This window comes from Myxococcus sp. AB036A, from assembly GCF_006547355.1.
Lineage (GTDB): Bacteria > Myxococcota > Myxococcia > Myxococcales > Myxococcaceae > Myxococcus > Myxococcus virescens.
Window position 1 is genome coordinate 57,672 of record NZ_VHLC01000019.1, and the last position, 43,061, is coordinate 100,732.

Here is a 43,061-nt window from a genome sequence, read left to right on the forward strand (position 1 = left end):
TCGAACCGCATCGCCCTGGCCACGGAGTCCGTCGCAGTGGCCCAGGAGGACCTGAAGGTGCAGCAGGAGCGCTACAAGCTGGGCGCCACGACCATCATCGAGCTGCTGACGTCCCAGGAGAACCTGGTGACGGCGGAGATCAACCTGGTGGCCTCCCGCTTCGACTACCGGATTGCGCGCGCGGAGCTGGAAGCGCTCGCGGGGAGGCCGCTGTGAGCACGTCCAACCATCCCCAACAGCAGGCGGGCACGGGCCCGGCGCGGGACATCTCCGACGTGGTCATCCGCGTGGAGGGCCTGCGCAAGGACTACACGATGGGCTCCGAGGTGGTGCGCGCGCTGCGCGGCGTGGACCTCACCATCCGCCGCAATGAATACGTGGCCGTCATGGGCCCGTCCGGCTCCGGCAAGTCCACCTTCATGAACCTCATCGGCTGCCTGGACGTCCCCAGTGAAGGCCAGTACTGGCTCAACGGCCAGCCGGTGGCGGGCATGTCTGAGAACGCGCTGGCGCGCATCCGCAACCGGGAGCTGGGCTTCGTGTTCCAGAGCTTCAACCTGCTGCCCCGCGCCTCCGCGCTGGACAATGTCGCCCTGCCGCTCATCTACGCGCGCATCCCCAAGAAGGAGCGGCGCGAGCGCGCGGCGGCGATGCTGGACAAGGTCGGCCTGGGCGCGCGAATGGACCACCGGCCCAACGAGCTGTCCGGCGGTCAGCGCCAGCGCGTGGCCATTGCCCGCGCGCTCGTGACGCAGCCCGCCCTGCTGCTGGCGGACGAGCCCACGGGCGCGTTGGACAGCCGCACGGGTGAGGAGATCATGGCCCTCTTCGGCGAGCTGCATGGCCAGGGTCAGACGCTGATGCTCGTCACCCACGAATCGGACATCGCGGCGCATGCGCAGCGGGTGCTGTTCCTGAAGGACGGCGTCATCGAACGGGACGAGCGGAATCGGGACTGAATATTCGCCACGCTCGCTGCGTGGGCCAGGGAACGGGAGGTCGTCGTGAGCAAGACGAAGAAGTGGATCATCTCAGGCAGCGCGGCGCTCCTTCTCGGCGCGGGGGTGTACGTCACCCAGCGCGGCGAGGAGCCCAAGACGAACGAGCGCTCGGCGGCGGTGGCCGTGGTGGAGCGCCGGGACATGGAAGTGGTGGCCGAATCCGCGGGCCTGGTGGAGCCGCTGCGCGTCGTGGAGGTGAAGTCCCAGGCCTCCGGTGAAGTGCTGAAGGTCCACTACGACACGGGCGACACCGTTGCCGAGGGCACGCTGCTGGCGGAAATCGAGCCGCGCGACGTGCAGAACGCGCTGGCGCAGGCCCAGGCCGACCTGGAGTCCGCGCGGGTGCGGCTGAACACGACGGAGGCCCAGCGCCAGCGCATGGAGGCGCTGCGCAAGGACGGCTACGTCACGCAGCAGGAATACGAGACGGCCGTGGACGCGTCCGCGACGGCACGGGCCACCAAGGTGCGGGCGGAGACGAACCTCCAGTTGGCGCGAGAGCGCAGCCGGGACGTCACCATCGTCGCGCGCAGCCCCGGCACCATCCTGGAGCGGACCATCCAGCCGGGCGTCATCATCGCCTCCGCCACCAACAACGTGTCCGGTGGCACCGCGCTGTTCAAGATGGCGGACCTGTCGGTGATGCAGGTGCGCGCCAAGGTGGACGAGACGGACGTCGGGCAGATCAAGCCCGGCCAGAAGGCGCGCGTCACCATGGAGGCCTACCCGGGCCGCACCTTCATCGGCGAGGTGGTGAAGATTGAACCGCAGGCCCTGGTGGAGCAGAACGTCACCCTCTTCCCCGTGCTGGTGCGGATGGACAACCCGGACGGCCTGCTGCGGCCGGGCATGAACGCGGAAGTGGCCATTGAAATCTCCCGCCGCCGCAATGCCCTCACCGTGCCCAACACCGCGGTGGTGGGCGTGCGGGACGCCCGGACCGCGGCCGCCGCGGTGGGTGTTTCCGAGGAAGCGCTGCGCGCGGTGATGCGGCCGCCGGGTGCCCCGAACCGCCCGGGCGCGCCGTCCGGACCGACGACGGTGTCGGCCGTGGGAGAAGCTGGCGCGGGCGCCACCGCCGCGGTGGCCAATGGCGCCGGGCCGGGCGCGGTGCCCGCCAGGGGCCAGGGCGGCATGGGTGAAGGCCAGGGCGGCGGAGGCCAGGGCCGCGCGGGCCGCCGGGCTCGCGAGGATGTCCAGGGCGCGACGGACACGCGGCAGGGCGTCGTCTTCGTGCAGAGCCCCACCGGTCCGCAGCCCCGGCGCGTCACCCTGGGCCTGAGTGACTGGGAGAGCACGGAAGTGGTGAGTGGCCTGGAGGATGGCGAGCAGGTGGTGCTCATCACGGTGGCGAAGCTCCAGCAGCAGCAGCAGCAGAGCACCGAGCGGATGCGCCAGATGTCGGGCGGCGTGATTCCCGGCGCGGGTGGTGGCCCGCGCGGACGGCGCTAACCCCCAGGCCCATCAGGAGGACACGTCATGGGTGAAATCATTCGGGTCGCATTCGATGCGGTCCTCGCCAACAAGCTGCGGTCGCTGCTGACCATGCTGGGCATCGTCATCGGTATCGCGGCCGTCATCACCATGGTCGCGCTGGGCGAAGGGGCGCAGCGCTCGGTGGCCCAGCGGCTCCAGGGGCTGGGCACCAACGTCCTCACGGTGCGCCCGGGTCAGGCGTTCACGGGCGGCATGATTCGCGCCCAGGCGTCGATGACCATCGACGACGCGGAGGCGCTGCGGGAGAACGCGCGCCACATCCAGGCCGTGGCGCCGGAAATCGAGTCGCGCTTCCAGGTGGAGTACGGCGCGAAGAACGCGAACCTGTCCGTCGTGGGCACCTGGCCGGACTACTTCCTCGTCAACCAGGGGCAGATCACGAACGGCCGACTCTTCACGGACGCGGAGGACAAGGGCCGCCGTCGGGTGGTGGTGCTGGGCGCCCTGGCCGGTGCGCAGCTGGGCCTGACGGACACCGCGTCCCTGGTGGGCGAGTCCATCCGCATCCGGGGCATTCCCTTCGAGGTCATCGGGGTGCTGGCCGAAAAGGGCGCGCAGGGCTTCAACAACCCGGATGAGAGCCTCTACATCCCGCTGTCCACCGCGCAGTTCCGCGTCATGGGCAGCGACCGCATCCGCTCCATCGCAGTGCAGGCCGTGAGCGACACGTCCATGGACGACGCGATGGCGGAGATCGACCAGAAGCTCCGGCGCGAGCACCGGCTGCGCCCGGAGCAGCCCGCGGACTTCAACATCCGCGACCAGGCCTCGCTGCTCAACACCATGCAGGAGACGACGCAGACGTTCTCCCTGCTGCTGGCCGGCATCGCCGCCATCTCCCTGCTGGTGGGAGGCATTGGCATCATGAACATCATGCTGGTGTCGGTGACGGAGCGCACGCGCGAGATTGGTCTGCGCAAGGCGCTGGGCGCCACCGGCACGGACATCATGCTCCAGTTCCTCGTGGAGTCCCTGGTGCTGTGCCTGGCCGGAGGAACGCTGGGCCTGCTGCTGGGCATGGGCGGCGCGGCGATGCTTCAGCGCATGGCGGGCTGGACGGTGGTGGTGGCACCCGAGGCCATCATCGTGGCCATCGCCTTCTCGGCGACGGTGGGTGTGTTCTTCGGCATCTGGCCGGCGCGGCGCGCGGCGAGCCTCGCGCCCATCGAGTCGCTCCGTTACGAGTAGCCGGAGTCCCGGCCTCGGGCGCCAGCCCGTCCGCCGAGCAGGCGGCGGGCACGGCGCCCGAGCGCGTTTCAAGCCCTCCTCTTCCGAGCCGGGACTGCACAGGGTGCACATGTTTGCGGACCTGACTCGAGGAGGGACGACATGGCGGATGGCAAGCGAATCGCGTGCATCGTGGGGAGCGGTTTCGAGGACTCCGAGCTGCGGGTCCCCTACGACAAGCTGCGCACGGAGGGCCACGAGGTGGTCCTCATCGGAAAGAAGGCCGGAGAGGAAGTCGCCGGCAAGCAAGGCAAGGAGACGTTCCGCGTGGAGCGGAGCATCGACGACGTCCAGGTGCAGGACTTCGACATGCTGCTCATCCCCGGCGGGCACTCTCCCGACAACCTCCGGGCCGACGAGCGCTTCGTCCGGTTCGTGAAGGAGTTTGATGACCGCGGCAAGCTCATCGCAGCGGTGTGCCACGGGCCCCAGCTCTTCATCTCCGCGGACATCCTGGACGGACGGACACTCACCGCGTGGACGACGATTCAGCATGACCTGCGCCGCATCCCCAATGTCCAGGTGAAGGACGAGGCGGTGGTGCGGGACGCCAACTGGATCACCAGCCGCAAGCCGGACGACCTCGAGGACTTCAGCCGCGCCATCATCGAGGACCTGAAGAGTGCGGGCGCCCGAGGAGAGCGGGAAGCCCGCACCTGACAGGGCGTCTACTTCCGGCCGCTGAGAATGTGCTGGAGGAGCTGACGCGAGATGCGGAGCAGCTTCGCGGCCCCGCGCACGCTCCCTTCGGATTTCGCCAGGGCCTCGTCCACCAACGTGTCGCGGACGAGGCTCTCGAAGCCGTGCAGTGGCACCCGTCCCGCGCTCGCCCGCAGCGCGGTGACCAGATCGGGGGGCCGCGCCAGCGTCTCCAGCCAAACGGCCTCCAGCCGCGCGAGGTCCAGCGGCTTGGGAAGGAAGGCACGCACGCCCTCCTGCGCGAGTTGAAAGGCCTGCTCCGCCGTCGCCGTCCCACTGATGGCGATGACATGCGGCAGCGGCTCCAGCCCACACAGCGGCGCCAGCAGCTCGATGCTGTCCCCATCCGGAAGGCTGACATCCAGGATGACGGCGTCGGGCGCATCACGCTGGAGGACCTGACGCGCCGCGGCGAGCGAAGCTACATGGGTGCACCGCTCGACGCGAGCGCGCAACGCCTCCTCGATCGCCCGCGCAAGACGCGTGGCGTCCTCGACGACCAGGAGATGTCGGACCCGCCCCACCCATGGCAATTTACCATGAATGCCAGAGAGTCCCCGACCGCCCGCGATGGAGCAGATGGCGCAGCGGGTGCTATCCGACGCTTCGAACGAGGGCGAAGCGCTGGTCAGCGTGGGCCGGATTGTCTTCAGCGCCCTCATCCTGACGCGTTTCCTGGCGCTGGGTGGAGCCCACGCCGAGGGCGGTGCCGCGGCGGCATGGCTCCAGCTTCCCCTGCTGCTGGGCAGCATCGCAGTGTCGGCGATGGCGCTGTGGGCGGCTCGGCGGCGGCTGTTCGGCGCGAAGCTGCTCGTGGCCTCCACGGTGCTGGACGCCGTCTTCGCCCATGCGTCCCTCCTCTCCACGGTGCTCTGGCATGGCCCCCACTACACCGGGCTGCTGCGAATGCCGGACCCCGCGGCGGCCATCGCGGTGGCCTTCATCACCGCGCTGCGGCTGTCGCCCGGGGCCGCGTGGATTGGGACGGCGGCCAACGTCCTGTTGATGGGGGGCCTGACGGCGCTCGACCTCCACGTCAATGCCAGGAACGCCACCTACGGGGCGAAGGATCTGATGCTCCTGTTCATCTTCATTGGCAGCGCGGGCGTCTTCGCCTCGGTGATTTGTGGCATCGCACGGCGGCTGGTCCTGGAGGCCGGAACCGCGAGTGCCCACATGGAGCGTGCACGCACGAACCTGCGCGCGCTGCTGCGCGAGCACCACGACGTGCGCACGTTGCTGTCCGCGGCGAGGCTGCGCGCCGACCTCCTCCTCCGCGAGCCCATGGGCGCCAGCGCGCCCGGCCATGCGAGCGCCCTGGTCCAGGACCTGGGTGAGCTGAGCAGCTTCATCGAGAGCGTGAAGGCTCGGACCCTGAGCGAGCTGACTGTGATTGAAGATGCGACGGCGGTGAACGTGGGCGCCACGTTGCGCCGCGCCATGGAAGTCGTCCAGGCGAGGTTCTCCCGGGTCCGGTTCGAGCTGGAAGGAACAGCGGGCCTGGCGCGTGCCGCCGCCAACGACGTCAGCGTCCGGATTGTCGGTGGAGAGCGAGGGCTCACACACGTGGTCACTAACCTGTTCGTGAACGCCTGTGAGGGTGATGGCCAGCAAGGCGCGCGCACGGTCCGAATCAGCGTGGAGCCGAACCCGGCGCTGCACCGCGTCCTGCTCAGCGTGAGCGATGACGGACCGGGGTTCCGAACGGGGCTGCTGGAGGGGGAACGCCCCCGAGCCGGTACGACCAAGCCAGAGGGCGCTGGGCTGGGCATGCTCCTGGTGAGCGGGCTCGTCGAGGCAAGCGGCGGTACCTTGCGCGCCTGCAACCCGCCCGAGGGAGGCGCCCGGGTCGAAGTCACGCTGCCCACCAGCGGGTAGAGCCGCGGGCCCCTTCCCTCGCCCTGGCAGCAGGCGCGGGCGCCGTGGACGGCCGGCGCAACCGCCAGGCGTGAGCGAGCCCCAGTCCGAGGTTCGCCACCAGCCACAAGGCCATGGGCTTGCGGTTGTCCTGGTCGAACGAGGGCCAGAGCTTGAGCACCACCGCGAGCAACGAACCCGCCGCAAGCAGCCAGACGCATCGGCGTGCCCAGCGCTCCGCGCGCTCGCTGCCGGAGATCATGAGGATGCCCAGCGGAAGCAGCGCGAAGGCAATCGGGTTGGCCAGCAACAGGTTCTCATTGTCCTGCATGACATCGAGCCTGGAGAACAGCATCAACCCACCCAGCGCCACGCCCGCCGCGCCGAGCGTGAGCCCGAACAGGGCGTGATAGAGGCCGAAGAGAATCTGGAACATCCGGTGTGTGCCGCGCCCACGCAGGAACGCGAGGATGATGGCCAGGGCCGCGCCTCCTGCGCCAAGCCCCCAGGTGGAGGTTCCTTCCCTGCCGGCGTCGACAGGAGCGGACGCGTCCATGGATGGGGATGGGGTCCCCTCGCGCTTCACCAACGGGATGCGCCTGCCGGAGCCATCCACGTAGGACACGCCCATGAGCAGCCTGGCGAGCTCCCGAGGCAGGAAGGCCTCCTCCCATTGAGTCGCGGGCGCGTCCACGGCGTCGTTCAGCCATAACATCAACAGCAGCTCCGACACCGGATGCGTCTGGATGTATCTCCGGAGGAGTTCTCGTTGGGTGGCACGCGCCGGCTCCGTGAGCGCATCCCGAAGCGCGCCACCCAATGCCTCATCAAGGACGTCCCGCACACGCGTCGCGCAATTGTCCCTGAGCGGATGATAGGCATATTCACGCGAGGCGGGCTGGACGTCTCGCTCCAACCGCGCCAGGAGCCGCTGGCGCTGCTCCAGCGTGAGCACGAGGTCCTGCACGTCAATGGACCGCGCCAGCGCGCGGTACAGCAGGAAGGTCCGCTCCACGGACAGGCGCGCCGCCCAGAACGTCGGCCGGCCCAGGAGGAAGCGGACCGGTCCCCCATTCGCGATGGACGTCGTGCCATAGCTGTAGAGAAAGCCTGTCTTCAGGCGCGTGTCCTCGACCCACAGCGCGCTGTGACCGAAGCGCTGGTGCATGTCCGCGCCGGGGCCAATCGTCACCAGCCGGATGCGCAGGGACTCCGGATGTCCGCCAAAGCCCTCGGGTGGGGACGCGGCGAACGCCGCCGCGCGGAACAGGGCCACGACCAGGATGAGCACCGCGTGTCTCGCCATCCCATGGCAATGCCCCACACCCGCGAGGTCAGGGCAGTGCAAAAAGATTGGCAGTGTTCACGTGAAACGCGCCAAGGCAGGGTTCCTATCGGCTCGCGGGCGTCGTGCAGCGAGCCAATGACACACATACCCACTTCCGAATTGGCAAGGAGAAGTCCCACATGAACACGCCCCACACCCCGACCACGTATTCCAGGCGCTTCGTGACTGCCGTCACGGCCACCCTGGCCGTGGCCATGCTCCTCATGACCCCTGGCAAGGCACAGGCCGTGGATGGTGACCGGCAGGTGACGCACCTTCGTGTCCGCATCGTCACCGGAAGCGATGACCTGCGCCAGGCGAGCAACGCCTTCGCCGAGTTCAGCTACACGGCGATCAATGGCAACCACATCTCCATCAGCCAGAACCTGAACAACGGCGCGAACTGGCCCAACGGGTCCACGCGCACCGTGGAAGTCGAGCTCCCCAGCGGCGTCCTCTACAGCAACATGCGCGAGTTCGCGATCCGGTTTCAATCCGGGCAGTCAAACCCCTTTGAGACGGGTGACAACTGGAACCTGAACGACATCCGGGTCACCGCCATCCTGGACGACGGGTCGGAGACCATCATCGTGCAGGACTCCGGCAACCCCTACCACCGCTTCAAGAGCGACGTGAACACCCGGCGCGCCTGGGTGCTCTGACGTCACCGCGGGGACGGCTCGGCTGCGTCAGGTGCTTCCCCGCTCGAAGGCCTCCACATCCTGGTAGTACCGCTCCACCTGGGCCTGGGTCGCCGCCTGGGTGTAGACCTCGGCACGCGGACGCTCGATGGAATCGAGGATGATTGTCGCGGCATCTTCGACGCGCTGCGCCCCTGGCAGCCCCCGAGAATCGGGCCCTCCGCCAAGCGCGTTGTCCCCGAAAGCCGTGGCGACCACGCCGGGCATCACCACCGTCACGGTGATGCCCGGGTGCGTCTCACGCAGCTCCTGGCGCAGGCAGGCACTGAGCGCGTTGAGCGCATGCTTCGCCGCGCTGTACGCCGAACGGTGGGGAACGATGGGCAGCCGCCCCAGGGTGCTGGAGACATTCACCAACTGCCCGGCGTCGCGCGACTGGAAGTGCGGCAACACCGCCTGCATCCCGTAGAGGGCGCTGTTCACGTTGTCGCGCCACATGGCCTCCAGGTCCTCGTCCGTGAGCTCCGCCACGGAGCGCGTGATGCCCCGCCCCGCGTTGTTCACCCACACGTCGATGCGGCCAAATCGGGCGAGCGCCGCGTCACGCAGCCGCTCCATGTCCGCGCGCCGGGTCGCGTCCGTGACCACGGCGAGCGCCTCGTGTCCACACTGTCCGGCCACGGATTCCAGCTCCGCCTTGCGGCGCGCGGCCAGCACCAGACGGGCGCCCTTCCCGGCCGCTTGCCGCGCCAGCTCCGCGCCGATGCCGCTGCTTGCTCCAGTGATGACGATGACCTTGTCCATGTCCATGGTCCTCCCAGGCTGACGCGTGTGCCTCTATCAGGCGCCCTGACGCCCCGCGAGCCCGCCCGGCCCCCGTGGGGGGCGCTTCGCCACTCCGGCGCCAGACTCGCCGCGAGCCGTGCCGTGGTACCGTGAGGCCCCCGCGACCCTTCCGTCATGCCGCTGCGACTCTTCTCCTTTTCGATGCTCATCGGGCTCGGCGCGGTGTTGGGCCACCTGTATCTGTACCGTCGGCTGGTGCGCCCCCTGGTGCGGGGCCGCCTGCCTCGGCTGCTGGCCATCGGCGTGCTCGTGCTGATGACGGGCGTGCTGGGGAACCGGCGCACCGTGCTGGACTTGCTTCCGGAGAGCGCCGAAGGGCTGCTCACCATGGCGGTGTACACGTGGATGGGCGTGGCGCTCTGCCTCGTCATCGCCCTGCTCCTGACGGACATCGGCCGAGGGCTCACGGCCCTGGCGAGACGGATGCAGCCGCACGCCCCGCCCGCGCCTCCCACGCCAGCACCCAGCACGACCGTGGACGAGGACCGGCGGCGATTCCTGGGCCAGGCCGTGGCCGGCACCGCCTTCGTCGCGGGGGGCGGGCTGGCGGCCTACGGAAGCTGGCGCGCCTTCTCGCCGCCGCTCATCACTGAAGTGGCGGTGAAGATTCCCAAGCTGCCCAAGGCCCTGGACGGGCTGAGCATCGTGCAGCTCACCGACATCCACGTGGGCCACTTCATCCAGCGCCGCTACATGGACGCGCTCGTCCAGCAGGCCAACTCGCTGCGCCCCGACCTGTTCGCCATCACGGGAGACCTCGTGGATGGCGACGTGGCCTCGCTGGGCGGCCACGTGTCCGCGCTCGCCGCGCTGAAGTCCCGCTACGGCAGCTACTTCGTCACCGGGAACCACGACTACTACTCGGGTGACGAGGAGTGGTCGGCCTTCCTGGAGTCACTGGGCATCTCGGTGCTGCGCAACCGGCACGTCCCCATCGGGGACAAGGGCGCATCCTTCGACCTGGTGGGCGTGGATGATTGGAGCGGAGGCCGGCGGCGCAACAAGAAGGGTTACGACCTGGAGCAGGCGCTCGCGGGGCGGGATTCCGACCGCGCCGCGGTGCTGCTGGCGCACCAACCCGCGAACTTCAAGGTGGCCGCGGAACGCGGCGTGGACCTGCAGATTTCGGGGCACACCCACGGTGGACAGCTCGTGCCCATGACGATGCTGATTGGTCTCGCGTGGGAGCACTCCGCCGGGCTGTACGCGCACGGTGACTCCAACATCTACGTCAGCCGTGGCTGCGGCTTCTGGGGACCGCCCATGCGCGTCGGCAGCCCGCCTGAGCTGGTCAAGCTCGTGCTGACAGCATGACGCACTGGGACATCCGGTGCGCGGCCTGCCTGCTCAACAGGGAGCAGGCCATCGGGCAAAGGGCCGCGGCGGCTCGACTTCGGGTATGCTCCTCGGCAAATCAGGACCCGTGAGGGTGGGTCCTCAAGAATCTTGAGAGGCACAGATATGAAGCGCCTGGGAAAAGTCGGTCTGCTGGTCGGAGCGCTCACGCTGGGTGGCGCAGTCGTCGGGTGTAAGGCCGAGGACGACACCGCGAAGAAGCACCGCATCGCCGGCAGCGACCACCTGAGCAAGAAGGAGTTCAAGGAAGCCGCCGCGGCCTACGCGCTGTCGCTCCAGGCGGACCCCAAGCAGGAGAAGGTCTGGGAGAAGAAGGCCTTCGCCCACATGCAGTTGGGGCAGATGAACGAGGCCGCCGAGGCCGTCCTGAAGATGGGCGAGCTCAAGACGACGCCCGCGGAGAAGGCGGAGATCTACCGGACGCTGGCCAGCATGTACATGACCGGCGGCACCACCGAGGACGCCGAGAAGTACTTCAACGAGGCCCTCAAGCTGGAGCCGAAGGACGAGGCGTCGCTCGGGTGGATCGCGGAGATCTACGCGCAGCGCGGCGGCGCCCGCTCCATGGGCGCGCCCATCATCAAGGAGTCCCTGGAGAAGTCGCTCAGCTATTACGACCAGGTCATCGCCATCAACCCCAACTCCGCCAACACCTACCTCAACAAGCGCGTGGTGATGGGCCGGCTGATGGAGTTCGAGCGGCAGCAGAAGGAGATGGCGCTGTCCGAGGCGGCCGAGAACGCGAAGAACAAGGAAGTTGTCGCCGAAGCGACGGCTCGCGCCGACGAGCACCAGAAGCGCATGGACGAGTACCAGGTGCAGTTCGCGGAGATGACGAAGAAGTTCGGTGAGGCACAGAAGGCCGCGAAGGCGGCGGCGGCGCCCGCGCAGTAACCCACCGCAGCCCGACGAACGTACACGAGGGCCTGGGACCGCGAGCCGGTTCCGGGCCCTTCGTGTTTCAGCCGCTGGCGGCCATCTGGATTTCTGGCCCGCGGCTCAGCGGCGCCGTCTGCCTCCGCCTGCGAGCACCATCAGGATTCCGCCCACCAACGCCGCGCCGCCCCCCGCCAGATACAGCGTGGTGCGGTCGGTGTTTCGGCCGGTGATCAACTCCGTGGCCCGCTCCGCGAGCGAGTCCCGGGCCTTCAGCCCGGACCACAGCAACACGGCGCCCGCGATGGCGAGCATGACACCCAGCAGCCGGACGAAGCTCACATTGCCTCCTGAAGTCACGGGCCTTCCTTGAAGGAGGAGGCCCGCGTCGGTCTCAGCGCTTCTTTCGCCCCGAAGGCGCCTTCTTCTTCGCGGCTCCCGAAGCCTTCGCGGGCTTCGCGGCACGCGCCACGGCGGGCTTCGCGGCCTTCTTCGACGGCGCCTTCGCCTTGGACTTCGTCGCAGCCACCTTGGTGGCCTTCGCGGCGGCCCGAGCAGGCGCAGCCTTCTTCGCCTTGGCGGTGGGCTTCTTCGCCTTGGCGGTGGGCTTCTTGGCCTTCGTAGCGGCGGCCTGCCTGGCGCTGCCGGCCGCGACGGTCTTCTTCTGCGCCGGGGTGCGCGTTGCCTTCGCCGCGGCCTTCTTCCGCGCCGCCTTCCGCTTCGGCTCAGCCGCCTCTGGCTCGGGCGTGGGAGTCACGGGCGGCTCGACACTCACGGGCTCGGCTCGCACGGGCTCCGGGGCCACGGGAATCGGTGTTTCCGTCACGGCCCGGGTGGGAACAGGCGGGGGCGCTTCGACAGGCGCTTCGGGCGGCGGGCGCGGGGGCTCCATCGAGAATGCCCTATCGTCCTCGGACTCGCGCCCGGGCTTGGGCGCGGGGAACCGGGGCCCTGGGGCGCCCTGCGGCTTCGGCTTCTGGAACGACCGTCCGTGAGAAGGGCCGCGGGGTTCAGGCCCACGCTGACGCTGGGACGCCAACGCGCGAATCCGGTCGAAACCCGGGTGTGGAGACCGAGCGGCGTCTTCGCCCACCGGCAATTCCCACGGAGCGGGCGCGGACGGCGCTTCGGGCGGAAGCGGCTCGGCCGTTTCAGCGGACACGGGCGCCGGTGCCTGCGGCTCCGGGCGGATGAACGTCCTGCGCTTGGGCCACGCGGGCGACTCGGCACGAGGTGGTTCCTGTCCTTCTGGCGGCCTGGGCGGGAACCGAGGCTCCTTCCGGTGCGGCGCGGCCTCCTCACGACGGCCCTCGCGAGAGAAGCGTCCACGCGGGCGGCCCGGACCCGTCTCCTCGTACTGCCCGGAGGGCGCGCCCCGGCTCGCGGCGGCTTCCCGTTCGCGGCGGCCCGGGCGCCCTGCCCGCTCCCGCCGGCCATCCCGCTCGCGGTGCGACGGCGCCTCGGCCATCCATGCCTGCTGACGCCGCTGCGGCTGCTCGCCCCGCGTCGCGACACGGCTCAGCGGCGCCTCGCCGTCGAACTGGAGCGCCTCGAAGTCGATCTTCTTCGCCGTCACGTTCACGGACGTCAGCCGCACCCGCAGCTTCTGTCCCACGCGCACCCGGCGGCCATTCGCGTACACCAGGGAGTGCGTCAGCTTGTCCAGCTTCGCCCCGGGCCCCAGCGTCTCGGCCTTCACCAGGCCTTCGACGTGCACCTCGTCCAGTTCGACGAAGAAGCCGAAGTCGGTGATGGCGGCCACGGTGGCGGCGAACTCCTCGCCCACGCGGTCCTTCATCAGCAGGCACGCGTAGAAGGACACCACCTCCCGCTCGACCTGCATCGCCGCGCGCTCACGCTCGGAGCACTGAGCGGACATGTCCTCGAGCTGGTCCTCCTCGCGCTCCAGCATCGACTGCGAAGGCTTGCGCCCCTTCCGGGCCCAGTGCGCCTTGAGCAGCCGGTGCACCAGCAGGTCCGGGTACCGGCGGATGGGCGACGTGAAGTGCAGGTAGTGCTCGGCGGCCAGGCCGTAGTGGCCCACGCGGGACGACGTGTACACGGCCTGCATCATGGAGCGCAGCAGGAGCTGGTTCAGCGCCCGCTGCTCCGGGTGGCCTTGGAGCTGGCTGACGAAGGCATCCAGTTCCTTCGACGACACGCCGTCCTCGACGCGCATCTTGAAGCCATAGGCCTCCGCCAGCGCGGCGAACGTGGCCAGCTTCTCCGGGTCCGGCTCGCCGTGGAACCGGTACACCGTGGGCAGGCCCTCGTCCTGGAAGAAGGTCGCCACCGCCTCGTTGGCGGCGAGCATGCACTCCTCGATGAGGCGGTGGCTGTCCTTGCGCTCGCGCTTGTCCATGCGCGCGGGCAGGCCTTCCTCGTCCAGCACCACCTTGTGCTCGGGCAGGTCGAAGTCGATGGCGCCGCGCTCCTTGCGCATCTTCATCAGCGCGCGGGCCAGCGACATCAGCCGCTCGAAGTGGGGCTTGTGCGCGTTGCGGTGCGGCACGTCCTTGCCGTCGAGGACGTCCTGCACCTCGTTGTACGTGCACCGCGCCACGCTGCGCATCACGGCCGGATACAAGTCGTAGGAGCGACGGTGGCCCCGGCGGTCGAACGTCATGTCCGCCACCATGCACAGCCGGTCTTCGTCCGGGCGCAGAGAGCAGATGCCGTTGCTCAGCCGCTCCGGCAGCATGGGCAGCACCCGGTCCGGCAGGTACACGGACGTGGCGCGACGCAGCGCCTCCGCGTTGAGCGCACTGCCTTCCCACACGTAGTGCGTCACGTCCGCGATGGCCACCACCAACCGCCACCCATCCGCCTGGTCCTCCACGCAGACCGCGTCGTCGAAGTCGCGCGCGTCCTCACCATCGATGGTGATGAGGGGAATGGCGCGCAGATCGCGCCGGTGCTCGCCGCGGGCCTCTTCCTCGGTCACCCTCACCGCATAGCGGTCCGCCTCGGCCATGACCTCCGGCGGGAACTCGTCGGAGAACCCCTGCGAGTACGCGACGCCCAATACCTCGGCGCTCGGAGTGCCGGGCTTGCCCAGCGAGCCGGCGACCTCGCCGTGCAGTCCCCGGTCCGGGTCCAGCATCTGGGCACCAATGCCCAGTTGGACCTTCACCAGGTCCCCTTCGCGCGCCATCTGCGTCAGCGGCACGCGGATGGGGCCGGGCAGGCTCGAATCCGTGGGGTACACCACGGCGTAGCGGCCCTTCACGACGTAGGTGCCCACCGCCAGCTCGCGACGGCGCTGCACCACCCGGACGATCCGGCCCTCCAGGCGAGGAGGCCGCCCCGAGACGGCCACCACCACCCGGTCATTGTCGAGCGCGCGCTGGGCCTCGTGCGGCGGCAGGAAGACGTTGTCCCCTTCCCCCGACAGCGGATGCACGAAGCCGAAGCCATCCCGGTGGACGTGGAGGATGCCTTCCAGGAGGCCATCCTCTTCGACCTCGCTGAAACGGCCCCGGCGGCCGGGCCACTCCGCCCGCTCCTGCCGGAAGCCCCCTCCATGCTTCGAAGCGCCCCGGCGATCACGCCCTGGGCCCCGCTCCTGCCAGCCCGCGCCCTTGCCGCGCGCCCCTGGCTCATGCCGGCGGGCCGCGAAGCCGCCAGGGCCCGTCCCGCGCTGCCCGGCATGCCGAGGTTCGCGATTCGGCCCGCCCTCGTGGGGCCCGGCGGCGCCGCGCTGACGCCACGCCATGGGAGCGCCCTGCTCCCTTGCACGCACGTCGGCCTCGCGCCGCGATGGCTGCCGGGGCACGAAGCGCTTGCCGTCCTTGAGGATGTCCCCCTGACGGACGAGCTCGCGCAGGGCGCGCTTGAGCTCCGTCTGTTGTCCGGGGTGCAGGCCCGCGAGCCGGAGAAGCTCCTTGATGCCCAGCGGGTGGTCTGCTTCAGCGAGGATCTGCTTGAGAAGGTCTTGAGAAAGGCTCACGGTGGGGTCGCGGCTCGGCCGCTACGGGAACGGGTAAGCCCGAAGCGGCCGGACGGGAACCCCCCGGCGACCGGCCGCCCCCCGGAACCTGTTCCGGGCGACGACCCTCAGGGCTTGACCGTGACGTTGATTTTGAAGGAGCGGTCCACCAGGCCGGGCGACAGCGCCTTGGCCAGGAAGAACTCCACCTCGAAGGCGCCTGGGTTGCGCGGGGTGAAGAAGAACTCGCGGGTACCGGGACCGTCCTCGGGCGCGGGCTCGAAGTTGGCTTCGCGCAGGCCCACGCGCTTGGCCACCGTGGGCTCGATGGCCCAGGTGAAGCCGGGGTGCTCGGGCAGGCGCACGGTGAGGCCGTGGTTGAGGCGCACGTCCACGGACGTGGGGACCTCTCCCTCGATGTGCACCAGCTCCATCTCGTCGCGAGACACGGCGCGCGCTTCGGCCGGACGAAGCTCCACGTTCTCCGCCAGGATGCGGCCGCCCCAGCCGGACGTCTTGTCGACGACGCCCTGCACCTGGAGCGTGTACCCGACGTGCTTGCGCAGGGCCTTGCCAGCGGCCTTGCCCTCGATGATGAACGACACCTGCTGGCGCGTGCCGCCATTGGACACGACGAGCACGAACTCCTCGCCCGTCATCTCCAGGTTGCCACGCACGCCCGCGAAGCCCTTGATGCCCGCGCCCATGCCGGCCGCCGTCACCATGGAGACCTCACCGGGCGACAGGTAGCGCAGCCGCGCCTCCGTCTCCGCCGGGGCGGCTTCCACCACCTCGGCATCCGGCTTCTTGGCCGAGTACTTGCGAACGTCCACCACGCCAGCGTGGTTGGTCGTCTTGCGGATGAGCCCGCTGACGGAGACCTTGTGGTCCACGTAGGCCGGGAGGACTTCCTGATCCGGGCCCTGGAGGAGGAAGGTCAGCTCGCGCTTGTCGCGCCCGACGACCACCAGGTGCGGCAAGTCGTTGGTGACCACCAGGCGGCCCTTGAGGCTACCCTCGCCCGTGACGCCGCGACCTTCGCCGGCCGTCAGCAACTGCTCCATCTCACGCTTGGTGAGCGGCTCGCCCGGAGGCGGCAACTTGGTGGCGCGAGGACGGGGCTTCTCTACCGGAGGGGCGGCGGGTACCGCGCTCGCCTTCGCCGCCTTGGCGCTCGCGGCGGCCTTCGCCGCGGGAGGCGCCTTCGCCGGAGGTGCCTTCGGGGTCTTCGCTGCCGGGGGGGCGGCCTTCGCGGCCGAGGCCGTCTTCCCAGCGGGGGCGGCCTTCTTCGCGGTGGCCTTCTCCTGCGTGGCCTTCTTCACCGCGCTCTTGGCCCCCTTCGTTACGTCCGATGCTGCTTTCGCCAATTTCGTCGCCGCCTTCGCCACCCGCTTGGAGGCGTTCTTGATCAGATCCAGCCGGGCAGCGGAGTCCTTCTTCGCAGCGGGCTTTGCGCCAGCCTTGCCAGCGGGAGTCGTCTTCTTGGCCCCGGACTTGGGCTTGGCCATCGACGCAGTCTCCTTGAGAGTTCCCGTGTCCTTTCAACGGGTTGGCGGACCTGCCCAGAGGGCAGGCAAGCCTCGCGATCACCGTTGCTTGTAACGATGATCAGGTAGGCTGTCAAACTAACACTTGATTATCTCACGGACTTTGTTCGTGAACGGGTTCAAGCCACAAAGCCACGGCATGGCTATAAGCCGAGCATGAACGACTCCGCCACATTGCTGCCGGAAGAAGAAGCCCGGTCGCAGATCCTGGCCCTGTGCGCGCCCCTTCCCTCCGAGTGGCTGCCCCTGGATGACGCACTGGGGCGCGTGCTCGCCGAGGACGTGACGGCGCAACGGACACTCCCTCCCTGGGACAACTCGGCCATGGATGGCTACGCGGTGCGCAGCGCGGACCTGGCGGGTCCCCTGCCCGTCCGGCTCATCGTCGGAGAGACCCTCTACGCCGGCGCGGTGGGCAGTCAGGCGCTGACGTCCGGGGTATGCGCCCGCATCATGACGGGCGCTCCCCTCCCCGCGGGTGCGGATGCGGTGGTGATGCGGGAGCGGACACGGCCCGTGGTCCAGAGCGGCGCGGATCAGGTCGACGTGCTCGAAGCGGTGGCTCCGGGCCAGTTCGTGCGGCCCCGGGGCGAGGACGCTCGGGAGGGACAGGTGCTGCTGGCACGCCGCACGCCGCTGGGCATCCCCGAGCTGGGCCTCCTCTGGGCCCAGGGCCGACAGGCCGTGCCAGTGTCGCGCGCACCACGCGTGGCCATCCTCTCCACGGGCGACGAGTTGTGCCACGCGGACGAGCCACCCAACGGCCGCATCGTGGACACCAATGCTCCGTCACTGGCGCTGGCGGTCCGCCGCGCGGGCGGCATTCCCACGCAGCTGGGCATCGCTCGGGATACGCGCGCCGCCGTACTGGCCGCGCTTTCCCGGCTGGACGGGTTCGACGTGGTGCTCACCAGCGCGGGGGTGTCCGTGGGCGAGCGCGACTACGTGAAGGACGTGCTGGCCGAGCTGGGTGTGGAGCAACACTTCTGGCGCGTCGCCATCAAGCCGGGAAAGCCGCTGGTGGTGGGCCGTCGTGGCGCCACGCTGTTCTTTGGACTTCCGGGCAACCCCACCTCCTCCCTGGTGACGTTCGAGCTCTTCGTGCGCCCAGCCCTCCGCAAGCTGCTGGGGCATGCGCAGGTGGGGCCTGGGCGCGTAGCCGGACGCCTGGAAGGCAAGCTTTCCAAGCCCTCCGGCCTGGCGCACTTCGTGCGCGTCACGGCTGCTTGGAGAGAAGGCAACCTGTGGGCCCGTCCACTGGCGACACAAACGTCTGGTGCCCTGCGTTCTGCGGCGGCGGCCACCCATCTGCTGCATTTCCCTCGGGAAGCCAGCAGTTTGACGGAGGGGGACGCGGTAGAACTGCTTCCGCTCTCATGGGTGGCCTGAGGAACGAAGGACGCCGTGGAGCATCCTCTTGGCGGCGCGTGCTCGAAAGCACAAGCCGCCTTGACTTGAGAACCTGAGGACTCCAAACAGGGGCCCGCATCTGGAGAGGACTCAACATGTCGGACACACGCTCACCTCAGGTCCTTCCGACCCGTAAGCACACGCAGCACCTGGAACGGTTCTCGGAGGCGGACATCCCGACCGAGCGCGGCTCGCTGCGGACCATCGTGTTCCGGGACAAGCGCAACGGGCGGGAGCATGTCGCGCTCGTGGTGGGACAGGTTTCAGGACACGAGGGTGTGCCGGTGCGCATCCACTCCGAGTGCCTCACGAGCGAGGTCTTCGGCAGCCTGAAGTGCGACTGCCGCGAGCAACTGGACCGCTCGCTCGACTTCATCACCCAGGCGGGACAGGGCGTCGTGCTGTACCTGCGGCAGGAGGGGCGCGGCATCGGCCTGGGGAACAAGATCAAGGCCTACGCCCTGCAGTCCAAGGGCCTGGACACCTACGAAGCCAACCGGCAGCTGGGTTTCGCGGACGACCTGCGCACCTACGACATCGCGGCGGAGATGCTGCGGAGCCTGGATGTGCGCTCGGTGGACCTGATGACCAACAACCCGCTGAAGATCGCGGGCATGGTCGAAGAAGGCATTCCCGTCCGGCGTCGAATCCCTTCCCGGACCGAGCACAATCCGCATAACGTCGACTACCTGAGGACGAAGCGCGAGCGTACGGGGCACCTGATTGAGCTCTTCGCCGAGGACGACGACACGGAAGCCAAGACAGGCTGAGCAGCCCCCCACGAAGCGACGGAACACCGTCGCGCGCAACCAGGCCCGCGTGCCCTTCGAGGTGCGCTTCTGGGGGGTGCGCGGCTCCATTCCTTCGCCGGGCGCGCACACGAAGCGCTACGGCGGAAACACGCCCTGCGTGGAGGTCCGCTGCGGAGACGAGCTGCTCATCTTCGACCTGGGCACCGGCGCGCGCGCGCTGGGGCATGCGCTGGTGGCGAAGAAGAAGCCGGTGAAGGGCTCCATCTTCATCTCGCACTACCACTACGACCACCTGCAGGGCCTGCCCTTCTTCGGGCCCATGTACCTGCCCACGAGCGACCTGACTGTCTACGGCCCGGCGCGGCACGGGCAGTCGGTGAAGCAGCTCCTCAGCGGACAGATGGTGCCGCCGTACTTCCCGGTGACGGCGGACGGCGTGTTCCGGGCGCAGCTCACGTACACGGACCTGGCCGCCACGCAGACGCTGCGACTGGGCCCGGCGACGGTTCACACCATCGAGCTGAACCACCCGGGCGGTAACATGGGCTACCGCGTCGAGTGCCAGGGCCGCTCGGTGGTGTACGCCACCGACCTGGAGCACGGCAGCGACATGGACGCGGCCTTCTACGCGTTCGCCCAGGACGCGGACGTCCTCATCTACGACGCCATGTACACCGAGGACGAGTACCACGGCCGCACCGGGCCGGCTCGCACCGGCTGGGGCCACTCCACCTGGCAGGCCGCGGTGCATGCGGCGGACGAGGCCGGGGTGAAGAAGCTGGTGCTCTTCCACCACGACCCGTCACGAGATGACGCGGGAATGGACCGGCTGCTGCGTCAGGTGCGCAAGCACCGCCCGGACGCCATCGCCGCTCGCGAGTCCCTGGTCATCAAGCTGTAGCGCGCTTCACCGTCTCCCGCAGGCCCTGGAAGGGCAGCCGCTCCAGGGCCGTGGGGACGTCCACCCACTCGAAGGCGTCGTGCTCCGCGCCCAGGCGCACGTCCGCGTCCGGCGGCACGTGGACGGCGAAGCCGTTCTCCTCCACGAGTTGCGGCGGCAGCGCCTCTCCCAGGGCGAAGGCGTGGCGGTAGTCCAGGTCCACCAGCGGCACACGGAGGCCTGTCTCCTCCTCCAGCTCCCGCGCCGCGGCCTGCGCTGGCGACTCACCCGCTTCGAGCCTCCCGGTGAGGACCTGCCAGAAACCGCCCCGCTCCGGGCGACGGCGCACGAGCAGCACCCGTGCTTCGGGACCACGGCCCTTCACCACCGCGATGCTCACCGTCCGCATCGGCGGCGGCGCGTCCACGCGCTCGCTGTCGAACACAGTGCAGAAGCTGCTGGCGATGGCCTCTTCCACCTCCGCCATGGGAAGCGCGCGGCCCAACTCCCGCTGCATGGACGTGACACCCGCTTCTCGGATGCCACACGGGACGATGAGCTGGAAGTGGTCCAGGTTCGTGTTCACGTTGAGCGCGAAGCCGTGCGTGGTGAGCCAGCGCGACAGGTGCACGCCAATGGCGGCGATCTTCCGCGCGTCCGGAGCACCTTCCGCGCCAATCCAGACGCCCGGCCACTTGGGGATGGGGCCCGCGGTGATGCCCCACTGGGCCAGCACCTGCATGACGGAGCGCTCCACGTCGCGCACGTAACGGCGCACGTCGCGTCGATCCTCGGGCAGCAGGAAGATGGGGTAGCCCACCAGTTGGCCGGGGCCGTGGTAGGTGACGTCGCCGCCACGGTTGGTCTCGAAGACCGCCGCGCCCTCCTTCGCCAACTGCGCGTCGCTGGCGACGATGTTCTCACGCTTCGCGGCACGGCCCAGGGTGAGGATGGGCGGGTGCTCCAAGAGGAGCAGCGCATCGCCGGAGAGCCCCTGGCGGCGTGACTCGCTGAAGAGGTGCATCAGCGTGAGCCCGTCCTCGTACTCCACTCGGCCCAGGCGGTAGACGGTGATGGTGTTCATGACGTTCGCTTCTTTCGAGCCTTCCGCGTGGGCGAGGGCTTCACGGTGGGCGCCATGCTCCACGTCCCCGTGGGCACCCGGTTGAGGAGGGCATGCAGCTCATGGCCGGCGCGCGGCGAGCGGCTGGCCTCCTGGGCCAGCGCGATGAGCACTTCTTCCGAGACGGAGACCGCGGGCTCTCGCGAGGCCAGGCGCTGGCGGGCAATCTCCACGAATTCAGATGGTGTGGGCACCTGGAGCGGTAGGAGCACCTGCACGCGCTCCAGGATGTCCGTGGGCACGGTACCGCGCACGGCCTGAGTCAGCGCGGCGGTGGTGGACACGGAAACACTGGATGCGTCTCCGCGAAGGCTCAGGCCCCGAGCCTCCGTGCGCATGCCCCTCGCGCTCATCAGGACGACGGGACGGCTGTCCCGGGCGAGGAAGGCCTGCAGGGTCGCGTGTGACGTCGCGTCCAGGCGGTCCACGTCCTCCACCAGCAGCGTGCGAGAAGAAGTCGTCACGTCCAGGTCCGCGACGGGGGTGATGACGCCCACGGCCTCTCGCTGGAGCTGCTGGAACCAGACGCTCTTGCCACTGCCTTCGGGCCCGATGACCAAGAGGGTCCGCGCGTAGTCCTCAAGCGACTGCGTCAGCAGCGCCTGCGTCACGCCCTGCCCCACGAGCCCCAAGACAGGTGTCACGGGCCGTTCCGGCCGCGACACCGCGGGCAGAGGCACCAGCGTGACGTCTCCCAGCAGCGATTGCGACTCGAACAGGCAGCTCTTGCAGATGAACGCGCCCGCGGGCCCCGCGACCAGGTCCCCCGTGTCAGTACGCGGACGGCAACAGAAGGAGCACCATGCGTCGAGCGCGGCATCCGCACGCGTCGGGCCGCGCTCGATGATCCGAGCCTCTCTGCGACGCCGAAGCCGCGCATCCGTGAGGATGTCCTCTCCGGCGGGTGCTTCCTCTGCCTCACCCGCCATGCGTGATGATGCAAGCCGCGTCGTGGACTCATCGACGCCCAGAAGTTCCTGCTCGCCCACACCATCCTGGAGCTTGTCCGACGAAGCGGCCTCCGGTGCGGGCATGGACGCGGACGGAGCGTTCCGTCCCGGCGCCCCCGCGCTCCAACCCGGTATGGACGCAACACCGCCCCGCACGTCCACGGTCGCATCCGGTGGCGACGAGGAATCTTCCGCCCCTGCGACCACACCCGCGATGCGCGCAATCTGCACTTCGAGCCGCTGCAGATCTTCCGCGACCTCCGTCTCGATGACCCAGGCCTGGGCGGCGTCGCGAGGCGCGGCGTCACCGGCGTGCACGGCCGCCTCTCGCAGCGCATCCTCGATGAGCCGCTGCCGGTGGACGACGTCCGGCAACAACTCCGACTCCAGGGAATGCACCACCCCGGACGCAGGCAATGCCTCTTCGTCGTCAGTGTCCATCCCAGCCCGCGCGAGCAGAGGCTCCGGCATCCACTCCAGCCGGTTCACCGCATCCGCGATGTCCGCGCGGCTGCCGTCCAACCGCTGCGCATGGCGAAGCAACTGCAACGCACGGGACGGGTTGCCCACCTGACGGTACAGCTCCGCCGCTTTCTGCAGGCACTCCACCGCACGGGCCACGTCCCCCTGTGTCTCGGCGGACTGCGCGGCGCGGATCAGCTCGCGAGGGTTCTCGGCCATACGGGGAGAGCCTAACCGGCTCGGGGCACCCGCGCGCGGCCCTTGAACGCGGGCCCCAGCACCAGGCGCTTCCCAGCCCGGCTCCAGGGCCACCACGCCCCTCACGTCAGGGGCGTGGACCTGCCACGGCGCTCACCTCACGCCATGGCCAGGAACAGCAGGTCCGGCTTCTCCAGGTACTTGATGATCTCGTACGTGAAATCCGCCGCCACCGAGCCGTCGATGACGCGGTGGTCGCACGACAGCGACAGGTTCATCATGTCGCGCACGACGACCTGGTCCCCCACCACCGCAGGGCGCTTCTTCAGGCGGTGCACGCCCAGGATGCCCACTTCAGGGTGGTTGATGATGGGCGTGGCGAACAGGCCGCCGCTCTGCCCCAGCGAGCTGATGGTGAAGGTGCCACCCGTCAGCTCCTCCATCTTCAGCTTGCGGTCGCGCGCTGCGGCGCCCAGGCGGGCCGTCTCACGCGCCAGCTCGGCCAGCGTCAGCCGGTCCGCGTTCTTCACCACCGCCACGGTGAGGCCGTCCGGCGTCGCCGCCGCCATGCCGATGTTGTACTCGCCGCGGACCACCAGCTCCTGCGACGCCTCGTCGAAGTTCGCGTTCAGGTGCGGGAACTTCTTCAGCGCAGCCACCGTCGCCTTGATGATGAACGGCAGGTAGTTGAGCTTGATGTTCTCACCGGCCGCCGCCAGCTGCGCGTTCAGCCGCGCGCGCAGGGCCACCAGCTCCGTGGCGTCCACTTCCTCGACGAAGGCGAAGTGCGGCGCCGTGAACTTCGACCGCACCATCTTCTCCGCGATCTTCTTGCGCAGGCCCCGAAGCGGAACGCGCTCGTCCGCAGCGCCCGAGCTGACGGCAGGAGCCGCGGGACGCGCCTTCTGCTCGGCCGGAGCCGCGACGACGTTCTTCTCGCCACCCTCCAGCGCCGCCACCACGTCCGCCTTCGTCACGCGGCCCTGCGGCCCCGTGCCGGCAATCGACGCCAGGTCCAGCCCGTGCTCGCGCGCCATCCGCCGCGTCACCGGCGTGGCCAGCACCTTGGACGCCGAGGCAGGCGCCCCACCGACATGGCCACCCGCCACGGGCGGCGCCGCCGGCGCGCTGGCCTCGGCATGACCACCGGCCTGCGCCGGCGCAGCGCCCTCCACCTCCAGGGTGACGAGGAGCTGGTGCACCTTCGCCATGTCGCCTTCATTGCCGTGCGTCTTCACGACACGGCCCGCCTTGGGAGCGGGAACGGTGACGGTGGCCTTGTCCGTCATCACCTCGGCGAGCACCTGGTCTTCCTTGACGGAATCCCCCGCCTTCACGTGCCACTTCACCAGCTCACCCTCCATCACGCCTTCACCAAGGTCGGGGAGCTTGAATTCGAAGATCGCCATGGGGTCGTCTTTCCGGGAAGCAGGGGTGTTGGGTCAAGCCATGAATCGGAGCGTCAAAGCTCAGCCGAGCCGCTCGAGCCGCTCGCGCTCCATTAGGCCCTTCATGAAGAACTCAGCGGCCCGGTAGCTGGACCGCACCAGCGGACCGGAGGCCACGTAGAGGAAGCCGTAGGACTCGGCCAGCGTCTTGTACGCTTCGAACTGCGCGGGCGACACGAAGCGCTCCACGCGCAGGTGGTACTGCGACGGCTGCAGGTACTGGCCCAGCGTCAGCACGTCCACGCCCACGTCGCGCAGGTCCTTGAACGTCTGCTCCAGCTCCGCGTCCGTCTCCCCCAGGCCCACCATGACGGACGTCTTGGTGTACAGGCCCTCGGGGCGCTTCTTGAGGTACTCCAGCACGCGCAGGGACTGGTCGTATTTCGCGCGGCGGTCACGGACCGTCGGCGTGAGGCGCTCGACCGTCTCCACGTTGTGCGCCACCACGTGGGGCTTGGCCTCCGCCACGGTGGCCAGGTCCTTCTCCACGCCCTTGAAGTCCGGGATGAGCACTTCGACGATGGTGCGCGGGCTCTCCCGGCGCAGCTCGCGGATGGCGGAAGCGAAGTGGCTGGCGCCGCCGTCCGGCCGGTCATCCCGGTTCACGGACGTGACGACGATGTACTCCAGGTCCATCTCCTTCACCGCCTGGGCCAGATGGATGGGCTCCATCGGATCCAGCGGAGGAGGCGCGCCGACCTTCACGTGGCAGAAGCGGCACGCGCGCGTGCACACCTCGCCCATCAGCATCACCGTGGCGGTGCCACCGCCCCAGCACTCAGCGATGTTCGGGCAGCGGGCCTCTTCGCACACCGTGGCCAGCTTGGTGCGCTTCACGATGGCTTTGACCCGCTCGTAGCCTTCTCCGTGCGGGAGCCGCACCTTCAGCCACTCCGGCTTGCGGGTGGTCTCAGTCACCTGGGGCAGAGGGAACCGGTCGGGAGTCGCCATGGATCGCGGGCCTTCTATGGGTTGGACGGAGGACGTTCAAGCGGAAGCCACTGACGCGAGGCGTCAGCATCCACCAGTCGTCCGCCAGTTGTCGCCTCTCTACTAATGCCCCCGGTTCCTGGGGACAGGCCTGGAGCACCCATGAGGGCGGCCAGACAGGGGACCGTCACCTCGCGAGGCCGCGGGGGCCGGAAATACGAGGGGCCGTCCGCGGCACACCGGGACGGCCCCTGGGACTGCAAGCGAGGCGCCGCCGCCTAGAAGTGGCGCGGGTGGCCCAGCGTGGCCTCGGCACCCTCGTGCACGATTTCCGAGAGCGTCGGGTGCGCGTGGATGGTGTTGGCCAGCTCCTCGGTGGTGATCTCCAGCTTCAGCGCGACACACGCCTCGGCCAGCAGCTCCGTCGCGTGCGGCCCGATGAGGTGCACGCCCAGGACCTCGTCGTACTTCCGGTCCGACACGATCTTGATCATGCCGGTGGCCTCGTTGGAGATGGAGGCCTTCGTCACGGCGCCCATCGGAGCGATGCCCACCTTCACATCGTAGCCGCGCTCCTTGGCCTTCTTCTCCGTCAGGCCCACCGAGGCGACCTCGGGGTAGCAGTACGTGGCCGACGGCGTCAGGTCGTAGTTGATGGGCTGCGGGTTCTTCCCGGCGATGTGCTCCACCGCCACCACGCACTCCGCGCTGGCCATGTGCGCCAGCATCGGCGTGGGGATGATGTCGCCCACGGCGTAGACGTTCGGCTCGGAGGTGCGCAGCATCGAGTCGACCTTGATGTAGCCGCGCTCGGCCTGGATGTTCGTCTTGTCCAGCCCCACGTCCTCGGTGACGGGCGAGCGGCCCACCGCCGACAGGAGGATTTCCGCCTCCAGCGTCTTGGTCTCGTTGCCCACCTTCATGGTGACGCGCACGCCGTCCGCCGTGTGCTCCACCTTCTCCACCGCGGAGCCGGTGTGCACGTCGATGCCGCGGCGCTTGAAGATCTTCTCCAGCTCCTTGGAGATGTCCGCGTCCTCGATGGGGAGCAGCGCGGGCATGTACTCCACGATGGAGGTCTTGCTGCCCACGTGGTTGAACACGGAGGCGAACTCACAGCCCACCGCGCCGGCGCCCAGCACGATGATGCTCTTGGGGACGCGGTCGATCTGCAGGATGGAGTCGCTGTTCAGCACCCGCTTGTGGTCCACGGGGACGTTGGGCAGGGACTTGGGCACCGAGCCCGTGGCGATGATGATGTTCTTCGCCTCCAGGACCTTCTTGGAGCCGTCCTCGGCGGTGACCTCCACCTTGCCCTTGCCGGCGATGCGGCCGTGGCCCTTCACCACCGTCACCTTGTTCTTCTTCATCAAGAAGTCGATGCCGTTGGCACCCTTGGTGACAATCTTGTCCTTGTGCTTCATCGCGTTGGGCCAGTTGATGGCCGGGCTGCTCACATCAACGCCGAAGTCAGCCGCCTCGCGGACGTGGTGGAACAGCTCCGCGGTCCACAGCAGGGACTTGGTCGGGATGCAGCCGCGGTGGAGGCAGGTGCCGCCCAGCCGCTTGTCCTTCTCGATGATGGCCGTCTTCAGGCCCAGCTGACCCGCGCGAATGGCGCCCACGTAGCCGCCGGGGCCCGAACCGATGATCACCACGTCGAACGTCTCAGCCACGCACGCCTCCGTAATTATTGCGGATGGAACCCGGTGGGGCTGATAACCCCCGGTCCCGGTTGGAATCAAGGAGTTTGCTCGTGCGCCGTTTCCCGCTCCGAACCCTCCTCTTGATGTTGGTAGCACTCATCGCCTTCGGGCGCCTGTGGTGTGTGACGCACCAGGAGAAAGCACCCGGTCCTCGCCCCGGGCGCATGGCCCAGGCGGGTGACGCCCCGGCCGGGGCCCCCGTCCCCTCCTCCGCCCCCGAGTGCCGCACGCTGGAACGGGCCCTCGAAAGCGCCCTCCGCACGCCCCAGGACACCCAGGTCCTTGACGAAGCGCGCCAGCAGCTCGACGCATGCCGTCAGCCGCCCGTTCGCGCCTGCGCGCTGGGCGTGGCCCTGGACGCCCGGTCGCCCTTATCCGAGGGAGAAGCCACACCGCTGCGTGGCCTGCTGGCCAGCCTGTGTGAGCGCTGCCCGCCGGCCGCCAATTCGTGCGCCCGTGCCGTGGGGCAGGCCCTGCTGAGTGCCGCGGTGGGACCGAATGCCGACGTCGCGAGCGCGAAATGGAACCTGGAGCATGCGGGGCCAGCCCTGGAGGGGGCTTGTGCCTCGCTCGTCCAGTTGGGGCTCGCACCCGCGGCCCAGTCAGACCTCACGGTACGGCCCCCGGTGCTCGCGCTCGTCGGGGAGCTGGCGCCCCGCTGCTCGCAGGCAGGCTTCCTGGATGACGCGCTGCTGCGCGCCGCCGCTGTGAACCTCGTGTCACCCACGCCCACGCTGGTCGCCCTGGCCGCGGTGCCCATTCCTCCCGAGACGAGCGCCATGAAGCCGGACCGGCTTGAAGGCACCGAGCCCGGCTTCCAGGCGTTCGACCGGGACGAGAACACCGGGGTCCCGGTCGGCAAGGCGCTCAAGAGTCAGCGATGGGAGGCGGACGGCGCGCTGCGCGCGAGCTACGCGCCCACGCTGAAGCAGCTCGTATCGGTGAGGATCCGCGCCACGGGCCCGGGAACGGTGCGCGCCATCGTCCGGACGCCGCAGGGCGTGGGCTTGAAGGACCCGGAGAAGGACTTCGCCTTCGTCAATCCCACCGTGTGCCGTTTCACCGGCACGGGTCAGTGGGAGGAGTGCCCGCTCCAGGTGCCGCTGCGCGACGTGGACGCCGTGAGCGTCTTCCCCGAGCGCGCGGACACCGAACTGAAGGAGCTGGAGGTCCACGGCGCCCGCTGAAGGCGCCGCCGACCGACGTCAGGCGACGAGGCCGCGCTCCTTGGCCAGTGTGAAGAGTGGCGCGGCGTCCTTCTTCAGCACCGCGCTCACGTCCTTGACGATGGAGTCACCCGACTTCGCGACCGACAGGAAGTTGTCGAAGGTGCGCGTGAGGATGAGCACGCCGGAGATGATGACGCGCTGAAGGTTGTGCTGCAGGTCCGTGCCTTCATAGATGAGCCACGCCTGCTCCACGCAGGTGCGGCGGGCATCCATGAGGAACTGGTTGAGGACGGTGCGCTCGTTCGCGTCGGGCACCTTCGACTTCGAGCTCACCGAACCCACGTAGATGAGGTTCGTGTTGAGCCGCGCCGCAGCTTCCTGCATCTGCGCCAGCACCAGCGTCACGTCCTCCTTGGTCGGAGGATTCTCCCAGCGGGAGAAGATGACTCGGTCGATGATCTCCGCTTTGTAGGTAGGGCCGTTCACGATGCCTCCGGTGAGGCGAGCGCCTGACCGGCACCCGCCCGGCTTGCCACGCTGCCGTGCGGTCGGATCTGTAGCAGGAACACTCCATTCGTTGAAGTGCACGACACCTGAACCGGCATTCATTTGGCCCGGCACCGCGGTTCTGTCCTGCAGCGGAAACGGACAAATCCACTCGGACCGACACAGACACTCAGGGAAAACACGTATACGCCCGCGTCATCTCCAGGATTCACCGGATCCTGTCGTACAGCGGACATGCGCGGTGGATCAGCGGGAAGCGCGTCTGGCGAGCACTGCCTTCACATCGTCGAGCGAGATGCCCAGAGGCCGGACCGCGACGAGCACGTGGTAGAGCACGTCCGCCGCTTCCTCCGCGGCGCGTGACGGGTCCACGTCCGCGCACGCCGTCACCAACTCCGCGGCCTCCTCGCCCAGCTTCTTCAAGCGCAGGTTGCGGTCCTCCAACAGGCGCCGCGTGTAGCTGGGAGGCGCATCACCGGGCCGCTCCACCGGCGCGGCGCGCCGAGCGAGCGTGTCATCCAGCGCGCTCAGTGCATCCCAACGGCCCGGGCCGAAGCAGGTCTCCGTCCCCCGGTGACACGCGGGGCCCGCCTTCTTCACGCGCGCGAGCACCGCGTCACCGTCACAGTCGGCGCGGAGCGCCACCACGCGCTGAACGTTTCCACTGGTGGCGCCCTTGTGCCACAGGCCGCGCGTGCGCGACCGGTAGTGCATCTCCCCCGTGGCCAGCGTGCGCTCCAGCGCTTCCCGGTCCGCGTGCGCCACCATCAACACGTCACCGGTGCTCGCGTCCTGCGTGACGACCGTCACCAGTCCGTTGCCCTTCGCAAAGTCGAGCGCGTCCAGGTCGAGCATCAGCGTGTCTCCACGGCGCCGAGCCGCTCCCGCACCACGCGCGCCATGGCCGCGTTGGTGGCGATTCCATTTCCGCCGAACGCGGTCCGCCGCCCCGTCCAGTCGGTGAACACACCGCCGGCTTCCTCGATGATGGGCTGCAAGGCCGCTCCATCCCAGGGGGACAGCAGCTCATCCACCATGACCTCCGCGCGCCCGGTGGCGACCAACAGGTAGCCGTAGCAATCCCCCCAGGTGCGGTCCACGGCCGCATCCCGCGCGAGCGCGCGCCAGGCGGCTCCACGCTCCGGGTACACCGGGAAGCGCTCATCCGTGGACAGCACCACGGCCTGGGACAGCTCCGCCTGCGTGGACACGGCCGCGCGCTGGTCGTTCCAGAAGCAGCCCCGCCCCGGCGCCGCCACCAGCAACTCACTCACCGCGGGGAAGTACGCGGCCCCCGCGAGGATGCGCTCCCCCTCCGCCAGCGCCACCAACGTGCCCCACAGGGGGACACCGCGGATGAACGTCTTCGTCCCGTCGATGGGATCCAGAATCCACCGGCGCTTCGCGCCCGGACGTGTCTCGCCGAACTCCTCGCCCAGGATGCCGTCCTGGGGAAAGCGCGCTTCCAGCCACTCGCGTGCCCGGGACTCCGCCGTGCGGTCCGCCACCGTCACCGGAGAGCCGTCCGACTTCGTGTCCACCGCGATGCCACCGCGGAAGAACGCCAACGCCGCGTCACCCGCTATCCGCGCCACCTCGGCGGCGGCCTGCATCAGATTTCCCGAGTCCGTCATGTCAGGCTCCGAATGTGAAGGCCGCTCTCGCGGAGCAGCGCCTTGATGGCACCCACGGTGGTGACGCCGTCGTGAAGGATGCCCGCGACCAAGGCCGCATCAGCGCCTCCCTCCTGGAACGCATCCCGGACGTGCACCGCGCTGCCCGCGCCGCCCGAGGCGATGACGGGCACATCGACCGCCTCCGACACGGCCCGCGTCAACGCCAGGTCATAGCCCGTCCGCGCGCCATCCCGGTCGATGCTGGTGAGGAGCACTTCCCCTGCCCCGCGCGCCACACACTCACGCGCCCAGGCCACCGCGTCCAGGTCCGTGGGCTTCCTGCCGCCATGGGTGTAGACGCGCCAGCGGTCGCCGTCTCGCTTCGCGTCGATGCTGGCCACCACGCACTGCGCGCCGAAGCGCTCCGCACATGCGGTGAGCAGCGCTGGGTTGGCCACCGCCGCGGAGTTGATGCTCACCTTGTCCGCGCCCGCACGCAGCGCCCGGCCCACGTCATCGACCGTGCGCACCCCGCCGCCGACAGCCAGGGGAATGAAGAGGTGCTCGGCGGTACGCCGCACCAGTTCCCACAAGGTGTCCCGCTCCTCGGCGCTGGCGGAGATGTCGAGGAACGTCAGCTCATCCGCACCCTCCGCTTCGTAGCACCGGGCCAGCTCCACCGGATCACCCACATCGCGAAGTCCCTCGAACTGGACGCCCTTCACCACGCGTCCGCCCTTCACATCCAGACAGACGACGAGCCGCCGCGTGAGCATCACTTCACCTCCAGGGACACGGAGCCCTTCATGCTGAACACCGAGCCCGAGTCCACCATGGCATCCCGCAGCGCCAGCCCCAGCGCCTTGAAGGACGCCTCCGTCGCGTGGTGGCTGTCCTTTCCGCGCAGCACCCGCAGGTGCAGCGTCACCCGGGCGTGCTCGCTGAACGAGCGCATCCAGTGCTCGTAGAGCCGATTCTTCAACGGCCCCTGGTAATAGAAGCGCCCCCCCGCATCCAGACAGGCCTGAACCAGCGCGTCGTCCATGGGGATGGTGCGCTCGGCGAAACGCGCGGCCGTGGCGGGAATCACCTGCTGCACCGCCGTGCCCAGCGTGATGGCCACGTCCTCCATCACATGGTGTGTGAGGTCCCCCCGCGCATGCAGCGAGAGGTCCAGCCCCGCGTAGCGCGCGAAGGTGGCCAGCATGTGGTCGAAGAACTTCAACCCCGTGTCCACGTTCGTGACGCCCTTGCCCGGCGACAGCTCCACCCGGACCTGCGTCTCCTTCGTCTCCCGAATGACAGTGGTCATCCCGCGAACTCCCGAGCGACTGCGCTCGCATCCAGCCTTCCGGTGTACAGCGCCATGCCAATGACGGCCCCGTATGCGCCCGCCGCCGCGAGGGCCCGCAGGTCCTCCATCGTCGTCACGCCACCCGACGCGTACAGGCGGTGCCGGCTGGTGCTCGCCACCTCCCGCATCAACGGCAGGTCCGCTCCCGACAACTGCCCCTCCTTGTGGACCGCCGTCACGAGCAGGCCCCCCAGCGGCAAGGGCTCGAAGGCCGCCAGCACCTCCCGGATGTCGCGATGGCTTCCCTCCGTCCAGCCTCGCGTCACCACCTCGCGCCCCTTCACGTCCGCGGCCACCACCACGCGGCCGGGGAAGCGGTTCGCGATGTCCGCCAGCCAGCCGGCGTCTTCGATGGCGCGAGTTCCCACCACCACGAACTCGGCTCCGCCCGACAGGACGGTCTCCACCCGGTCGGAATCGCGCACGCCGCCGCCCACGGAGAAGGTGAGCCCTCGCTCGTAGGAGGCCAGTTGGAAGATGGCGTCCGCGTTGGAGCCCTTGCCCAGCGCCGCGTCCAGGTCCACGACATGGAACGCGCGGAAGCCGTGACGGCGCCACTGCTTCAATGCCTCCAGCGGGTCCTCCATCCGGACCTTCTCCGCCGCGTACGAGCCGCCCACGAGCTGGACACACGCGCCCTCGCGCAGGTCGATGGCTGGAATCGCAATCACGGCGCCACCTCCCGCAGGAAGGCCTGCACGAAGCGCACGCCCGCCGTGGAGGACTTCTCCGGGTGGAACTGCACACCCACCACCCTTCCCCTGCGCACCGCCGCCGGGAAGCGGTCCGCCTCGTGCGTCGTCCACCCCGTCACCACCGAGGCATCTGCGGCGCGGCAGACGAAGCTGTGCGCGTAGTACACGGTGTCCAGCCGCGCCCCCGCCAGCGTGCGTTCGTCCTCAACCTGGTTCCAGCCAATCTCGGGCACTCGCATCGCCGCCAGCCGTGTCACCCGGCCCGCGAAGTAGCCCAGGCCAGCGCCCTCGCCTTCGTCACTGCCTTCGAAGAGCAACTGCATGCCCAGGCAGATGCCCAGGCACGGCAGGCCCTGCTCCAGTGCCGCGCGCATGGCTTCACGCCCTGGCTCGAGCCGCGCCACCGCCGCACCGAATGCGCCCACTCCCGGCAGCACCAGCACGTCGGTGTCCAGCGCACGCAAGGGGTCCTCCTGGACGCGCACCTCAGCGCCCGGCACCGTGGCCAGCGCCTTGGCCAGCGAGTGGAGGTTGCCCGCGCCGTAGTCGAACAAGGTGACTCTCATCGCAGCGCCTCCCGCAGCGCCGCCAGCGCCGTCTCCATCAAGGGCCAGGGCCCCACACCGATTCGGAGCGCGTCGCCCACGCCCGTCAGCGCCTGGAACGCCCGCACATTCACGTCCCGCTCTCGCATCCGCTCCGCGACCGCCAGCGCGCCCGGAAGCGGCACCATCAGGAAGTTGGCTTCCGATGGCAGAGGCGTCAGACCCAACGACACCAACTCGCCGCGCAGCCGCTCGCGACAGGCGACGGCTTCCTCCGCACGGGCTCGAACCCAGTCCGCGTCACCATTCAGCACCGAGACGGCCACGGCCTCCGCGACACTGGTGAGCTTGTAAGGTCCGCGAGCCTTCTCGACCTCCGCCACCAGTTCGGGCGCTCCGACGCCCCACCCGACTCTCAGCCCCGCCAGCCCGAAGGCCTTGGAGAAGGTGCGCGTCACCAGGACATTCGCCCGCCGTCGCGCCAGGTCGAGGAAGTCCTTCCCCGGCGCGAAGTCCGCATAGGCCTCATCGATGATGACGATGCCGGGTGCATCCTCGACAACACGCTCCACCGCCGCCCGCGACAGCGCGGTGCCTGTGGGGTTGTTGGGCGAGCACAGGTAGATGACCTTCGCCCCCGTGCCGAGCAGTGCGTCCGAATCCAGGTCGAAGTCCGGCTTCAACGGTACCGGCACGCCCTCGAGTCCGTTCGCCTTGGCGAACAGCGGCACCATGACGAAGGTCGGGTCCTGATAGGCCAGCGTGTCCCCGGGCTCCAGGAAGGCGCGCAGCGCCGAATCGATGACATCATCCGAGCCACAGCCCGTCGTTATCTCGTCGGGCGCCGCTCCAATGGACGCCGCCAGCGCCCGGCGCAGGTCCGGGGCATACCCGCGCGGATAACGCGGTACGCGGGACACGGTGGTGACAAGTACCCGCTCCACGGAGGGCGGAACGCCAAAGAGGTTGGTGTTGTCACTCAGGTCCACCCGGCACGGCTGCGTCGAAGGCGCGTACAGCGGAATGTCCCGGTACGAAGCCCGCCTGGGAATCATGGCCACCCCCAGGCGCGCGCGGCGTCCGCGTGCGCGAAGAGACCCTCACTGTCGGCCAGCCGCCCCACGTCCTCCGCCAGTGACGCCGCCGCCGTGGGCGCGACGCGCTGGTAGGTGGTCCACCGGTAGAAGTCGAGCAGGTTGAGTCCCGAGTACGCCCGCGCCAACCCCGCCGTAGGCAGCACGTGGTTGGAGCCGGTCATGTAATCGCCGTAGGCCACCGACGAGCGCTCACCCAGGAAGACGGTGCCCGCGTTGCGCACCCGTCCCAGGTCCTCCCGCGGCGACGCGGTGGCGATGAGCAGATGCTCCGGAGCGAAGTCCGCCACGAAGGGCCAGGCTTCCTCCAGGGACGCCACCGTCAGCACCGCGCCACGAGAGCCCAGGGCCGACGTGACGATCTCCCACCGCTTCGCGCGCTCGGCCTGCCGCTCCACCTCCGCGGCGATGGCGTCCGCCAGCGCGTCGCCCAGCGCCAGCGTGACACACGCCGCCTCTGGATCATGCTCCGCCTGAGCCAGCATCTCCCGCGCCACCGCGGCAGGGTTCGCCGTGTCGTCGGCCACGACCAGGATTTCACTGGGGCCCGCGGGTGCTTCAATCGCCACCGCGCCCACCACCTGCAGCTTGGCCTCGGCCACATAGGCATTGCCCGGCCCCACGATGCGGTCCACGCGAGGCACGCTCTCCGTCCCATAGGCCATGGCCGCCACCGCGCCCGCCCCGCCCAGCGAGAAGACGCGGTCCGCGCCCGCCAGGGATGCTGCCGCCAGCACGTTGGGGTGTGGCAGTCCATCGGGCCCCGGTGGCGAGCACACGATGACCTCGCCCACGCCCGCCACCTTCGCGGGCACCACGCCCATCAGTACGCTGCTGGGGTACACCGCGCGGCCTCCCGGTGCATACACGCCCACGCGGCCCAGCGGATCCGGCCGCCGGCCCACGAGGACACCGGGCTCGGTTTCGACCTCCACCGATTGCGGCTTCTGCGGCGCATGCGCCAGGACGATGTTGCGGGCCGCTCGGGCCAGCGCGTCCCTGACCGATGGCTCCAATCCGGCGAGCGCCGCGGCACAGACCTCTCGCGGAACCTCCAACGCCGTCAGCTCCACGCGGTCGAACTGCCGCGCGAGTTCGAAGAGCGCCTGGTCTCCTTCCGCTCGCACGCGGGCGATGAGCTCCCGCACGCGCAGCGCGACGCGCGCATCGGATCCAGTCGCGCGGTCCAGCAGACGCCGGAAGTCCTCCCGAGCAAGAGCGGACAGGGGACCTCGGTACCTCAGGGTCGACGAAGCAAGGAAGGCCGTCATGCCATCAACCTTTCAATGCGGGTGACGAGGATGCCCTCGCAGCCCAATGCCTTCAGCGCGTTGATGGTGCGGTAGATGGTCTTCGCCGGCACCACCGCGTGCACGGCCACGAAGTCACCGCCGTCCAGCACGTCCACCACGGTGGGCCCATTGAGGCCCGGGAGGACTTCACGCACCCGGATGAGCGAAGCCTTCGGCACGTTGGCCATCAGGTAGCGCTTGTCGCGCGCCGCCAACACCGAGCCCAGCGCCTGCTTCAACTCAGCCAGCTTCTGCTGGGTTTCCACCGGGTTGCCCTTGCACGCCACCAGCCGCGCACTGGACTCCAGCACCGTGCCCACCTCGCGCAGGCCGTTCATCTTCAGCGTGGAGCCGGTGGACGTCAGGTCCACGACGATGTCCGCGATGCCCAGGTGGGGCGCAATCTCCGCCGCGCCCGATACTGGAACCACCGCGACCCGCTGCCCGCGCCTGGCGAAGAACTCCTGCGTCAGCCGGGGGAAGCAGGACGCGACCCGCATGCCCTCCTTCACGTCCTCCGGCGAGGCGAAGCCGCCCTCCTCCCGCGCCGCCACCACCAGGCGACACCTGCCGAACTCCAGGTCCATCAGCAGGTCCAGCTCGCGTCCGGACTCACACACCAGGTCCCATCCGGTGACACCTGCGTGCGCGGCGCCGTCCGCCACGAACTCCGGGATGTCCTGGGCGCGGACGAAGATGGCCTCGAACTCTCCGCCCAATGACGCGGTGAGCGCGCGCTCACCCCGGGCCCGCACCTCCAGGCCCGCGTCATTGAACAACTCCCGTACTTCGTCCGAGAGGCGGCCTTTGTTGGGCAGAGCAATCTTCAGCTGCATGGGGGCCCTTCGAGACTGCGAGGAGACAACGACGCGAAAACGAAAAAAGGCCCGTCCTGGTGGGACGGGCCTTCGGTCGCTGCGGCAGGTGCCGAGGTGGGTGGTGCGTCTAGCGTCTCACCCAGGCATGCGCATGGCGAACGGTCCCGTCGGGGCCGAGCCGATGATGCGCATGGTGATGGTGAAGGGACGCGAAGAGCATCGCAGCATGAGTAACGACAAAGCGCCCCGCCGTCAACCGGGCCCGGGGAGAGCCCGCGCAACGCTTGCAAACACCCGCGCGGGCGAGCAGGAAGCGCCCATGCAAGTCGCGGACGTCATCGTCGTGGGTGGGGGCATCATGGGCTGCGGCATCGCGCTGCGGCTGCGGCAGGCCGGAGTGCGCGTCGTCGTTCTGGAGCGCTCCATTCCAGGCGCGGAGGCCTCCAGCGCGGCGGCGGGAATGCTCGCGCCCCAGATGGAGTCCGACGGTCCGGGCGCCTTCCTGGATTTGTGCCTGCGCAGCCGCGGCCTCTATCCCGCCTTCGCCGCCGAGCTGCGCGAGCTGTCCGGCGTGGACGTGGCCTACCGGCCCTGCGGCATCCTCAAGGTCGCCTTCAACGAAGCCAGCCTCCACCACCTGGACGCCACGGTGGCGTGGCAGCGTGGCATGGGCCTCCGGGCCGAGTTGATCGACGGCGCCGCGGCCCGCGCCCTGGAGCCGCGCCTGTCCGCGAAGGCCGTGGGCGCCGCGCACTTCCCGGACGACCATCAGTTGGACAACCGGCTCCTGGTGCGCGCCCTGACGATGGCCGCCGCCCGGCTGGGCGCGGAGTTCCGCAGCGGCTACGTGCGCGGCGTGGTGCAGGAGGGTGGCCGCGCGGTGGGCGTGGACCTGGACGGAGAGCTGCTGCGCGCCGACGCGGTGGTGCTGGCCGCGGGCTCCTGGTCCGCCCTGGTCCAGGGCGCCGGCGTGGAGGCCCGGGCGGTGCGGCCCGCGCGCGGGCAGATGGTTCAATTCCAGACACGCCTGCCCCTGCTGGACCGCATCGTCACGTCCGAGAAGGGCTACCTGGTGCCGCGCGCGGACGGCCGGGTCATCGCTGGCAGCACCATGGAGCTGGTGGGCTTCGACAAGCAGGTGACCGCGGCGGGGCTGGCGCGCATCCTCGACATGGCCCTGGAGCTGTGCCCGGAGTTGGGCTCGGCGCCCATCACGGAAACGTGGGCGGGCTTCCGGCCGTGGACCGAGGACAAGCGGCCCTATCTGGGTGAGGGCCCCGTGCCCGGGCTCTTCCTGGCCACGGGCCACTTCCGCAACGGCATCCTCCTGGCCCCCATCACCGCGAAGCTCGTCGCGCAGGCCGTGCTGGGTGAGCGGCCCGCCGTGGACCTGGCCCCGTTCCGGTACGACCGCTCGTCCGCCCAACCCCGCACCTGACGCAACCCGACGTCAAGGGTGAGGAGCCGTCCCCCTGCCTCCTCGGCCCCAGGGGGTACGAGCGGGCGGGCGGTCCCACCGCCTGATTCAGAGGGGCGGACAGGACGCGGAGCCTGCCTGTCCCACCCACCTCCAGGGGTCGTCCCCTCGCCAGGCCCCTCAATCGATCAGCCCTGAACCCTGATCCGATGGTAAATTCCCGTACTCGTTGGCCAATGAATCCCGGAAACCTCTAGAATCGCTCGCTGTGGAAGCCATCCCCCCTGCCCCACCCCGAATCCTCATCGTCGACGATGACGACTCCGTACGAGACGTCATCTCTGTCCTGCTACGTGAGGAAGGCTACAACTGTGTCGTCGCCAACGGGGCCGAGATGGCCCTGGACCTGGCGGGCGAGGAGGAGACGCCGCTCGTCATCAGTGACATGAAGATGCCGGGCAAGGACGGCCTCTGGCTCCTGGAGAACCTCCGCGAGCGGCTCCCCGACACCTCCGTCATCATGCTCACGGGCTACGGTGACACCGAATCGGCCGTGGACTGCCTGCGCCGCGGCGCGGTGGACTACCTGCTCAAGCCACCCAAGCTCACGGACCTCATCCGGGCCATCGAGCGGGCGCTGGCCAAGCGCCGCATCGAGATGGCCCGCAAGCGCTACCAGAAGAAGCTGGAGCGCAAGGTCCGGGACAGGACGGCCGAGCTGCGCAGCGCCCTGCGCGACATCGCCAACACGTACCAGAACACGCTGCTGGCCCTGGTGGCCGCCCTGGACGCGCGCGAGCACGAGACGAGCGACCACTCCCAGCGCGTGGTCAGCTACACGTCCGCCATCGCGCAGCGCATGGGCATCCAGGGCAAGGAGCTGGAGGAGATCGGACGCGGCGCGCTGCTGCACGACATCGGGAAGATTGGCGTGCCGGACGCGGTGCTGCTCAAGCCGGGCAAGCTCACCCCGGACGAGTGGCTGGAGATGCGCAAGCACCCGGACATCGGCTTCCAGATGATCCAGGCCATTCCGTTCCTGGACACGCCCGCCTCCATCGTCCTTTCGCACCAGGAGCGCTGGGACGGCGCCGGCTATCCGCGCAACCTCCAGCGGCACGAAATCCACATTGGCGCGCGCATCTTCGCCGTGGCGGACACGCTGGACGCGATGACGAGCGACCGGCCCTACCGCAAGGGCACGACGTTCACCAACGCCATCCAGGAGATCAAACGCTGCGCCAACACGCAGTTCGATCCGGAAGTCGTACGGGCGTTCCTCGACATTGGCGAGGAGGGGCTGATCCGCATCAAGCAGGAGATGGCGACGAAGAAGCTCCAGCTCCCGCAGGCCGAGCAGGACGCCCATGACGCCGAGGCGGAGCTGGCCCGGCTCACGGATCTGGACGACGACGTGGACGCCGCCGTGCCAGGCCACTCCGCCAGTGACGAGGACGAGCCCAAGTCCGCCGTCGTACGTTCGGCGGCTGGCAACAAGGGGTGAGCCTGGCTGGAAGAGATGACCCACGGGGGGGCGGCTGTTATGAGGACAGGTCCGCCGTGACGACTCCTGCCCTCCAGCCCCCGCCTTCCGCGCTGGCGCCGCCCCTGCTGGACGCGCAGGGGCGGCGGATGACGTACCTGAGGCTGAGCATCACCGACCGGTGCAACTTCCGGTGCAGCTACTGCTCGCCCGCTTCGTGGGGCGGCAAGCGGGACCTGCTGGGCCCCGAGGAGCTGGAGCGAATCACCTCCGTCTTCGCCCGCATGGGAATCCGCCGCGTGCGGCTCACCGGCGGCGAGCCGTTGATCCGCCCGGACATCCTCGACATCGCCCGGCGCATCGCCGCCGTGCCCGGCATCCAGCACCTGGCCATCACCAGCAATGCCAGCCACCTGGAGCGGCTCGCCCGCCCCCTGCGCGAGGCGGGCGTCACCCAGCTCAACCTGAGCCTGGACACCCTCCTGGCGGAGACGTTCCGCCGCATCTCCAAGCAGGGGGACTTCGACGCAGTGCTGCGAGGCGTGGACGCGGCGGCGGGCGCCGGCTACGCGTCTCTCAAGCTCAACGTCGTCGTCATGCGGGGCGTGAACGACGAGGAAGCCTCCGCCCTGATCGCCTATGCGCACGCGCGCGGCTTCACGCCCCGCTTCATCGAGCTGATGCCCTTCGGCCAGGGCACCCCGGTGCCCACCGCGGAGCTGGTAGAGCGGCTCCAGGCGTCAGGACTGCCACTGGAACCCGAGCCTGATGACACGGGCGACGCCGCCGGACCGGCGCGCTACTGGCGTGCGCCCGGAGGCCGCGTGGGCTTCATCTCCCCGCTCACCCAGAACTTCTGCGGCACCTGCAACCGCGTGCGCGTGGCGTCCAATGGCGACTTGCGCAGCTGCCTCGGCGGCCGGGCGCAGGCGCCGCTGCACCAGCTCATCCGCGGCGGCGCCAGCGACGTGGAGCTGGCCGTGGCCATCCGCCAGGCGCTGGGCGACAAGCCAGAAGGGCACCGCTTCACCGAGCCCGGCAACGGCGCCACGCTGCTGTCCATGATGGGCATCGGCGGTTGAAAACACGACGGGCGGGCCCGCGCCTTCGCGCCTGGCCCGCCCGAGTGTTCCTGGACCGTTTCCGCCGGCCCCGCGTGGCGCGCTACTTCACCAGTCGAATGTTGACCGGGTACTTGTAGAGCTGGCCCTCGTTCGCCTTCAGGCCCGCGATGATGGCGAAGACGATGGCCACGATGCCGACGATGGGCAGCAGGACGGCGCCAATGCCGATGCACACGGTGATGGCGCTGACGAAGGCCGCGATGAACACCGTGATCTGGAAGTTCAGCGACTCCACGGCGTGGGCGCGGACGAAGGAGGACTCCTTGCCCTTCGTCAGCATCAGCACCAGCGGCACGGCGAAGCCCAGGCCCACGAAGTTGGCCAGGATGGTGCCCATGTGAGCGAGCAGCCCCATCGTCTTCTCATCCTGGGTCGGCATCGGCGTGCCACTGATGAACGAACCCATTTGCTCCTGCGGCGGAGTCTCCATTGAAAATCCCCTCCAAAGATGTCTCGGGCGCGTGCACCGCACCCAGCGGGGTCCACCATGACACGCACCCGCTCCGATTGTCACGTCCAGGACAGGTGAACTGAAGGGGCACCCGCCTAGCGGTACAACTGGCTCCCCGCCTTCTTGAATTCCTCGCTCTTCTCATCGAGCGCGGACTGAAGCGCGGCGTCGTCGCTCACGCCCTGCTTCGCCGCGAAGTCACGCACCTCTTGCGTGATCTTCATGGAGCAGAACTGCGGACCGCACATGGAGCAGAAGTGCGCCACCTTCGCGCCTTCCGCCGGGAGCGTCTCGTCGTGGAAGGCGCGAGCGCGCTCGGGGTCGAGCGACAGGTTGAACTGGTCCTCCCAGCGGAACTCGAAGCGGGCCTTGGACAGCGCGTTGTCCCGGGCTTGAGCCCCTGGATGCCCCTTGGCCAGGTCCGCGGCGTGGGCGGCAATCTTGTACGTGATGACGCCTTCCTTCACGTCATCCCGGTCCGGCAGGCCCAGGTGCTCCTTGGGCGTCACGTAGCAGAGCATCGCCGTGCCGAACCAGCCGATCATCGCCGCGCCGATGCCGCTGGTGAAGTGGTCGTAGCCCGGCGCGATGTCCGTGGTGAGAGGCCCCAGCGTGTAGAACGGCGCCTCGCCGCACACGGCCAGCTGCTTCGTCATGTTCTCCTGGATGAGGTGCATGGGCACGTGGCCCGGGCCTTCAATCATCACCTGCACGTCGTGCTTCCAGGCAATCTGGGTGAGCTCGCCCAGCGTCTCCAGCTCACCGAACTGCGCCGCGTCGTTGGCATCCGCGATGGAGCCCGGCCGCAGCCCGTCTCCCAGGCTGAAGCTGACGTCGTACGCCTTCATGATTTCGCAGATCTCCTCGAAGTGCGTGTAGAGGAAGTTCTCCCGGTGGTGGGCGAGGCACCACTTGGCCATGATGGAGCCGCCACGGCTGACGATGCCGGTCAGGCGCTTCGCCGTCCACGGCACGTAGCGCAGCAGCACGCCTGCGTGGATGGTGAAGTAATCCACGCCCTGCTCGCACTGCTCGATGAGCGTGTCGCGGTACAGCTCCCAGGTGAGGTCCTCCGCCTTGCCGCCCACCTTCTCCAGCGCCTGGTAGATGGGCACGGTGCCGATGGGCACCGGCGCGTTGCGGAGGATCCACTCGCGCGTCTCGTGGATGTTGCGGCCGGTGGACAGGTCCATCACCGTGTCCGCGCCCCAGCGGATGGACCACACCATCTTCTCCACCTCTTCCTCGATGGAAGACGTGACGGCTGAGTTGCCGATGTTGGCGTTGATCTTCACCAGGAAGTTGCGACCGATGATCATCGGCTCCAGCTCCGGATGGTTGATGTTGGCCGGGATGATGGCGCGGCCCCGCGCGATTTCGTCACGCACGAACTCGGGCGTAATCACCCGCGGAATCGCCGCGCCCCACGACTGGCCCGGGTGCTGGGCCGCGAGCGACGCCTCCACCTGGAGGTTCTCCCGCAGCGCCACGTACTCCATCTCCGGGGTGATGATGCCCTTGCGCGCGTAGTGCAGCTGCGTGACGTTGACGCCGGACTTCGCCACGCGCGGCGAGCGGCGGTGGGCGAAGCGCAGGCCCGCCAGGCGCGGGTCCGCTTCACGGGCGCGGCCGTATTCGGAGCTCACGCCGGACAGCGCTTCGGTGTCATTGCGGCCCAGGATCCAGGACTCGCGCAGCGCGGGCAGCCCCTGCCGCAGGTCGAGCTCCGCGGCCGGATCCGTATACGGCCCGCTGGAGTCGTAGACGTGCACGGGCGGGTTGGCCGTCTCCTTCGCGTCCGGGCCGTGGCCGAGGCGCGTGGGCGTCTGGCTGATTTCGCGCAGGGGCACGCGCAGGTCCGGGTGCAGCACGCCGGGCACGTACACCTTGCGCGAGGCTGGCAGCGGGCCCCGGCTGATTCCCTCCAGCACCTTCCCGTCGACCTTCAGGCTTCTGGACGCTCCGCTCATCACGCATCTCCTCTTGAGAGGGCGGACGGGCAGGCGGTCGGGGGGCAGCAAGCCTCCCGGGCCGCTTCCCTCCGCCGGTACGAACCGGTTCAGGTTCCAAGGGTTGGCCGGGACCACGGCCGTCTCAGTCCCTTCCGGGACACCCCTAGCGACTGGGTGAGCATGTAGCGCACAGCGCGGCCGGCTTCAACCCGGCCGCGGGCGCAAGCGCTTGTCGACCGCGCAATGTCTGCGGAGCGGCGGGCGTCCACGCAAACCTTGCGCGCCCCAAGGCAGGGAAACACCGTTCCCTGGGGCAGACCTGTTGGCCCCGGAGATGCAACGATGACGGGACAATCGTCGTCTTCCACCCGCCAGGAGTACCGCCATGCAGATTGTCGGAGAGCTGATGACCCGTGACGTCGTCACGCTCAAGGAAACGCAGAACCTGGCCAAGGCGGATGAGCTGCTCCGGCTGCACCGCATCCGTCACCTGCCGGTGGTGCGGCAAGAGAAGCTGGTGGGCCTCATCACCCACCGCGACCTGCTGCGCGCCGCCGCCACCCACGCCACGGACCCGGCCGCGCAGCCGCTCTGGGCCGCGGACATCATGACGCGCGACGTGCAGACGGTGCGCCCGGACACGCCGCTGCGCCGGGCGGTGACGCTGATGCTCGAGCACAAGTACGGCTGCCTGCCCGTGGTGGATGAGGGCGGCGTCCTCCAGGGCATCCTCACCGAGGCGGACCTGGTCCGCTACGCCCAGCACCTCATCGGCGAGCAGGACCGCCGGGAGCTCGCCGCCGAGTTCAATGCCTGACCCCTCCGCCAGCGCGTGAGGGGCGGGCCCGTGTCCCCTCTCCGCCTGGCGTGCTCCCCCCGCCCC

General features: G+C 69.2%; 40 protein-coding genes and 1 riboswitch (1 of these 41 only partly in view). Of the genes, 17 read left to right on the top strand and 23 right to left on the bottom strand.

Translation table 11 applies throughout. The annotated features are described in order from the left end of the window. The 5 genes from FL344_RS10590 to FL344_RS10610 form a co-directional block, all read left to right on the top strand. Positions 1–216: the final stretch of a TolC family protein gene (locus tag FL344_RS10590; protein ID WP_141590066.1), read on the top strand. 1,080 nt of this gene lie to the left of the window's left edge; 216 of the gene's 1,296 nt are visible here — the last part of the coding sequence; its start codon lies beyond the left edge, outside the window; it ends in the stop codon at positions 214–216. Further along, positions 213–959 (top strand): ABC transporter ATP-binding protein, encoded by a 747-nt coding sequence (locus FL344_RS10595; RefSeq protein WP_141590027.1) that lies wholly within the window; start codon positions 213–215, stop codon positions 957–959. The genes FL344_RS10590 and FL344_RS10595 overlap by 4 nt, the downstream gene beginning before the upstream one ends. Before the next feature lie 45 nt (positions 960–1,004). Continuing rightward, on the top strand, positions 1,005–2,453 hold the full coding sequence (locus tag FL344_RS39900; RefSeq protein ID WP_141618427.1) for an efflux RND transporter periplasmic adaptor subunit: 1,449 nt from the start codon (positions 1,005–1,007) through the stop codon (positions 2,451–2,453). Between the two features lie 27 nt (positions 2,454–2,480). Continuing rightward, the gene (locus tag FL344_RS10605; RefSeq protein WP_141618428.1) at positions 2,481–3,686 is read left to right on the top strand and encodes an ABC transporter permease; all 1,206 of its coding nucleotides are present in this window, start codon (positions 2,481–2,483) and stop codon (positions 3,684–3,686) included. Between the two features lie 141 nt (positions 3,687–3,827). After that, positions 3,828–4,385 carry a type 1 glutamine amidotransferase domain-containing protein gene (locus tag FL344_RS10610; protein ID WP_141618429.1) on the top strand — a complete coding sequence of 186 codons (558 nt, stop codon included), beginning with the start codon at positions 3,828–3,830 and terminating at the stop codon, positions 4,383–4,385. Between the two features lie 8 nt (positions 4,386–4,393). On the opposite strand, the gene FL344_RS10615 is transcribed toward FL344_RS10610, so the two are convergent. Beyond that, a complete protein-coding gene (locus FL344_RS10615; protein ID WP_228564937.1) occupies positions 4,394–4,948 on the bottom strand; it encodes a response regulator in 555 nt (184 codons plus the stop codon). A 19-nt stretch (positions 4,949–4,967) separates the two neighbouring features. Here FL344_RS10615 and FL344_RS10620 point away from each other — a divergent pair, with 19 nt between their 5' ends. Further along, a complete protein-coding gene (locus FL344_RS10620; RefSeq protein WP_141618431.1) occupies positions 4,968–6,302 on the top strand; it encodes an ATP-binding protein in 1,335 nt (444 codons plus the stop codon). On the opposite strand, the gene FL344_RS10625 is transcribed toward FL344_RS10620, so the two are convergent. Next, positions 6,280–7,587, bottom strand: coding sequence for a DUF4105 domain-containing protein (locus tag FL344_RS10625; protein WP_141618432.1), 1,308 nt, complete (start codon positions 7,585–7,587; stop codon positions 6,280–6,282). The genes FL344_RS10620 and FL344_RS10625 overlap by 23 nt on opposite strands. A gap of 161 nt (positions 7,588–7,748) precedes the next feature. Here FL344_RS10625 and FL344_RS10630 point away from each other — a divergent pair, with 161 nt between their 5' ends. Next, positions 7,749–8,270: a hypothetical protein gene (locus tag FL344_RS10630; protein WP_228564938.1), complete on the top strand. Its 522-nt coding sequence runs from the start codon at positions 7,749–7,751 to the stop codon at positions 8,268–8,270. 27 nt (positions 8,271–8,297) lie between these two features. On the opposite strand, the gene FL344_RS10635 is transcribed toward FL344_RS10630, so the two are convergent. After that, positions 8,298–9,059, bottom strand: a complete 762-nt coding sequence (locus tag FL344_RS10635) for an SDR family oxidoreductase (RefSeq protein WP_141618434.1) — start codon at positions 9,057–9,059, stop codon at positions 8,298–8,300. Between the two features lie 150 nt (positions 9,060–9,209). On the opposite strand from FL344_RS10635, the gene FL344_RS10640 reads away from it, so the two are divergent. After that, positions 9,210–10,409 carry a metallophosphoesterase gene (locus tag FL344_RS10640; RefSeq protein ID WP_141618435.1) on the top strand — a complete coding sequence of 400 codons (1,200 nt, stop codon included), beginning with the start codon at positions 9,210–9,212 and terminating at the stop codon, positions 10,407–10,409. A 147-nt stretch (positions 10,410–10,556) separates the two neighbouring features. After that, the gene (locus FL344_RS10645; protein ID WP_141590017.1) at positions 10,557–11,345 is read left to right on the top strand and encodes a tetratricopeptide repeat protein; all 789 of its coding nucleotides are present in this window, start codon (positions 10,557–10,559) and stop codon (positions 11,343–11,345) included. Positions 11,346–11,450: 105 nt separating this feature from the next. Here the strand turns inward: FL344_RS10645 and FL344_RS10650 are convergent, their stop codons facing one another. From FL344_RS10650 to FL344_RS10660, 3 genes are all read right to left on the bottom strand, one after another. Next, complete coding sequence (locus FL344_RS10650) at positions 11,451–11,669, bottom strand: DUF3185 family protein (protein ID WP_020478851.1); 219 nt, start codon at positions 11,667–11,669, stop codon at positions 11,451–11,453. A gap of 52 nt (positions 11,670–11,721) precedes the next feature. Then, on the bottom strand, positions 11,722–15,276 hold the full coding sequence (gene rnr, locus FL344_RS10655) for a ribonuclease R (protein WP_141618436.1): 3,555 nt from the start codon (positions 15,274–15,276) through the stop codon (positions 11,722–11,724). Between the two features lie 107 nt (positions 15,277–15,383). Beyond that, complete coding sequence (locus tag FL344_RS10660) at positions 15,384–16,763, bottom strand: protease inhibitor I42 family protein (protein WP_141590015.1); 1,380 nt, start codon at positions 16,761–16,763, stop codon at positions 15,384–15,386. A 195-nt stretch (positions 16,764–16,958) separates the two neighbouring features. Here FL344_RS10660 and glp point away from each other — a divergent pair, with 195 nt between their 5' ends. The 3 genes from glp to FL344_RS10675 all read left to right on the top strand — a co-directional run bounded on the left by glp (position 16,959) and on the right by FL344_RS10675 (position 19,865). Further along, positions 16,959–18,191 carry a gephyrin-like molybdotransferase Glp gene (gene glp, locus FL344_RS10665; RefSeq protein WP_141618437.1) on the top strand — a complete coding sequence of 411 codons (1,233 nt, stop codon included), beginning with the start codon at positions 16,959–16,961 and terminating at the stop codon, positions 18,189–18,191. A 116-nt stretch (positions 18,192–18,307) separates the two neighbouring features. Continuing rightward, on the top strand, positions 18,308–18,982 hold the full coding sequence (gene ribA, locus FL344_RS10670) for a GTP cyclohydrolase II (protein ID WP_011554216.1): 675 nt from the start codon (positions 18,308–18,310) through the stop codon (positions 18,980–18,982). A 49-nt stretch (positions 18,983–19,031) separates the two neighbouring features. Beyond that, positions 19,032–19,865, top strand: coding sequence for an MBL fold metallo-hydrolase (locus tag FL344_RS10675; protein WP_141618438.1), 834 nt, complete (start codon positions 19,032–19,034; stop codon positions 19,863–19,865). On the opposite strand, the gene lipB is transcribed toward FL344_RS10675, so the two are convergent. The 5 genes from lipB to lpdA all read right to left on the bottom strand — a co-directional run bounded on the left by lipB (position 19,855) and on the right by lpdA (position 26,631). Continuing rightward, positions 19,855–20,928, bottom strand: coding sequence for a lipoyl(octanoyl) transferase LipB (lipB, locus tag FL344_RS10680; protein ID WP_141618439.1), 1,074 nt, complete (start codon positions 20,926–20,928; stop codon positions 19,855–19,857). The genes FL344_RS10675 and lipB overlap by 11 nt on opposite strands. Next, the gene (locus FL344_RS10685) at positions 20,925–22,598 is read right to left on the bottom strand and encodes a ClpX C4-type zinc finger protein (protein WP_228564939.1); all 1,674 of its coding nucleotides are present in this window, start codon (positions 22,596–22,598) and stop codon (positions 20,925–20,927) included. Before FL344_RS10685 ends, lipB begins: the two co-directional genes overlap by 4 nt. 137 nt (positions 22,599–22,735) lie before the next feature. After that, the gene (locus FL344_RS10690) at positions 22,736–23,986 is read right to left on the bottom strand and encodes a dihydrolipoamide acetyltransferase family protein (protein WP_141590011.1); all 1,251 of its coding nucleotides are present in this window, start codon (positions 23,984–23,986) and stop codon (positions 22,736–22,738) included. Positions 23,987–24,046: 60 nt separating this feature from the next. Continuing rightward, entirely contained in the window at positions 24,047–24,976 is a 930-nt protein-coding gene (gene lipA / locus FL344_RS10695; RefSeq protein WP_141590010.1) for a lipoyl synthase, read from the bottom strand. Between the two features lie 257 nt (positions 24,977–25,233). Beyond that, a complete protein-coding gene (lpdA, locus tag FL344_RS10700) occupies positions 25,234–26,631 on the bottom strand; it encodes a dihydrolipoyl dehydrogenase (protein ID WP_141590009.1) in 1,398 nt (465 codons plus the stop codon). 113 nt (positions 26,632–26,744) lie between these two features. Here lpdA and FL344_RS10705 point away from each other — a divergent pair, with 113 nt between their 5' ends. Then, entirely contained in the window at positions 26,745–27,848 is a 1,104-nt protein-coding gene (locus FL344_RS10705; RefSeq protein WP_228564940.1) for a hypothetical protein, read from the top strand. 18 nt (positions 27,849–27,866) lie between these two features. On the opposite strand, the gene FL344_RS10710 is transcribed toward FL344_RS10705, so the two are convergent. The 10 genes from FL344_RS10710 to hisG form a co-directional block, all read right to left on the bottom strand. Next, the gene (locus FL344_RS10710) at positions 27,867–28,316 is read right to left on the bottom strand and encodes a hypothetical protein (protein WP_011554224.1); all 450 of its coding nucleotides are present in this window, start codon (positions 28,314–28,316) and stop codon (positions 27,867–27,869) included. Positions 28,317–28,583: 267 nt separating this feature from the next. Further along, on the bottom strand, positions 28,584–29,192 hold the full coding sequence (gene hisIE / locus FL344_RS10715; protein ID WP_141618442.1) for a bifunctional phosphoribosyl-AMP cyclohydrolase/phosphoribosyl-ATP diphosphatase HisIE: 609 nt from the start codon (positions 29,190–29,192) through the stop codon (positions 28,584–28,586). Beyond that, on the bottom strand, positions 29,192–29,971 hold the full coding sequence (hisN, locus tag FL344_RS10720) for a histidinol-phosphatase (protein WP_141618443.1): 780 nt from the start codon (positions 29,969–29,971) through the stop codon (positions 29,192–29,194). The genes hisIE and hisN overlap by 1 nt, the downstream gene beginning before the upstream one ends. Continuing rightward, positions 29,968–30,732: an imidazole glycerol phosphate synthase subunit HisF gene (gene hisF, locus FL344_RS10725; RefSeq protein WP_368667424.1), complete on the bottom strand. Its 765-nt coding sequence runs from the start codon at positions 30,730–30,732 to the stop codon at positions 29,968–29,970. Before hisF ends, hisN begins: the two co-directional genes overlap by 4 nt. After that, positions 30,729–31,265, bottom strand: coding sequence for an imidazoleglycerol-phosphate dehydratase (locus tag FL344_RS10730; protein ID WP_090490653.1), 537 nt, complete (start codon positions 31,263–31,265; stop codon positions 30,729–30,731). The genes hisF and FL344_RS10730 overlap by 4 nt, the downstream gene beginning before the upstream one ends. Beyond that, entirely contained in the window at positions 31,262–31,978 is a 717-nt protein-coding gene (locus FL344_RS10735) for a HisA/HisF-related TIM barrel protein (RefSeq protein ID WP_141618445.1), read from the bottom strand. The genes FL344_RS10730 and FL344_RS10735 overlap by 4 nt, the downstream gene beginning before the upstream one ends. Beyond that, a complete protein-coding gene (gene hisH, locus FL344_RS10740; protein WP_141618446.1) occupies positions 31,975–32,568 on the bottom strand; it encodes an imidazole glycerol phosphate synthase subunit HisH in 594 nt (197 codons plus the stop codon). The genes FL344_RS10735 and hisH overlap by 4 nt, the downstream gene beginning before the upstream one ends. Next, a complete protein-coding gene (locus FL344_RS10745) occupies positions 32,565–33,602 on the bottom strand; it encodes a histidinol-phosphate transaminase (RefSeq protein ID WP_141618447.1) in 1,038 nt (345 codons plus the stop codon). Before FL344_RS10745 ends, hisH begins: the two co-directional genes overlap by 4 nt. Next, positions 33,599–34,912: a histidinol dehydrogenase gene (hisD, locus tag FL344_RS10750; RefSeq protein ID WP_141618448.1), complete on the bottom strand. Its 1,314-nt coding sequence runs from the start codon at positions 34,910–34,912 to the stop codon at positions 33,599–33,601. Before hisD ends, FL344_RS10745 begins: the two co-directional genes overlap by 4 nt. Then, positions 34,909–35,769, bottom strand: coding sequence for an ATP phosphoribosyltransferase (gene hisG, locus FL344_RS10755; protein ID WP_141618449.1), 861 nt, complete (start codon positions 35,767–35,769; stop codon positions 34,909–34,911). The genes hisD and hisG overlap by 4 nt, the downstream gene beginning before the upstream one ends. Before the next feature lie 301 nt (positions 35,770–36,070). On the opposite strand from hisG, the gene thiO reads away from it, so the two are divergent. The 3 genes from thiO to moaA all read left to right on the top strand — a co-directional run bounded on the left by thiO (position 36,071) and on the right by moaA (position 39,733). After that, complete coding sequence (gene thiO, locus FL344_RS10760) at positions 36,071–37,189, top strand: glycine oxidase ThiO (RefSeq protein ID WP_141618450.1); 1,119 nt, start codon at positions 36,071–36,073, stop codon at positions 37,187–37,189. A gap of 247 nt (positions 37,190–37,436) precedes the next feature. Beyond that, positions 37,437–38,672, top strand: a complete 1,236-nt coding sequence (locus FL344_RS10765; protein ID WP_090490660.1) for an HD-GYP domain-containing protein — start codon at positions 37,437–37,439, stop codon at positions 38,670–38,672. A 56-nt stretch (positions 38,673–38,728) separates the two neighbouring features. After that, positions 38,729–39,733 (top strand): GTP 3',8-cyclase MoaA, encoded by a 1,005-nt coding sequence (moaA, locus tag FL344_RS10770; RefSeq protein ID WP_141589997.1) that lies wholly within the window; start codon positions 38,729–38,731, stop codon positions 39,731–39,733. An 82-nt stretch (positions 39,734–39,815) separates the two neighbouring features. Here the strand turns inward: moaA and FL344_RS10775 are convergent, their stop codons facing one another. Together FL344_RS10775 and thiC are read right to left on the bottom strand one after the other, a co-directional pair. Further along, on the bottom strand, positions 39,816–40,205 hold the full coding sequence (locus FL344_RS10775; RefSeq protein ID WP_020478852.1) for a DUF4870 domain-containing protein: 390 nt from the start codon (positions 40,203–40,205) through the stop codon (positions 39,816–39,818). Positions 40,206–40,321: 116 nt separating this feature from the next. Further along, a complete protein-coding gene (gene thiC, locus FL344_RS10780) occupies positions 40,322–42,196 on the bottom strand; it encodes a phosphomethylpyrimidine synthase ThiC (RefSeq protein ID WP_141618451.1) in 1,875 nt (624 codons plus the stop codon). 49 nt (positions 42,197–42,245) lie between these two features. Then, a riboswitch (TPP riboswitch) is annotated at positions 42,246–42,353 on the bottom strand. A gap of 210 nt (positions 42,354–42,563) precedes the next feature. Between thiC and FL344_RS10785 the strand changes: the two genes are divergently transcribed. Next, entirely contained in the window at positions 42,564–42,995 is a 432-nt protein-coding gene (locus FL344_RS10785) for a CBS domain-containing protein (protein ID WP_011554239.1), read from the top strand. Positions 42,996–43,061: the final 66 nt, after the last annotated feature.

Bases quoted from the DNA above. Each gene is read 5' to 3' on its own strand.
- FL344_RS10605 (WP_141618428.1), top strand. From the start codon at position 2,481: ATGGGTGAAATCATTCGGGTCGCATTCGATGCGGTCCTCGCCAACAAG.
- FL344_RS10610 (WP_141618429.1), top strand. From the start codon at position 3,828: ATGGCGGATGGCAAGCGAATCGCGTGCATCGTGGGGAGCGGTTTCGAG.
- FL344_RS10620 (WP_141618431.1), top strand. From the start codon at position 4,968: ATGCCAGAGAGTCCCCGACCGCCCGCGATGGAGCAGATGGCGCAGCGG.
- FL344_RS10625 (WP_141618432.1), bottom strand. From the start codon at position 7,587: ATGGCGAGACACGCGGTGCTCATCCTGGTCGTGGCCCTGTTCCGCGCG.
- FL344_RS10630 (WP_228564938.1), top strand. From the start codon at position 7,749: ATGAACACGCCCCACACCCCGACCACGTATTCCAGGCGCTTCGTGACT.
- FL344_RS10635 (WP_141618434.1), bottom strand. From the start codon at position 9,059: ATGGACATGGACAAGGTCATCGTCATCACTGGAGCAAGCAGCGGCATC.
- FL344_RS10640 (WP_141618435.1), top strand. From the start codon at position 9,210: ATGCCGCTGCGACTCTTCTCCTTTTCGATGCTCATCGGGCTCGGCGCG.
- FL344_RS10645 (WP_141590017.1), top strand. From the start codon at position 10,557: ATGAAGCGCCTGGGAAAAGTCGGTCTGCTGGTCGGAGCGCTCACGCTG.
- FL344_RS10660 (WP_141590015.1), bottom strand. From the start codon at position 16,763: ATGGCCAAGCCCAAGTCCGGGGCCAAGAAGACGACTCCCGCTGGCAAG.
- glp (WP_141618437.1), top strand. From the start codon at position 16,959: ATGAACGACTCCGCCACATTGCTGCCGGAAGAAGAAGCCCGGTCGCAG.
- ribA (WP_011554216.1), top strand. From the start codon at position 18,308: ATGTCGGACACACGCTCACCTCAGGTCCTTCCGACCCGTAAGCACACG.
- lipB (WP_141618439.1), bottom strand. From the start codon at position 20,928: ATGAACACCATCACCGTCTACCGCCTGGGCCGAGTGGAGTACGAGGAC.
- FL344_RS10685 (WP_228564939.1), bottom strand. From the start codon at position 22,598: ATGGCCGAGAACCCTCGCGAGCTGATCCGCGCCGCGCAGTCCGCCGAG.
- FL344_RS10690 (WP_141590011.1), bottom strand. From the start codon at position 23,986: ATGGCGATCTTCGAATTCAAGCTCCCCGACCTTGGTGAAGGCGTGATG.
- lipA (WP_141590010.1), bottom strand. From the start codon at position 24,976: ATGGCGACTCCCGACCGGTTCCCTCTGCCCCAGGTGACTGAGACCACC.
- FL344_RS10705 (WP_228564940.1), top strand. From the start codon at position 26,745: ATGTTGGTAGCACTCATCGCCTTCGGGCGCCTGTGGTGTGTGACGCAC.
- hisIE (WP_141618442.1), bottom strand. From the start codon at position 29,192: ATGCTCGACCTGGACGCGCTCGACTTTGCGAAGGGCAACGGACTGGTG.
- hisN (WP_141618443.1), bottom strand. From the start codon at position 29,971: ATGACGGACTCGGGAAATCTGATGCAGGCCGCCGCCGAGGTGGCGCGG.
- FL344_RS10730 (WP_090490653.1), bottom strand. From the start codon at position 31,265: ATGACCACTGTCATTCGGGAGACGAAGGAGACGCAGGTCCGGGTGGAG.
- hisH (WP_141618446.1), bottom strand. From the start codon at position 32,568: ATGAGAGTCACCTTGTTCGACTACGGCGCGGGCAACCTCCACTCGCTG.
- FL344_RS10745 (WP_141618447.1), bottom strand. From the start codon at position 33,602: ATGATTCCCAGGCGGGCTTCGTACCGGGACATTCCGCTGTACGCGCCT.
- hisD (WP_141618448.1), bottom strand. From the start codon at position 34,912: ATGACGGCCTTCCTTGCTTCGTCGACCCTGAGGTACCGAGGTCCCCTG.
- hisG (WP_141618449.1), bottom strand. From the start codon at position 35,769: ATGCAGCTGAAGATTGCTCTGCCCAACAAAGGCCGCCTCTCGGACGAA.
- thiO (WP_141618450.1), top strand. From the start codon at position 36,071: ATGCAAGTCGCGGACGTCATCGTCGTGGGTGGGGGCATCATGGGCTGC.
- FL344_RS10775 (WP_020478852.1), bottom strand. From the start codon at position 40,205: ATGGAGACTCCGCCGCAGGAGCAAATGGGTTCGTTCATCAGTGGCACG.
- thiC (WP_141618451.1), bottom strand. From the start codon at position 42,196: ATGAGCGGAGCGTCCAGAAGCCTGAAGGTCGACGGGAAGGTGCTGGAG.
- FL344_RS10785 (WP_011554239.1), top strand. From the start codon at position 42,564: ATGCAGATTGTCGGAGAGCTGATGACCCGTGACGTCGTCACGCTCAAG.